Below are 55,586 nucleotides of genomic sequence, written 5' to 3'. Positions count from 1 at the left end.
GCGGCCGTGTCGCCGAAGAGCTGATCTTCGGCCGCGAAAAGGTCACCTCGGGTGCGTCCTCCGACATCGAGCAGGCAACACGCCTAGCTCGCATGATGGTGACGCGCTGGGGCCTCTCCGAGGCGCTTGGCACCGTCTCCTATGGCGAAAACCAGGACGAGGTGTTCCTCGGGATGTCGGTGTCGCGAACCCAGAACGCGTCGGAGGCGACGGTTCAGAAGATCGACAACGAGATCCGGCGCTTTGTGGAAGAAGGCTACAACGAAGCGACGCGGATCCTCACTGAGAAGCGCGCCGACCTTGAAGCTCTCGCAAAGGGCCTGCTCGAATTCGAGACGCTGTCTGGCGACGAGATTCAGGATCTGCTCAAAGGCAAGAAGCCGAACCGTGAGTCGGTTCTGGAGCCGTCGACGCCGCGCGCGTCCGCTGTACCGCCGGCCGGCAAGCCGCGCCCGCGTCCCGATCCGGACCCCGGCCTGGAGCCGCAGCCGCAGGCTTAAGCGCCCACAGCCATGGCCGGCACTTCCGGCAAATCGATTGTGCAGAAGCTCGGCCTCAAGCCGGGCTTTTGCATTTTTGTGGACGGTTTGTCCGTTGCCTATCGCGACGTCGTCGGTGAACTGCCCGCCGATGTGCGGATGGCAACGACCGCGAACGGGCCGCTCGATGCCGTGCATCTGTTCGCGGTCGAGGCTAAGGGGCTCGCCGTCAAGCTACGCCGCTATCGGCAAGCGATCGCGCCTGAGGGCATGATCTGGGTGTCGTGGCCGAAGAAGAGCTCGGGCGTCACGACCGATCTCACCGATGTAGTGGTGCGTGAGACCGGGCTTGCGGCTGGTCTCGTCGACATCAAGGTCTGCGCCGTTGATGAAGTCTGGTCGGGGCTGAAGTTCGTGATTCCCGTCAAGGAGCGCGACAAGGCATCGAAATAGCCGCCGCTCATCATTGCTTATAAAGCATCATGATTATGATTGGCGTCCATTAGGGCGCCGTGGCATCCTCTGCTCGGCCGGTTAACGGCACGGCCGCGTCCCAAGAAGCGCGGTGAAAGAATCAGGGGAGGGGAAGCCGATGCGTAAGGCATTTGGCGCGCTTGCCGCCGTTTCATTCCTGCTGCTGCCTGCCGCTTCCGTCGCCGCCGAGATGCGCGGCGTCACCGCAACCGAAATCAGGATCGGCCAGACCATGCCCTATAGCGGGCCGGTGTCGGCGTTCGGTGCGCTGGGCAAAGGTGAGGCCGGCTATTTCAAGATGGTCAACGAACGCGGTGGCATCAATGGGCGCAAGGTCAATTTGATCTCGCTCGACGATTCCTACGCGCCGCCGAAGACGGTGGAGCAGACCCGCCGTCTGGTCGAGAGCGACGAGGTCGCGCTGATCTTCTCCTCGATCGGCACCGCGCATAACACCGCGATCGCAAAATACCTGCAGGGCAAGAACATCCCGCAGCTGTTCCTGGCTTCCGGCGCCTCGAAATTCGGCGACATCGCGCAATTTCCGCAGGCCGTGATGGGGGTGCAGGCGCCGTTCCGCTACGAGGCGCGGCTTTATGCACGCTATGCGCTGGCGAAGAATCCGAACGCGACATTCGCCGTGATCTCGCAGAACGATGATTACGGTCGCGATTATCTCGCCGGCTTGAAGGACGTGCTCGGCGAGAAATATGACGCTCTTGTCACCGGTGCGACCTACGAGATATCAGACCCGACGATCGACTCGCAGATCGTCAAGCTGAAGGCGTCGAACGCCGACGTCTTCGTGATCGCGGCGACGCCGAAATTCGCGGCGCAGTCGATCCGGAAAGCCTATGAGATCGGCTGGCGACCGATGATTTTCCTCTCCAATACCGCGGTCTGGATTTCGACCGTGATGCAGCCTGCCGGCGTCGAGGCAGGCACCGGCATTATTTCCACAGCCTATGTGAAGGACCCCGACGATCCCGCCTGGAAGGACGATGCCGGCATGAAGGGTTGGCGCGAATTCATGACCAAATACGTGCCGGACGCAGACCAGCACGACACCAACTACGTCAACGCCTATAACAGCGCGATGGCGCTGGAGGCCGTGCTGAAGGCCTGCGGCAATGATCTGTCGACCGAGAACATCCTGAAGCAGGCCTATTCGATCAAGGACCTGGAATTGCCGATGCTGCTGCCGGGCATCAGGATCAACACCTCGCCGACCGACCATGTGCCGGTCGAGCAGATGCAGTTCATGCGCTTCAACGGCAAGAATTGGGACCGGTTTGGCGACCTGCAGACGGGGAATTGAATCTGTTGCGTCATTGCGAGCCAACGGGTCGCGCGAACGCGCGCCCCGTTGGCTCGCAATGACGAAGTAGTTGCTGGCTTACGCCGTTCTCATCGCCCCGAAATGCCGTTCCAGAATCTGCTCCGGCGTTTCACTCAGCTCGATCGTCTGTCCGTCGCCGCCGACGAGGGCGAGCACGGTGCGCTCGCCGTCGCGCCACATCGAGCCGACCAGCGCGATGTTGATGTGAATGGCCTGCCCCGTTGCAAACCTCGTGCATTCGATCCAGAAGCGCATGACGTCTCTCTCGATATGCGGGGTTGAACGGGGCAGGCGGGAGTTGCGCTACGCCAGCTCGCGGAGTTCGCGGGCGGCGGCGACCATGTTGACGAGGGCGGGCCGGACCTCTTCCCATTTGCGGGTCTTCAGGCCGCAATCCGGATTGATCCAGAGCTGGGCATCGGACAGCCGTTGCCGGGCGAGCTTGAGCAGCTCGGTCATCTCCGTGACCTCGGGCACGCGCGGCGAGTGGATGTCATAGACACCCGGCCCGATCTCGTTCGGATAGCGGTAGTTCCGGAAGGCGTCGAGCAGCTCCATCTTCGAGCGTGACGTCTCGATCGAGATCACATCCGCGTCCATCGCACCGATTGCGTCGATGATGTCGTTGAACTCGGAGTAGCACATGTGGGTGTGGATCTGGGTCTCGTCGCGAACGCCGGACGAGCAGATGCGGAAGCACTCCACGGCCCAGTCGAGATAGGTTGTCCACTCGGAGCGGCGCAGCGGCAGGCCTTCGCGCAGAGCCGCCTCGTCGATCTGGATCATGCCGGCGCTGGCGGTCTCGAGGTCGCCGACCTCATCGCGGATCGCGAATGCGATCTGCCGGCAGGCTTCGCTGCGCGGGATGTCGTCGCGAACGAAGGACCAGTTCAGGATGGTGACCGGTCCGGTCAGCATCGCCTTCATCGGCCGCTTGGTCAGCGACTGCGCGTACAGCCACCATTCGACCGTCATCGGCTTCGGACGTGACACGTCACCGAACAGGATCGGCGGCCTGACATAGCGCGAGCCGTAGGACTGCACCCAGGCGTTCTCGGTGAAGACGAAGCCCGACAGCTGCTCGCCGAAATACTGCACCATGTCGTTACGCTCGAACTCGCCATGGACGAGGACGTCGAGGCCGATGGTTTCCTGCCAGCGCACGGCCAGCGCGGTCTGCTCCTGCAGGAAGGTCTTGTAGTTGGCATCGCTTAGCCCGCCCTTGGCATGGGCCGCGCGCGCCTTTCGGATCTCCGGTGTCTGCGGGAACGAGCCGATCGTCGTGGTCGGGAACGAGGGCAGGTTGAAACGCGCATGCTGCGTGCCGGCACGTTCTCCGAACGCGCTGGCGCGGCGGCGCATCGCTGCATCGACGCTAGCGAGACGCTGCGCGACCTTGGCGTCGTGAATCCGCGGCGAGATTTTGCGTGCGGCTGCGGCCGCATCCGAGGCCTTCAGGGTGGTCTCGACCGGACCGCGGCCGCCGGCAAGCGCGCTACCCAGCGCTGCCAGTTCCTCCATCTTCTGCACGGAGAAGGCGAGCCAGCTCTTCACTTCGGCGTCGAGCTTGGCCTCTAACCCGAGATCGATTGGAACGTGCAGCAGCGAGCAGGAGGGCGCGATCTGCACGCTGTCCTTGCCGAGCTTTGCGATCACAGGCTCGAGCCGGTCGAGGATCTTGCCCAAATCGGCGCGCCAGATGTTGCGGCCGTCGATCACGCCGAGCGATACGACACGATCGGCGGGCAACCGAGCGAGGTCGTCGAGCTGTTCGGGCGCGCGCACGAGGTCGAGATGCAGGCCGGCGACCGGAAGCGCGAAGGCGGTGTCGCGATTCTCACCCAGGCTGCCGAAATAGCTGGCCAGCATGATCTTGACCTGCGGCACCGCCTTGGCGATCTCCGCATAGGCATGGCGCAGCGCGCTACGCGCCGCATCGTCGAGATCGAGCACCAGGCAGGGCTCATCGATCTGCACCCACTCGGCGCCGCTTTTGGCGAGCTCGCGCAGGACCTCGATATAAACCGGCAGCAGCCGGTCCAGCAGCGACAAAGTGTCGGGGCCGGCATCCTTGCTCTTGGCGAGCTTCAGGAACGTGACCGGACCGACCAGCACCGGCCGGGTCTGATAGCCCAGCGCCTTGGCTTCCTGGTATTCCTCGATCGGCTTGCGTGAGGCGAGGCTGAATTGCTGATCCTTCGACAGTTCCGGCACCATGTAGTGGTAGTTGGTGTCGAACCACTTGGTCATTTCCTGCGCCGGAACGCCGTGACCGTGGCCGTGATGGGCATGGCTGCAGGCAGGGTCATGTGCGTGGCCTTCCGCGCCGCGCGCCATCGCGAAATAAGTCGCGAGCGGCACCGCGCCGCCGGTCCAGCCGTAGACTTCGGGAATCGCGCCGACCATGACCGAGGTGTCGAGCACCTGATCGTAGAACGAGAAATCGTTCGACGGAATCACCGACACGCCGAGCTTCTTCTGCCGCGCCCAGTTGGCGGCGCGCAGCCCGATACCGGTCTCGATCAGAGCCGGTTGGTTTGATGTGCCGGACCAGAAGCTTTCCAGCGCGACCTTGAGTTCGCGGCGCGGGCCGATTCGCGGCGTTCCGAGCGTGGCAACGGCAAGTGAAGAGATTGTAGAAGACATTGGCTTAACCCCAAAAGTTGGGGGCAAAGGCCGTAGTGACACGTCTGGACTCCGCAAACACGGAGTGCGCGTGCGGGGTCGCAACCGCACCACCGGGACACCCCGCCCGTGGACGTGTATGTTGTCGAGGCAGGTCTCCTGGCTCACGGGTCTCAGCTACCGTTCCGGCCTTCCCAAAGCTTTCGCTTCAGTGGCTGAAGTTGAACGGTGGCTCACCGCTTACAGTTGCGGGGGCAGCGCCGGCGTTACACCGGCTTCCCTCTTAGCTTCGAAAGAAAGTGCCTCTCGAAGAACCACGACGCGCCCACTTATCGACAACATGATGGGCGCGTCAACACACGCGGGCTTGACCCGACTTACCCACCGATTCCCACAGGGCTGCCGATCAGATTTCAAAAATTTTTCACTGAAGCGGTTCGGGCCGTTGACACCCGTCCTCAAATCACACCAGATATAGGCGTCACGGTCCGCCATATCCCTAGATTTGGTGGCTAAGAGGGAAGTCGGTGAACTACGGGTAGACCCGTAAAAATCCGGCGCTGCCCCCGCAACTGTAAGCAGTGAGTTGTTCCCGCCCTGTTAAGTCACTGATGCGACACCGCATTGGGAAGACGAGGGAGCAACAGCGACCTGCAAGCCAGGAGACCTGCCGGGACACCGAATCTACGTCCACGGGCGGGGTGTCCCGGCGGTCGCTTGCATTGCCATGCCGGCGCGTTGCCGCCGGTTGATGCGGCGTCCCCTCGACATCCAGCCCCAACAAAACATGCATGGGGTCTGCACGATGTCACTCTCTCTCGATCGCGAAGTTAAGCCAGCGCCGCTCATCCTCCTGCGTCCGGAATCGCTTGCCGCGCCGGACGCCGAGCTTCCGATGCAGGTGATTCGCCGCAACGGTACGGTGTCGAGATTCGACGCCAGCAAGATTTCGGTGGCGATGACCAAGGCGTTCCTGGCGGTCGAGGGGCATACCGCAGCAGCATCACGCCGCGTCCACGAGATCGTCGAGCAGCTCACCGCCGAGGTCGTCGGCGCGCTGGCGCGCCGGATAAGCGAGGGCCGTACCTTCCATATTGAGGATGTGCAGGACCAGGTCGAGCTGGCGCTGATGCGCAGCGAGCACCACAAGGTCGCGCGCGCCTATGTGCTGTACCGCGATGAACGCACCCGGCAGCGCGCCGAGCAGGACGCGGCGAAGGTTGCGAAGCCCGTAGCCGGGCCGACGATCCATGTCACACGGCTTGATGGCACCAAAGTGCCGCTCGACCAGGCGCGGCTTGCGCTGATCGTCAACGAGGCCTGCGCCGGGCTCGACGGCGTCGACGCCGCGCCCGTTATCGCCGAGACCCAGCGCAACGTCTATGACGGCATCAGCCAGGACGAACTGGCGCAGGCCTCCGTGATGGCCGCGCGCACGCTGGTCGAGCAGGAGCCGAACTATGCTTATGTCAGCGCCCGCCTGTTGCTCGACAAGCTCCGCACCGAGGTGCTGTCCTACGTCCACGACGTACCGACCAACGCGTCGCAGGCCGACATGGCCGTGCGCTATGCCGAGTATTTCCCGGCCTATATCAAGACCGGCATCAAGGCCGAGCTGCTTGACGCCGACCTCGGCCGCTTCGACCTGGCGCGGCTCGCCGCGGCGCTGAAGCCCGAGCGCGATCTGTCGTTCCAGTTCCTCGGGCTGCAGACGCTGTACGATCGTTATTTCCTGCACGTCCGTAACAACCGCATCGAGTTGCCGCAGGCCTTCTTCATGCGCGTCGCCATGGGACTTGCCTCGCGCGAGATCGACCGCGAGGCCCGCGCGATCGAGTTCTACGATCTGCTGTCGTCGTTCGACTTCATGGCCTCGACGCCGACATTGTTCAATTCCGGCACGCTGCGGCCGCAGCTGTCGTCGTGCTTCCTCACCACCGTGGCCGATGACCTCGACGGCATCTTCAAGTCGGTCAAGGACAACGCGCTGCTGGCGAAATATTCCGGCGGGCTCGGCAACGACTGGACGCGCGTCCGCGGGCTCGGCGCGCACATCAAGGGCACCAATGGCGAAAGCCAGGGCGTAGTGCCGTTCCTGAAAGTCGCCAACGATACCGCGATCGCCGTCAACCAGGGCGGCAAGCGCAAGGGCGCAGTCTGCGCCTATCTCGAGACCTGGCACGTCGACATCGAGGAATTCCTCGATTTGCGCAAGAACACCGGCGACGACCGCCGCCGCACCCACGACATGAACACGGCGAACTGGGTGCCTGACCTGTTCATGCAGCGCATCGAAACCGACGGCGAATGGACGCTGTTCTCGCCGGACGAGACGCCCGACCTCCACGACCTCTACGGCAAGCCGTTTGCCGAGCGCTATGCGCACTATGAAGCCAAGGCTGCGCGCGGCGAGATGCGGGTGTTCAAGCAGGTCCGCGCCGTCGACCTCTGGCGCAAGATGCTGACCATGCTGTTCGAAACCGGTCATCCCTGGATCACCTTCAAGGATCCCTGCAATCTGCGCTCGCCGCAGCGCCATGCTGGCGTGATCCACTCCTCGAACCTGTGCACCGAGATCACGCTCAACACGTCCGACGACGAGACTGCGGTCTGCAATCTCGGCTCGATCAATCTGCTCAATCACATTCAGGACGGCCGGCTCAACGAGATCAGGCTGAAGAAGACCGTCACGACGGCGATGCGGATGCTCGATAACGTCATCGACATCAACTTCTACACCATCCCGGAAGCGCGCCGTTCCAACCTGCGGCACCGCCCGGTCGGTCTCGGCCTGATGGGCTTCCAGGACGCGTTGCAGGCGTTGCGGATCGCGGTGGCGTCGGATGCCGCTGTGACCTTCGCCGACACCAGCATGGAGGCGATCTCCTACTACGCGATTTCGGCCTCGGTCGATCTCGCCGCCGAACGCGGGCGCTATCCCTCGTTCGACGGCTCGCTGTGGAGCCAGGGCATCCTGCCGATCGATTCGATCGAGTTTGTCGCCGACGCCCGTGGCGGCCTCGATATGGACCGCTCCAGCACCCGCGACTGGGCAGCCTTGCGCGGGCGCGTCACCTCGGTCGGCATGCGCAATTCGAACGTGATGGCGATCGCGCCGACGGCGACGATCTCCAACATCTGCGGCGTCGCGCAGTCGATCGAGCCCGCCTACCAGAACCTCTACGTCAAATCCAACATGTCGGGCGACTTCACGGTCGTGAACGAGTTCCTGGTGCGCGATCTCAAGGCGCGCGGGCTGTGGGATGAGGTGATGGTCAACGACCTCAAATATTTCGACGGCAGCGTCGGCACCATCGACCGCATCCCGGACGACCTCAAGGCCCTCTACGCGACCGCCTTCGAGATCGACTCCAGCTGGCTGGTCGAGGCGGCCTCACGCCGGCAGAAGTGGATTGACCAGGCGCAGTCGCTCAACCTCTACATCGCCAATCCGTCCGGCAAGAAGCTCGATTCGCTCTATCGCCTGGCGTGGTCGCGCGGTCTGAAGACAACCTACTATCTGCGCTCGCGCAGCGCGACGCATGTCGAGAAGTCGACGCTGAAGGGCACCGACGGCAAGCTCAATGCGGTCTCGTCGGTGACGCTGATGTCGCCGGCGCCGGACTTGTCGGGAGCGATCGCCTGCTCGATCGACAATCCCGAATGCGAAGCCTGCCAGTAAGCGAAAAATAAGGACAAGATGATGCTCGACTGGTCAGAAACCCAGACCACCCTGCGGCAAGCGCCGCAGGCACTGCAAGCGCCGCAGGCTTTTGTCGCGCCGCCGGCTTTTGCGGCTGCGCCTGCCGCTCCTGCTGACGCGACTGGCCTCGGCGCGATCGATCGCCGCGGCGGCCGCGTCTCGGTCGACGAGAAGCGGATGATCAATTGCCGCGCCGACGTCAATCAGCTGCTCCCGCTGAAGTACAAATGGGCGTGGGAGAAATACCTCGCCGGCTGCAACAATCACTGGATGCCGACCGAGGTCTCGATGCAGGCCGACATCGCGCTGTGGAAATCACGCGACGGCCTCACCGAGGACGAACGCCGTGCCATCAAGCGCAATCTCGGCTTCTTCGCGGCTTCCGAAAGCCTGGTTGCCAACAACATCGTGCTGGCGATCTACCGTCACCTCACCAATCCGGAGTGCCGGCAATATCTGCTGCGCCAGTCCTTCGAGGAGGCGGTGCACACCCACACCTTCCAGTACATCGTCGAAAGCCTCGGCCTCGACGAGGGCGAGCTGTTCAACATGTACCGCGAGGTACCTGCGATCACCGACAAGGCGGCGTGGGCGATCAGGCATACCCAGCATCTCGACGATCCCGATTTCAAGACCGGCACACCCGCTTCCGATCAGGCGTTCCTGCGCGACCTCGTCGCCTTCTACGTGATCTTCGAAGGCATGTGGTTCTACACCGGCTTCGCGCAGATCCTCTCGCTCGGCCGTCGCAACAAGATGGTCGGGATCGCCGAGCAGTATCAATACATCCTGCGCGACGAGAGCATTCACCTGAATTTCGGCATCGACGTGATCAACCAGATCAAGATCGAGAATCCGCATCTGTGGACGTCGGCATTCCAGGACGAAGTCGGCGGCATGATCCGCGAGGCCGCGGAGCTCGAGGCATCTTATGGCCGCGATACCATGCCGCGCGGCTTCCTCGGGTTGAACGCCGCATTGTGCGAGCAATACATGCACTTCATCGCTAACAGGCGCTGTGCACAAATCGGTCTGGCGCCGGTATTCGCGGAGGCGGAGAATCCGTTTCCCTGGATGTCGGAAGCGATGGATCTGAAGAAGGAGAAGAACTTCTTCGAGACGCGCGTGATCGAATACCAGAACGGCGGCGCGTTGAACTGGGAGTGAAACGCTCGCGCGCCGTCTGAAGACGGCGCGCCTTCCGCGATCAGTTCGAGCTCTCCGCGGCGGGAAGGGCGCTCGTTTTGGTCTCATCCGATCGGACGTGGATGACGGCGAAGTCGTCCTTGTACAGCCGCTTCCAGCCCTTGACGTGATCCAGCGCATAACCCGCTGGTGACGTCGGGTTCAGCAGCGTCGCATCGATCTGATATTTGTCGAGCAGGCCCAGCAACTGGCCGACGTTGCGGGCTTCGGTCGCGTCGAAATAAGCGAGCACGAACTGCTCGCCGTACAATTCGGCGCGACCGTCGATGAATACCTTCATGTCGCGGCTGACCATATAGCCGCCGAACGGCGCGGTGCTGAAGATGCGTTGCGCGTGCCGCTTCTGGAGCAGATCGACCGCCGCAACGGGAGTTACGCTCGGAAGGAACATAAAGGGATGCTGCGCGACGAAGATTTTCGTCGACGTCCATCCGCCCGCAATGATCGCCACTGTTGCAAGGATGGTGATAAGCGGGGCCGACCGGGCCTCCTCGATCGCGGATCCGCCCGCCTCGGCGGTTCCCCATTGTTCGGCGATCGGCTTGGCCAGAACGAGCGGGGCCAGGAACGCGAACACCTCGATGTTGCGGACATGTGAGATGGCCATCCAGATCAGTCCGACCAGCAGCAGGATCCGCGGCACCGAGAGCGTCAGCTTGCGATAGAAGGCGACGCCGATCAGCGTGAGCAGTGTGGCTTCAAAAAAGGTGAACTTGCTGAAGTCGACCGGCATCCATTCCCAGATCAGCGACAGCAGCTTGCCGAGGCTGAGAATCTTCAGCGCACCCATCGGCGTATTCCAGCCATACGGCGTCAGGCAGCTCGCAACCAGCGCGGCCAGGCCGAACAGCCCCCAGCGCACGGCAAGCTGAAGCCTGCGGCTTGGCTCGGCGCTCCAGAGCGCCTCCAGGCCGATCGGGCCGATCAACGCCAGGCCGAACACGAAGCCGCCGTGCAGATTGGCCCATATCGCCATCAGCGGCAGCAGCCACCACGATGGATGGGTGCGACGATCCGCGGCCACCATCAGCCCGCCGATGAAGGCCAGCAGGAACGGCAGCGCCAGCACGTGAGGCCGCGCGAAGAAGTGAGACGCCGATTCCAGCAGCGCCAGAGCCGCGATCAGGATCGCGCGGGCCGGGTCGAAATATGGGCTCAGCAGATAGAGGAAGATCGTGATGGTTGCTCCGACCGCGATCGAAGACAGGATCACCGGGCCGGCCCAATCGCCCGGCCCGTAGCTGATCGCATAGAGCACCTGCGACAGCCATGAGCTCGAGATCCAAGGCTCGCCAAAGCGAGTGAACGAGAACACGTCCGTGTAAGGCATGGCCCCGTTGTCGAGGATCCACTGCCCGATCCGGATCTGCCACATCGAGTCGGAGTCGCGCAGCAGGATCTCGCCTGCGGACAGGAAGAACAGATAGACGCCGGCGCCGGCGCAGAGCGGTACCAGCCCTCGAGCCATGCTTCGGTTCGTCACGCTGCTGGTGATGGAGATCGACATGGACCTTTTCTTGGTTTGACCGCGGACAAATTCGGGTGCGACGCCGCCGTACAGGACCATGATTTCCTATAAATTCGGGTAAACTTCGCATGCCACGTGCCGCGGCTGCGACCGTGTCCGCGGATGTGCCAATCCGATGTGCCGGGCCATGTGGGACGCAAGTGATCGAAGGATCAGCCGATCGGCCGGGAATTGCGTGGCCGTGCCGGAACAATTATCTCGATATCGAGCAATCGTCTTAGATCGTGATTTACCATGGCGCGATCGATTGCCTGGAAGGTGTGATCCTGCAGCGGCCCTGTTGATTGCGAGCGCCACATAGGTGAGCGGTCCCATGATCGTCATGATCAACAGCAGCTGGGCGAGCGCCGAGGCCAAATAGCAATCTCGGGTCGGCAGCCGATCCGAGCGCCCAGAAATACAGATAGACCATCAGCGCGAATTCGCCGGCCATTCCGCTCATCACGCCGAAGGCGACGGGCTCGAGCGAGAAATCTACGAACAGGACCGCGAGCAGCAGCACGCCGCTTATCGCGGCAATGAGAATCCAAGCTGTCGCAAAATCCTTACAATTCCACCTTGTGTTTCGGTCTGAATAGTTGTTCACTTCTTGCAGCGACTGCGGGATCTGTCGCTCAAAACATTGAAGATTCGTGCGTTCTGCCGGTGGGCGCCGGCCGAGCGCGCGGTGGGGGACGGCAACGCCATGGTCTATCGGCGAACTCATCAAGTCGTGAAACGACTGGCTGCCCGGCGCAGCGCAATTCTGTCCGCGGCGCGGGACGCGGCGGCCGATGGTGGCATGGCGGCGGTCCAGATCGCGCCGGTCGCGGTTCGGGCCAATGTCGCGGCCGGGACCGTCTATCGCTATTTCCCGTCCAAGGCCGAACTGATCTCGGAGCTGATCGCGGACGTCTCGCGCGATGAACTCGCAGCGATCCGCCGTGCCGCGGATGGGGCGCCCGGGCCGTCATCGGCATTGGCTGCCTCCGTGACGACCATCGCAGTCCATGTGTTGTCGCAACGCAAGCTCGCCTGGGGCATCCTGGCTGAGCCGGTCGATGTTGACGTTAACGCCTCACGTCTCGCCAGCCGTCGCGATATTTCCGGCGAGCTCGCCGCGCGGATCGACGCCGCGGTGCGTGCCGGCCATTTGCCGGCCCAGGATACGGCGCTGGCGGCGACGGCATTGCTCGGCGCGCTGCACGAGGCGCTGGTCGGCCCGCTGGCGCCAGCCAATCTCGACGACCCCGTGAAGCAGCGCGATGCGGTGCAGACCGTGACGCTGCTCGCGCTGCGCGCCGTCGGCGTGATGGATGCGCGCGCGCGTGGCCTCGTCGTGCAGGCAACGACCCCCGCGAAGGCGCTGGTCGGGGCTTAAGAACGCGGCGAACATATTCTGTCGCATTGGCGTTGTAGCTTTTGGGCTGGGTTCATCCAACCTCACGGAGCAACGCATGACGACGACCCATGGCTCAGCCAAATGGCAGGGCGGCATCAAGGACGGCAAAGGCGCGATCTCGACCAAAAGCGGTGCGCTGACCGATTATCCCTACGGCTTCGCCAGCCGCTTCGAAGGCAAGCCGGGCTCGAACCCCGAAGAACTGATCGGCGCGGCCCATGCCGCCTGCTTCACGATGGCCCTGTCGCTGATCCTGGGTGAAGCCAAGCTCACGGCCGAACACATGGAAACCAAGGCTGACGTGACACTTGAGAAGGTCGGCGACGGCTTTGCCATCACCTCGGTGCATCTGGCGCTGACGGCCAAGATTCCCGGCGCTGACGCCGCGGCATTTCAGGAATTGGCGGCTAAGGCCAAGGCCGGGTGTCCGGTGTCGAAACTGCTCAACACCAATATCACGCTCGACGCAACGTTGCAGAGTTAATCGCTCGAGAAACGCTACCGTTCCGGGTCACGCGCACGCGCGTGCCCGGAACGCCGTCATATCTCCGCGTCGCCGTTCGGTCCTACCGAGGCGATGCGCAGCATGTTGGTGGTGCCGGGCGCGCGCAGCGGCACGCCGGCGACGATGATGACGCGCTGGCCGGCCTTCGAGAAACCGTCCCTGAACGCGATCGAGCCGGCGCGGTTGACCATGTCGTCGAGATCGTGAGCGTCCTCGGCGACCACGCAATGCACGCCCCACACGACAGAAAGCTTTCGGCCGGTCTCGATATTTGGCGTGATCGCAACCACGGGTACCTTGGGCCGCTCACGCGCCACACGGATCGCGGTCGAACCCGAGGATGTCCAGCAGATGATCGCGGAGAGATCGAGCGTCTCGGCAATCTGCCGCGCCGCGTCGGCAATGGCGTCGCCGGCCGTCGGTTCAGGATCGACGCGCTGCGCGTTGATCACGCCGCGATAGTTCGGGTCGCGCTCCACTTCCTCGCCGATGCGATTCATGGTCGAAACCGCTTCCACCGGGAATTTGCCGGCGGCCGATTCTGCCGAGAGCATGATGGCGTCGGCACCTTCGTAAACGGCGGTGGCGACGTCGGAGACCTCGGCGCGCGTCGGCACCGGTGCCTGGATCATCGATTCCAGCATTTGCGTTGCGATCACGACCGGCTTGCCGGCGCGGCGTGCCATCCGGGTCATCTGTTTTTGCAGGCTCGGCACGCGCTCCAGCGGCAACTCGACGCCGAGATCGCCGCGCGCCACCATCAGCGCGTCCGAGGCCTCGATGATTTCCGGGAGGCGGTCGATCGCCTGGGGCTTCTCGATCTTGGCCATCACGGCGGCGCGGCCGCGGATGATCTTCTTGGCTTCGAGCACATCTTCGGCCCGCTGCACGAAGGACAGCGCGACCCAGTCGATGCCGGTCGGTAGCGCGGCCTCCAGATCGGCGCGGTCCTTCGGCGTCATCGCCGAGACCGGCAGATCGGTGTCGGGCAGGCTGACGCCCTTGCGATCCGACATCCTGCCGCCGATCACCACGCGCGTCACCGCACGTTCGGGCGAAGTTTCTTCCGCAATCAGCCGCACCTTGCCGTCGTCGAGCAGCAGCGCGTGGCCGGGCCGGAGCGCGGCGAGGATCTCCGGATGCGGAAGCTGGACGCGGCTGTTGTCGCCCGGCGTCTTGTCGGAATCGAGGATGAAGGTCTGGCCGTTGTTGAGCTGGGTCGAACCTCCGGCGAATGCGCCGACGCGCAGCTTTGGTCCCTGCAGGTCGACCAGGATGCCGATCGGCCGGCCATAGCTCGATTCGACATTGCGGATGGTGTTGACCAATTCCCGCATCTTGTCGTGCGAGGTGTGACTCATGTTGATGCGGAACAGGTCGGCGCCGGCCTCGAACAGCTTGCGGATCATCGTGCTGTCCGACGAGGCAGGGCCAAGCGTTGCAAGGATCTTGATGCGGCGGAGGCGTCTCATTGTTTGTTTCCGGGCGTTGCGGCTGGTGGTAGGCCCGACGCGCCCGGAGGCGTTGCGCCCGGTGGATTGGGCAGGCCCGGCATCGTTCCGGGGCCGCCTGGGCCCACTCCGCCCGGCATTCCCGGCAGTTTCTGCGGCTGTTGTTCGTTGGCTTCGGTCAGTTGGACGGTCCATGCTCGCTGCTCGCCGGTGTCGACCTCGAAGTAGCCGGTGCGGTCAAAGCCCCGCGCGAGGCAATTCTCGGTGCCCTTGATGGTGAATTCCTTGTCGCGCGAGCACATGAACGCCTGGCCGGACCATTCGCCGCCGCGGTCATAGTCCAGTGCGTAGATATAGTAAAACCGCGCGACCAGATTGCCGCGCAGCAGCGTTTCGCAGGCGCGCGAAGACACGTTCCACCACCCTTCGGTGGTCCAGCCCTCGGCATCCTTGTAGCCGAGCGCGATCCCGACCCGGCTCGAGGTGTTGTTGCACAGTCGGAAATCGGCCGCCGCTGGGCTCGCACACAGGCATGCTGCGACGAGCGCCAGCATCGGCACCATGCCGGCGATGGTCAGGCGGGGCGCGCGGCGAGCTGAGGGGGGAGAATCTGATGCAGTCATGCGGCGAAGCTATATCAAACCATTGAGGATTTCGCGTGCCCGGTGGGAACTGTCGACGGGAGGAGAGCGCATTTCCCACGTGATGGGATGCTGGCGCAAGCGCCCGATTGGGCCCCGTTTTGCGCGCCGATGTGGCAAAATCTGTGACAATTCCCACCTGATATCAATATGGTGCTGATCACACACCGGGATGACGGCAATGAGCATTGACGACAAAACCAGAACAGAACTCGAAGCAGCAGTTTTCCAGCGTCTGGTCAACCATCTGCGCAACCGGACCGACGTCCAGAATATCGATCTGATGAACCTGGCGGGCTTCTGCCGCAACTGCCTGTCGAACTGGATGAAGGAAGAGGCCGACGCCAAGGGCATCGCCGTCAGCAAGGACGAGAGTCGCGAGGCGGTTTACGGCATGCCCTATGAGGAGTGGAAGGCAAAATATCAGGGCAGCGCGACCGCGGAGCAACTCGCTGCGATGAAGAAGACCCACAGCGGGCATTAGGCGCAACGACGTCATTCCGGGGCGATGCGAGGCATCGAACCCGGAATCTCGAGATTCCGGGTCTGGTGCTAACGCACCATCCCGGAATGACGATGATCTAATGAACGCCACCTGCATCTCCTGTGGGCGCGCTGTGGATGAGCGCGATGTTTCCTTGACGGGAGGCGCCCCAAAATCGAGGGTCAGCCGCGACAAGCGCTGCGCGTGATGCGTATTCGCACGACATTTCAATGCCAGTTCAGGAGTACGCGATGGCCACGTCTGCCGCCGTCCAGGAAGAGCCCGCAACGCGATTTGCCAAGGACCAGCTCAAATCCATCGTCGAGCGTATCGAGCGACTGGAAGAAGAGAAGAAGACGATCTCTGACGACATCCGCGACGTCTATGCGGAGGCCAAGGGCAACGGCTACGACGTCAAGGCGCTGCGCACCATCGTGCGCCTGCGCAAGCAGGATGCCAACGAGCGCCAGGAACAGGAAACCATCCTGGAAACCTACATGCAGGCGCTCGGAATGCTGTAAGCGGGCGGCAGCGTTCGTCGTCCGGTTAACGTCTACGGTCGCGCCGATGCGCGCCCGTTGACGCCTCAGCCAAACCCAGCTCATCAAATCATATTGATCGTTGGCCTGATCGCGCGCGGTCGTGGTCGATGGCGCGGGCACCCGCGTGCGCCATCGAAGCGCCGAAGATAGAGACGGCTTGCAGCGGGCTCAGCGGAGCGAGGCGGTGCGCATCACGAACGGCTGGGTGGCCAGGACGGCGGTAGCAGAGCCCGAGAAGCGGTCGCAGGTCATGCCCATCATCGGATCGTCCGAGAAGTTCATTGCGACGGCGGCCTGCGGCTTGATGAAGTGTGCACGCATCATGTTCATGTCGGTGTCGCCCAGCACCGTGGTCAGCATGCCGTTGCTGGCGCTCGGCGCCAGCATCATCACGCGCATCCAGATGTCGTCGACCTTGGCGGCCGAAATCCGCGCGGACGTGGTGATGACGCCTTGACCCTGCGCGCCCTTCGGAACGACCGTGTTGATCTCCGTGGGGGCTGCGGTGCTGCGGGTTGGACGCACGCTGCGCGGCAGGGGCGCGGATGCTGCGACGATATTGGCGTGATCAACCGGCGAGGACGCGGCCGGCGCGTAGGCGAGGGCCTTGTTGAACTTGTCCGTCGCGCTCCCCGTCGTCTGCGGATCGGCGGCGCCGACGGCTTCACGCGCTTTCAGCGCCGCGATCTGTGCCGGCGATGCCTGCTTCGGAGCGGCTGGCTCGTCACCCCAGAAGCCGCGGGCGTTGATGATGTCGGCGGGCGATTGCGGCTTCGAATCAGTGTTGTCGGCTGCCTGGACCGGCGGCTTGGCCTTCGGCGCCGGGACGAGTTGCGCGTCGGCAGAGGCGAGCTGGATGGCTGCAACGATCTGCGGCTTGGCGCGCGGCACCGGGACTGGATCGGCGGATTTGGCGGGCGCTGCGGCCGCGATCACCGTGTTGGCCGGAGCCTTGTCGTTCACAGGAGCTGCGGCTTCGTCGTCATCGTCACTCGACTTGCCGCCGCCGAACAGCTTGGCGAGCATGCTCGGCTTGGCGACGGTTGTGGCGTCGTCGCCGCGCCGTTCGATATCGGCCCTGGCGAGTTCATATCCCTTCAGCGGCGTGCCATCGGTCGGGACGTGGACGGTGCGGCCATCGGGGAACACCCGGACCAACTGGTCACGCGTCATGCGCGGCCAGTGGCGGATGCTGCCGGTGTCGAGATGGACGAAGGGCGAGCCCGAGGTCGGATAGAAGCCGACGCCGCCGCGCTGCAGGCGCAGGCCAGCGTAGCGAACCTGCTCCAACTGCACGCCGGGGATATAGAAGTCCATCGCATGCCCCAGCATGTGCTGGCTGTGGCGCGCAACGCCTGACGAGCGGCGGCGGAGCATGGCATTGGTGGAGGGGGAACGGTACGAGGAGATGATCTGGATCGGCTGTTTGCCGTCGACGTCGCGATAGACTTCCCAGAGGATGTCGAAGAGGTGACGGTCCATCACCGTCTCATCCTGGTTGCGCCAGTCGCGCAAATAGTGATTGAGCTGCTTCAGCGCGGCTTCGTCATAGCGGCCGTCGCGCTTGAAGGTGACGGTCAGGTCTTCGTTGGAATGGGTGTGGTGGAAGGAGAGGGTGCGCGTCTCGTTCAGCGCAGCCGCATCGTGAACCGATCCGGCTCCGGCAAGCAGCAACAGCGAGGCGAGACCGACTTGGTACCCGGCCTTCGTCAGCGACAGCGGATTGAAGCGGCGTGCGAAAACAGCCAGCACTATGAGCCCACCCAGTCGACGAGCGTTCGATCGGCACCTTCGCAGACCCCCTGCGGAAGATGGTGAACGCTTTCTTAAAGCGGGATGGTTAACCGAGATTTACCGACCCGCCCCCCAAGTAAGCCGTAACTAACCGGTGGAGTGTGGCAAAAACGTGCTCAGTGCCGAGATCGCGATGGATAATGGTTAACGTAAACGATCTCGCCAGAGGGGTGGAACCGTTGATTTCACTTCAAAATTTAACCGAATCGGCGGTCGGGCAATCTTAACGGGTAATCACCCGCCGCGGCTGCTGGGCCTGACCTCGGCGGCCGGGTTGCGGAGCCGGCTGCGCCGACCCGCCGCCAAACAGTCGCTCGAAGAACGACGGTCCGGAGCTGCCGCCGCTGTTGTCGCTGGCGAAGTTCACGCCGGCCGGCAGGCTGCTGCTCGGCGGGCGCGAATAACTCGGCTGCGCGTGCGCCACCACCATTTCGAGATCCTTGCCGCGGTTGTTCTTGAGCAGCGACAGCATCGTGGCGTCGCGGCCATAGACGTCCTTGCGGAGCTGCAGCTTGCCGGCGTCGTCCACGAACGCGGTCTGGTAGGTGATGTTCACCGGGACCGGCGTCGGGAATTTCAGGTCGATCTCGCTCGAGCCGTACATGCTGCGGATCTTCTCCGGCGTGTAGTGATCGTTCGGCAACGTGATGTTGAGCAGCACGGAGGCGTACTGGTCCGGGTTCTGCACGCGCATGCAGCCATGGCTGAAAGCACGCTCGTCCTTGGCGAACAGGTACTTGTCCGGTGTGTCGTGCTGATAAACCAGGAACTTGTTCGGGAAGTTGAAGCGGATGCGGCCGAGCGCGTTGGCCTCACCTGGCGGCTGCGAGATGTGGATCGAGCCGTCGTGGTTTCGCTCCAGCTTGAGGCCCATTCGCTGCAGCACCGTCGGATCCTGCTGCAGGGCCGGCAGGTACTCGTTGTAGATGATCGAGGGCGGCACGTTCCAGGTCGGGTTGACCGTGATGTACTTCATCGTCTCGGTCAGAAGCGGCGTGGCATGCTGGCCGGGCTTGCCGGTCACCACGCGCGTGGTCCAGACCTGCGCACCGTTCTGCATCACCTTCAGCGTGTAGTCAGGGATGTTGAGGATCACATAGGCGTTGCCCATATTGCCCGCGCCCAGCTGGCGCGGCAGCCAGCGCCAGCGCTCCATGTTGACGAGGACGGTGTCGATCTGCTTGTCGCGCTTCGGGCTGTTGATCGCCTTGACTGTGCGGTCGTCGAGGACACCGGACGGCTTGAGTTCGACGCTGTTCTGGAATTTCGAGACGGCTGCGGCGACGGCCGCGTCGTACTTCGTGCTCTCCGGGTTTTCCGTTACGCCGAGCTTGCCGCGCAGGTCGGGCACGCGCGGATCGTCCATCTCGACCGCCGCCTGCTTCTTGCCGCGGGCGGGCACGTATTTCAGCGCCGGGCCGTCGGCGATCTGGACGGTGGGCCCTTCGCCCTGGCCACGCAGCTCGGCGAGCTTCTTCTTCAGCTCCTTGTAGAGCTTGTGCGGCGGGTTGTAGCTATCGAGCGCGACGGACGCGTCCTTTGCGGTGGTTACATTCGCTAGCACTTCGGTCGCATCGATCGGGTGCTCGGGATAGAGGATGTCTGCCGACACCTGCGACCAGTGCATGCGGCCGCTCTGCGCCTGGCGCGCATAGTCCAGCATGCTGGCGACGAGCTTCAAATCGGCATCGGCGAGCGCGTCGGGTGAGGTGGCTGCGGTGAAATCCGGCACCGGATAGTCGGCCGGATTGAGGCCGTCCGAGGCGGCGTCGTTCAGGCGCGCGACGACGCCCTTGCCGGTTTGCGTCAGCTTGCCGGCCTGTGTGAACACCGGCGCATAGTCGCGGGTCGAGTAGAATTTCTCGACCGCGATGCGCTCGACCTTGCGGTCGAAGGTGCGCAGCGACTTGCTCGCAAGCAGTTCGCGGAGCTTGTCGGCGACGGGCTGGTCTTCGGCGGGAACGGTGCTCGCGGCCTTCACCGGCTCGGCTGCTGGCGCAGCGGCCGTGGCGGGAGCGGGAGTCGCTGCCGGTGCGGCGGCCGTCGCAGGGGAGGCAGAAGCTGCAGGCGGCGTGACCGCGATATCGGTCTTCGGCGCTTCCGCAGGCTTGCTATCGGTTGCCGGCGTGGTCGCGACATCCGCGGGCTTGGGCTCAGCAGGCTTGGGCTCAGCCGCCTTTGCCGTGCTCGGCTCGGTCGTTTTGACGTCGGAGGGCTTCGTGTCGGCGGCCTTCACATCGGCGGGCTTTGCATCGCTTGCCTTCACTGCGTCGGGCAGCGCGGCGGTCGTTTCCACCTTGAAGTCGCCGGCGGTCGGCGGCGGGACGTTGGCGGGTTCGGGACGCGGGATTGCTGCGTCGATCGCGAGTTCCGCGGCACTGGCGCGGGGCGCGTCCTGCGCCAGGGCTGATGTCGCGGACACCGTGAGGAAAGTTGCCGCGACGGCTATCAATACGCGGTCAAATCCCCGACGGCTGTTCGAACAGTCACGCATCATCACACCCCCTGGGCGGAACTGCCCCGGCCTTGGAACAGTTCAAGTCATGTTTGGTTTCGTAAGCTTGCGCTTGGTTTCGTAAGCTTGCGCGAAAAGCGCCGGCCTTTTTCGATCGATTGGTACGCCTGCACGCAACCAACGCAGACGATACATGTGCCCCTCTCATGCAGCCAGCGCCATGCGGGGCAACTCACGACAAACTGACCTCGAAGTACCAACTCTCATTCGAGTTGTGCATTTTTGCCACGCTGCACGGCGTTTGTCTGTCACCGCCAAGCCACGGTTCAAAGGTTCCCGCGGCGTAGCCGCGAGGCACATCACACCGTGATCACAAAGCTTAATTCGCGTCGTTGGTGCGAGCACCGGCCGCGGCCTCGTCGAGCTTGCGATAGAGCGTCGATCGACCGATTTTGAGGCGGCGCGCGACCTCGGACATCTGCCCGCGGTAATGCGAAATGGCGAAGCGGATGATCTCGTTCTCGAGGTCCTCCAGCGGCCGGACATCGCCAGAGCCGTTGAGCATCGAAAGACCGCCCGCGGCGGGCGAGGGTGCTGTAGGTATTTCGTTACCGGATGTCATGGCGGGCGCCGTGGAGGGTGACACCACCAGTGGCTCGCCATGCACGGCCTTGCCCTCCGGGGTGGCATGCGCCGCGGACTGCGGGAAATCGGCGAGCCCGAGCTGGTCGCTCTCGCTCATCACCACGGCACGATACACCGTGTTCTCGAGCTGGCGGATATTGCCGGGCCAGTCGAGCTGCGCCAGATGCGCCATCGCCTCGCCGCTGATGGCGGTGATATTGCGGTTCTCCTCGGCGCAGAACCGCGCCAGAAAATGCCGCAGCAAATGCGGGATGTCTTCGCGCCGCTGCCGCAGGGCGGGAATGGTCAACGGCAGGACGTGCAGCCGATAGAACAGGTCTTCGCGGAACTGGCCGCCCTTCACGAGATCGAGCAATTTGCGGTTGGTCGCCGAGATGATGCGGACGTCGACCTTGACCGGCTTGCGTCCGCCGACCGCTTCCACGGAGCCTTCCTGCAGCGCGCGCAACAGCTTCACCTGCGCGGCCAGCGGCAATTCACCGACCTCGTCGAGAAACAGCGTGCCGCCATGGGCCTCGACGAACTTGCCCTGATGGCGCTCGGTGGCGCCGGTGAAGGCGCCCTTCTCGTGGCCGAACAGGATCGATTCGACGAGATTGTCGGGGATCGCACCGCAGTTCACCGCGACGAACGGCTTTGCCTTGCGCTCGCTGCTGCCGTGGATGGCGCGTGCGAACAATTCCTTGCCGACGCCGGATTCGCCCTCGATCAGCACGGGAATGGTCGAGGACGCGGCCTTCTGCGCGATGCGCAGCACGCCGGTCATGGCCTCGCTGCGGGTGATGATATCGGAGAAGGTCAGCCGGCCCTCGCGGCTGTGCCGGATGCGTTGCAATTCGCCCTTCAGCGCCGAGGCATTGAGCGCGTTGCGCAGGGAGACCTGCAAGCGTTCGAAGCTGGCCGGCTTGACCACGAAATCCTGGGCCCCGGCGCGCATCGCCGACACCACATTGTCGATCCCGCCATGCGCGGTCTGCACGATCACCGGAACGTTCAAACCAGCTTCACGAATCTTTGCGAGAACGCCGAGGCCATCGAGGCCGGGCATCACGAGATCGAGCACGACAGCATCGATCGTCCGGGCGTCGGACGCGGTCAGTACCGAGACCGCCGCATCGCCGCTGTCCACGACGAGAGACTCATAGCCGCATTTCTGCACCATGTTTTCAACCAAACGGCGCTGTACTGCGTCGTCATCGGCGATCAAAATGGTGGCAGCCATGGTCTTCCCCGCACATTACGATTATCTGTCTCGAATCGGGGCACTGTCGCCGATGCCGATTAACGCCCTCTTAAATGTTGCCATCCCGCGCTTACTCCGCCGCCGTCTTTCCGACTGAAGTAGGGTTTCGAACAAGATGACCTCGCGCTCCAAATCTGCTCTCCGCAAAGAGACCGCTCTCCGCAAGACGGACGCTCAACGCAAACCGGCCGCGGCCAAGCCCGTGGCGAAGAAGGCGGCCAGCAAGCCCGGCAAGCTGCCCGAATGGAATCTGGCAGATCTTTACTCCGGTATCGACGCGCCGGAAGTCGCACGTGATTTGCAAAAGATGGATGCAGATTGCGTCGCGTTTGAGACCGACTACAAGGGCAAGCTCGCGGAAAATACCGCCAGCGAAGGCGGCGGCAAATGGCTTGCCGCGGCCATCAGGCGCTATGAAGCGATCGACGATCTGGCTGGCCGTCTCGGCTCTTATGCCGGCCTTGCGCATGCCGGCGACAGCGTCGATCCCGCGATCTCGAAATTCTACGGCGACGTGTCCGAGCGGCTGACGGCTGCATCGGTTCATCTGCTGTTCTTCGCGCTCGAGCTCAACCGTGTTGACGATGATGTGATCGAACGTGCGATGGCCGAACCCGCGCTTGGCCATTACCGGCCGTGGATCGAGGATCTGCGCAAGGACAAGCCGTATCAGCTCGAGGATCGCGTCGAGCAGCTGTTTCATGAGAAAGCGCAGAGCGGCTACGCCGCCTGGAACCGGCTGTTCGACCAGACCATCTCCAGCCTGCGCTTCAAGGTCGCGGGCAAGGAGCTCGCGATCGAGCCGACGCTGAACCTGCTGCAGGACAAGGCAGGCGACCGGCGCAAGGCCGCGGCGCAGGCGCTGGCGAAGACCTTCAAGGACAATGAGCGCACCTTTGCGCTTGTGACCAATACCCTCGCCAAGGACAAGGAAATTTCCGATCGGTGGCGCGGCTTCCAGGATGTCGCGGATTCCCGCCATCTCAACAACCGGGTCGAACGCGAGGTGGTCGATGCGCTTGTCGCCTCGGTGCGTGCGGCCTATCCCAAACTGTCGCACCGCTATTATGGGTTGAAGGCGGGCTGGTTCAAAAAGAAGAAGCTGCCGCACTGGGACCGAAACGCGCCGCTGCCGTTCGCGGCAACGGGCAGCATCGCCTGGCCCGAGGCACGCAACATGGTGCTCTCAGCCTATCGCGGCTTCTCGCCCAGGATGGCCGAGATCGCCGAGCGCTTCTTCGCCGATCGCTGGATCGATGCGCCGGTCCGCCCCGGCAAGGCGCCCGGCGCGTTCTCACATCCGACCACGCCGTCGGCGCATCCCTATGTGCTGATGAACTATCAGGGCAAGCCGCGCGACGTGATGACGCTCGCGCATGAGCTCGGCCACGGCGTGCATCAGGTGCTGGCAGCGAAGAACGGGGCGCTGATGGCGCCGACGCCGCTGACGCTTGCGGAGACCGCGAGCGTGTTCGGCGAGATGCTGACCTTCAAGCGGCTGTTGTCGCAGACGAAGAGCGCCAAGCAGCGTCAGGCGCTGCTCGCGGGCAAGGTCGAGGACATGATCAACACCGTGGTGCGGCAGATCGCGTTCTATTCCTTCGAGCGCGCGGTTCATACCGAGCGCAAGAACGGCGAACTCACCGCCGAGCGCATCGGCCAGCTCTGGCTCAGCGTGCAGGGCGAGAGCCTTGGTCCGGCGATCGAGATCAAGCCGGGTTACGAGACGTTCTGGATGTATATCCCGCACTTCATCCATTCGCCGTTCTATGTGTATGCCTATGCGTTCGGTGATTGCCTGGTGAACTCGCTCTACGCGGTCTACGAACACGCCTCCGAGGGTTTTGCCGAGCGCTATCTCGACATGCTCGCTGCCGGCGGCACCAAGCATTATTCCGAATTGCTCAGGCCGTTTGGGCTCGACGCCAAGGACCCGAAGTTCTGGGACGGCGGGCTCTCGGTGATTGCCGGAATGATCGACGAGCTGGAGGCGATGGGCTGAGATCGGGCGCAGATAGGGTGTAAAACATCTGTTGAACGGAGGCGGGTGACGTGTTATACAAATGTATAACGTTGCCGTTCACCGTCCGCAGGCTGCAAGAGGTCCGCCCATGAAGATCGAAATCAAGAAGATCGGTAATTCCGATGGACTGCTGCTTCCGCGCGAACTGATGCAGCGGCTCGATCTCAAGCGCGGCCAGCAGCTGCACGTCACCGAACTGCCGGGAGGAGGCTTTCAAGCCCTTCCCTACGATCCGGACTTCGAGCGAACGATGGAAATCGCCGACGAGGTTATGGACAAGTATCGCGACACCCTGGCGACGCTCGCGAAGTGACGGACTTGCAAAATGAGCGAGCCGAAAGAGCCGCTTTGGATCACGCTTGACCAAGCCATCGCGATGCACGCCCGTCAGCTCCGCCGCTTTGGCGGCGCGCCCGGCTTGCGCGACGAGGGAATGCTGCATTCGGCCCTCGAGCGTCCGGTCAACAGATGGCAGTATGAACAGGCTGACTTGGCCGAACTAGCGGCGGCCTATGCTTTTGGGCTGGCGAAAAATCACGCCTTCGTCGATGGAAACAAGCGGATCGCTTTCATGGCGATGATGGTTTTCCTCCATAGGAACGGCGTTCCTTTCAGCCCTGAGCCGGCGCAGGCGACGACAATCATCCTCTCCCTTGCTGCTGGAGAGGTCAGCGAAGACAGTCTGACCCGCTGGATCAGGGATAATTGGCCTTCCCTATGAGCCGATAGAGCGGGCGCCGTTGCCCTGTCATCCTGTTTGCGGTAATGCCTCGCGGACGTGAATTTCTGACTGGGGACATCGATGGCAGACCATAGCGAAGTGGCCTACACGACCGCTGACGGCAATGACTACGTGGCGCACGAGCAGACCTATGAGGGCTTCCTCGTGCTGGTCAAATACGGCTCGATCACCGTCGCCATCATTCTCGCCCTGATGGCCTATTTCCTCGTCTGATCCCTGATCGGCTGCGGCCCTGCCGTCCGCGGCGGGCCCGGAATAAGTACCGAGCCCGGTTGCAACAACCGGGTATCCAATCTGGCGAAAATAACGCTAGTTTGATGACGCGCGCGCTGCTCGCGCCGCCGGAGGGACCATGAAGATCGCCGTTGCCAAGGAAATCGATCCGTCCGAGCCGCGGGTAGCGGTCTCACCCGATACCATCAAGAAGTTCAAGGCGATCGGCGCCGAGATCGCGGTCGAGCCGGGCGCGGGCATCAAGTCCGGGCTGCCCGATTCGGAATTTACCGCGGCCGGCGCCACCGTCAGCGCCGATGCGTTGAAGGACGCCGACATCATCATCAAGGTGAATCGGCCCGAAGCCTCCGAGTTACCCCAATACAAGCGCGGCGCGCTGGTCATTGCGATCATGGACCCTTACGGCAATGACGCCGCGCTGAAGGCGATGGCCGATGCCGGCATCTCGGCGTTTGCGATGGAATTGATGCCGCGCATCACCCGCGCGCAGGTGATGGACGTGCTGTCGAGCCAGGCCAACCTCGCCGGCTATCGGGCGGTGATCGAGGCGGCTGAAGCCTTCGGGCGCGCCTTCCCGATGATGATGACCGCGGCGGGCACCATTCCGGCGGCAAAAGTGTTCGTGATGGGCGTCGGCGTCGCAGGCCTGCAGGCCATCGCCACCGCGCGCCGGCTCGGCGCCGTCGTCACCGCGACCGACGTGCGTCCCGCGACCAAGGAGCAGGTCGAGAGCCTCGGCGCCAAATTCCTGGCGGTCGAGGACGACGAATTCAAGAACGCCCAGACCGCGGGCGGCTACGCCAAGGAAATGTCCAAGGAGTACCAGGCCAAGCAGGCCGCGTTGACCGCCGAGCATATCAAGAAGCAGGACATCGTGATCACGACCGCGCTGATCCCGGGCCGTCCTGCGCCCAAGCTTGTCACCGGCGAGATGGTCAAGTCGATGAAGCCCGGCTCGGTGCTGGTCGACCTCGCCGTCGAGCGCGGCGGCAATGTCGAGGGCGCCAGGCCGGGTGAGGTCGTCGAGACCGATGGCATCAAGATCGTCGGCTACACCAATGTCGCCGGCCGTGTCGCCGCCTCGGCCTCCAGCCTGTACGCTCGCAATTTGTTCTCGTTCATCGAGACGATGGTCGACAAGGCCAACAAGACGCTCGCGGTCAATTGGGATGACGAACTGGTCAAGGCCACCGCGCTGACCAAAGACGGCGCCATCATCCATCCCAACTTCCAGCCGAAATAAGGAGACCAGCCATGGAGCATATCGCGCAGGCCGTTGATCCCTTTGTGTTTCGGCTATCGATTTTCGTACTCGCCGTGTTCGTCGGCTACTTCGTGGTGTGGTCGGTGACCCCGGCCTTGCATACGCCGCTGATGAGCGTGACCAACGCGATCTCCTCGGTGATCGTGGTCGGCGCGCTGCTCGCGGTCGGTGTCGGCATGATCTCGAGCGGCTCGGGCTGGGCTCGCGGCTTCGGCTTCATTGCCTTGATCTTTGCCTGCGTGAATATCTTCGGCGGCTTCCTTGTCACCCAGCGCATGCTGGCGATGTACAAGAAGAAGGCCAAGTGAGCGGCGTGCACCTCGGGGTGACGAAGATAAAGGGGGACCTGAGATGAACGCCAATCTGGCTGCTGTTCTGTACCTCGTGGCGGGTGTGCTGTTCATCCTGTCGCTGCGCGGGCTGTCCAGCCCCGCGACGTCGCGCCAGGGCAACTTCTTCGGCATGATCGGCATGGCGATCGCGGTCGCGACCACGCTGGCCAGCCATCCGCCAGCCGACGGCGTGGCCTGGTTGCTGGTCATTCTCGGCATCGCCATCGGTGGCAGCGTCGGCGCCGTGATCGCGCGCCGGGTGCCGATGACCTCGATGCCCGAACTGGTCGCCGCCTTCCATTCGCTGGTCGGCATGGCTGCGGTGCTGGTCGCCGCCGGCGCGTTCTACGCGCCCGAGGCCTTCGACATCGGCACGCCCGGCAACATCCACCCGCAGAGCCTGGTCGAAATGTCGCTCGGCGTTGCGATCGGCGCCTTGACCTTCACCGGATCGGTGATCGCGTTCCTGAAGCTCTCGGCGCGGATGAGCGGCGCGCCGATCATCCTGCCGTTCCGTCACGTCATCAACATCGTGCTGGCGCTGGCACTGGTGTTTTTCATCGTCGGCCTCGTGCTGTCGGGTAGCGCACTCGACTTCTGGCTGATCACCATCATCGCGCTGGCGCTCGGCGTGCTCATGATCGTTCCGATCGGCGGCGCCGACATGCCGGTCGTGATCTCGATGCTGAACTCCTATTCCGGCTGGGCCGCGGCCGGCATCGGCTTCACGCTCGGCAACTCGGCGCTGATCATCACCGGCGCGCTGGTCGGCTCGTCCGGCGCGATCCTGTCCTACATCATGTGCCATGCGATGAATCGTTCGTTCATCTCGGTGATCCTCGGCGGATTTGGTGGCGAGACGGCCGCTGTGGGCGCCGGTGCGGGCGGTGAAGTGCGCCCGGTGAAACTCGGCTCCGCCGACGATGCCGCCTTCATCATGAAGAACGCGCAGAAGGTCATCATCGTGCCCGGCTACGGCATGGCGGTGGCGCAGGCCCAGCACGCGCTGCGCGAAATGGGCGATATCCTGAAGAAGGAAGGCGTCGAGGTGAAATACGCCATTCACCCGGTGGCCGGCCGCATGCCCGGCCATATGAACGTGCTGCTGGCCGAAGCGAACGTGCCCTATGACGAGGTGTTCGAGCTCGAGGACATCAACTCGGAATTCGCCCAGGCCGACATCGCCTTCGTGATCGGCGCCAACGACGTCACCAACCCGGCGGCCGAAGACGACAAGACCTCGCCGATCTACGGCATGCCGGTACTGCAGGTCTGGAAGGCCGGCACCGTGATGTTCATCAAGCGCTCGCTCGCGTCGGGCTATGCCGGCATCGACAATCCGCTGTTCTATCGCGACAACACCATGATGCTGCTCGGCGACGCCAAGAAGGTCACCGAGAACATCGTCAAGGCGATGTAAAGCAAAGCGAGACAAGGCAAGGCGCCGATGGCCCTGAACAAGGAGTGGCATCGACAAAATCGCATGCCGCCCCGGGCCACGCGCGAACAGCGGATCAAATGGCACGCGGCGCATGCGATGGCTTGCGCGTGTCGAGCCGTTCCTGACAGCATCAAGCTCGATGTCGAGAAGCTGCTCAAGGCTCGACGCGGGACATCGGTGCGGCAGGCGGGATGCATGTGGCCCTGACGATCCTGAAATGGCTCCTGACCGTTGCCGCTGTCGTCTATCTCGGCGGCCTCGCGGTGCTGTTCTTCAAGCAGCGCGAGATGCTGTTTCCGATTCCACCGGTCGGACGGACGCTGCCTGCCGCTGCAGGGTTTCCCGAAGCGGAAGAGCAGCTCCTGACCACCGCTGACGGCGAAAAAATCATCGTCTGGCACGTGCCGGCGAAGCCGGGTCGCCCCGCCGTCCTGTTCTTCCCCGGCAATGGTGATTTCCTTGCCGGCCGCGTGGCACGCTTCAATGGCATCACGGCTGACGGCACCGGGTTGGTCGCGCTGTCCTATCGCGGCTATGCCGGCTCCAGCGGGCATCCGAGCGAGCAGGGCCTGTTGCAGGACGCAGCGGCAGCTTACGCCTTCACCGCCGAGCGCTACGCTCCGGAACGGATTGTGGCCTGGGGATTCTCGCTCGGGACCGGCGTGGCGGTCGCGATCGCGGCCGAGCATCCGGTGCGTCAGCTGATCCTGGAAGCACCCTACACCTCGACGTCGGACGTCGCCGGTGCGGTGTTCAAGATCGTGCCGGTCAGCCTGCTGATGCGGGATCAATTCCATTCCGACCGGCGTATCGCACGCGTCACCGCACCGCTCCTGATCATGCACGGCACCAATGATCCGGCAATCCCGATTGGCTTTGGCGAGCGCCTGTTCAGCCTTGCCCGTGAGCCCAAGCAATTCGTTCGTTTCCCGGGCGGCGGCCACGATAATCTCGACGACTTCGGTGCGATCGACACCGCGAGGCAGTTTATCAACGCGCCTTAGCTGTTTGTTTGAGCATGATCTTCCCGGAAAACCGCTTCACACTTTTCCGGATCATGCTCAAGAGGCTGACGGCGGCGATTGTCTGGCGCATAGTCAAGCTCACTGAACCGAGGGACTGATTCAATGAGCGCACATGGACCAATGCCGCGGTCGGCCTGGTTGTTTCCCGCCCTGGCGGTGCTGCTGTTCGCCGCGATCACGGTATCGGGCTATTCGTTCGCGCCGTCGCCCGGCGGCTGGCTGTTCGCGCTCGTTCTGCTGGTGGTTCTGTTCGGCACGGTATTCGCCGCGGTCCACCACGCCGAGGTGATCGCGGAGCGGATCGGCGAGCCGTTCGGCACGCTGCTGCTCACGCTGGCGGTCACCGTCATCGAGGTGGCGCTGATCTCGACCATCATGCTTGGCGACAAGCCGGTGCCGGCGCTGGCGCGCGACACCGTGTTTGCGGTGGTCATGATCGTCTGCAACGGATTGGTCGGCCTCTGCATCTTCATCGGCGGCTTGCGCTACCGCGAGCAGGATTTTCAGCTCACCGGCGCCAATCTCTATCTCAGCGTCCTGTTCGTGCTGGCGACCATCACGCTGGTGATGCCGAACTACACGCTGACCGCGCCGGGACCGGTCTATTCGGCGGCGCAACTCGGCTTCGTCAGCGTCGTCACCATCCTCCTGTACGCCGTGTTCCTCTACACCCAGACCATCCGTCACCGCGACTATTTCGTCAGCGGCAGCTCGAACGAGGCGCACGCAGAGGTACCGATGTCGGGCCAGATGCTGGTGCTCAGTGTTGGGTTGCTCGTGGTCTCGCTGCTGGCAGTAGTGCTGCTGGCCAAGAAGTTCTCGCTCGTGATCGATGTCGTGACGGCGAAGATCGGCGCGCCGCCGGCCTTTGCCGGCGTGGTGGTCGCGCTCCTGATCCTGCTGCCCGAGGGCGTCGCCGCGATTTCCGCGGCGCGCAAGAACGACCTGCAGAAGAGCATCAATCTCGCGCTCGGCTCGTCGCTCGCGACCATCGGGTTGACGATCCCGGCCGTCGCCATCGCCGCCTACGCGCTCGACAAGCAGCTGGTGCTCGGCCTCAATCCTCAGGAGTCTGTGCTCCTGCTGTTGACCTTCGCGGTCAGCATGCTCACCTTCGGCACCGGCCGCACCAACATCCTGTTCGGCCTCGTGCACATGGTGGTGTTCGCCGTGTTCGTGTTCATGGTATTCGTGCCGTAGTGGAGAAAGACAATGCTTAGTGCTGCATCAGACGTTCAGGTGGATACGGCGGAGGTGCGGGTCACCGAATGGCGGCTGGCGCCGGGCAGCGCCACAGGTCCCCACACCCACCGGATGGACTATGTCATCGTGCCGATCACCGCGGGCGAGATGACCATCGTGGCGCCGAACGGCGAGCGCTCCAAGGCGCAGCTCGGCGTCGGCAAGTCCTATTTCCGCAAGGCCGGCGTCCAGCACGATGTGCTCAACGAGACGGCCAGCGAGATCGTGTTCCTCGAGGTGGAACTGAAGCCCTGAAGCGTGCATCGCCGCTTCCACGGCCAAACTGGGCCGGAATGGCAGGTCCCAGCCGGTGGATGTGGAAATTCATCGGCCGTTAAGCGGAAATTCATCAGCCGTTAACGGCTTCACGATGATCTGGAAGCCGGGAGCGGCCCGCGATTTTGTGCGTGCGGTCGCCTCCGGCTGAAACCGAAGTGACACCAAAGGTTACGGCGGAACAGGCGTTTGCCACCGATCTGTCGCAGTTGATCCCTCAATGTGCCTCAAAGTTCCAGCATGAAAATCCGGGGCGGGGAGTGGCAGGCCATGCTGAGTTACTTGAAAAAATTCGCGATGGACATCTTACCCTCGGTGGCGGCGACCATCATCGGGGCGTACATCGTTAACCACTATATCGTCGCCAGGCCGGAAGCGCCGGCAGCCGCGGCGATATCGGCCGCTGCCGACCCCAAGGCTGACCCCAAGGCCACGGTCAAGCCCGCCGAAAAGCCCACCGTCATCAGCAGCCTTCCCGAAGCCGGCGTGAAGGCCAAAGGCATGTCCGAGCGGACGCTGATCGAGCGCTCGGCGTCCGAGAAGGCCACCGTCACCGAGAAGCCCGCTGAGAAATCCGCCGACCTGAAGGGGGCCGATGCACCGGCCGACACCGCAAGCATTCCGGCCGATACGCGCCATCATCCTGTTGCGCCGAAGGCTGTGGCGAAGCTGACGCCAGCTACAGTGCCGGCCGAGGCCGCGGTCGCCCCCGAGGAGACCCGTGACGCCAATGACCTCGCGCGCGCCGCGATCGAGCGGCTGCGCAAGGAACGTCCGCAGGAGGCTTCGCGTCCCCAGGAAGCGCCGCGTGCGACCGATGTTGCCCGCCTGCCTGAGACGCCGCGTGCAGTGGCGGTACCGACGATCCGGCCGTTGCCGCCGCCGATCATGGTGTCGAATCCGTCAAGCGAGACTGTCGACCAATCCGCACAGCCGCGTCCGCCTTATGCCACCGAGGTCCAGGATCCGAACCGGATGACGCCCCCGGCCGACATTCCAGTTCCGGTGGTCGTGGTCCCCCCGCTGGATTTGCGCGCCGAGGCGTCTGAACCGCCGCCCGCGAAGCAGCACACCTCCGTCGCCGACGACATGCTGTCCAGCGTCAAGTCGGTCTTCCACGCCGTTCTGCCGAAGTAGAGCTATCCGCCGGTGCGGGCGAGCCCGCTGCGCGCGGCCTCGTCTTTCGGCCGCAGTGCGAGCGCGCGGTTGTAGGACGCGGCCGCCTTGGCCTTCTCCCCAAGCCGTTCATAGGCCTGCCCGCGGGCGCTCCACGCTGCGCCGCTGTTCGGATCGGCCTGCACCGCCTCGTCGAGGTCGGCTGCGGCCTCCTTGGCCTTGTCGAGCGCGAGATAGCTGGTGGCGCGTCCGAGCAGGGGGTCGACCTTCTGCGGTGACAACCCGTTGGCCGCCGTGAAATCCTCGATCGCCTGCGGATGCTGGCCCTGGCCCTGATAGATCAGGCCACGGCCGTAGAGGGCTTGAATGTTGTAGGGATCGGCCGCCAGCGCCTGATCGAACTCAGCGAGCGCTTCGTCGGTCCTGCCGGAGCGCGCCAGCACCTGACCGCGTACCGCATGGTCCTTGGCGTCGCTGATATTCTGCGCCGTGATCGTGTCGGCCTGCCTCTCGGCCACAGCCGGCGCCTTCGGTTTGTCGTCCGAGCCCCAGGATCCCAAGTCGAACGAGCAACCTCCCAAGGGCAGGGTGAGCACGACTGCAACGGCGACGAGCTGCCGTACCCGATGCCGGCGGTACCCAGGTCCGAAGCGGGAGCGGAGCGCCGGCACAGCCATTATGCAAAATACTCTCGGAGGTAATTTTGCATTGGTAACCCGGAACACCGTCTGCTTCAAAACGACAACGCGGGCCCTGGGCCCGCGCTGTTAGACTTCCGGATCAGCAAAACGGTTCAGCGCGGGCCACCACGACCAGCCCCTGCGCCACCACGGCCACCAGCGGCGCCGCGGTCGGCACCCGGACCGGCGCCGAACACCGGCTTCGGCTTCATCGGCAGCAGGCCTTCGCGCTGCAGCTTCTTGCGCGCCAGCTTGCGCGCGCGGCGCACAGCTTCGGCCTTTTCGCGGGCCTTCTTCTCGGAGGGCTTTTCGTAGTGACCGCGGAGCTTCATCTCGCGGAAAATACCCTCGCGCTGCATCTTCTTCTTCAGCGCCTTGAGAGCCTGGTCGACATTGTTATCGCGGACGAGAACCTGCACGCGGCATCCTCTTTTGAATTGATCGGTTCGGAATTCTGGCAAGCAAAAGGGCGACAAAAAGCCTGCCCCTTAACCCTGAGCGCGCGCATTTATCAGACAAATGCGCGGATGTCCACCGGTGGTGTGACTTTGGGGCCTAGTTAAAGCCATGAAATGAGGCGCAAATGCCCCGGTACGGCCCTGATTTGGGAGGTTTGGCGCCAGGATCACGGCTGTTCCCGGAGTTTTGAGCAACTCCGGACATTGGAAATAGGGGAGATGCCACATGGATACGAAGAAATACGCGGCCGAGGCAATCGGTACATTCTGGCTGACATTCGCCGGTTGCGGCAGCGCGGTGATTGCGGCCGGCTTTCCACAGGTCGGGATCGGCCTGGTCGGCGTGTCGCTGGCGTTCGGGCTGAGCGTGGTCACAATGGCCTACGCGATCGGTCATGTCTCGGGTTGTCACCTTAATCCGGCCGTCACGGTCGGGCTGGCCGCGGGTGGGCGTTTCCCGGCCGGCCAGATCCTGCCCTACATCATTGCGCAGGTCGCTGGAGCGATCGTCGCCGCGGCACTGCTCTATGTTATCGCGAGCGGGGCGCCCGGATTCGATGTCGCCAAGGGCTTTGCATCGAACGGCTATGACGCGCATTCGCCGGGCGGGTACAGCATGGTGGTGTGCTTCATCACCGAAGTGGTGATGACGATGATGTTCCTGTTCGTCATCATGGGTGCGACTCACGGCAAGGCGCCGGCCGGCTTCGCGCCGCTCGCGATCGGGCTTGCGCTGGTGATGATCCATCTGGTCAGCATTCCCGTCACCAACACCTCGGTGAATCCGGCGCGCAGCACCGGACCGGCGCTGTTCGTCGGTGGTTGGGCGCTGTCGCAGCTCTGGCTGTTCTGGGTCGCGCCCCTGATCGGCGGCGTGCTGGGCGGCGTGATCTATCGCTGGCTCAGCGATGAACCGACCGGCGTGGTTGCCGGTAAGACGGCGTGAAGACCGCGTGATCGGCAAATGGGGTCGTGATCGTCACGATCCCATTTTTATCGATGCGTCGAGAGTACGGCGGCGGAAGAGGATGGCCTACGGCTTGCGGGCCGCCGTCAGTTCGGTAACGTGGCCCATCTTGCGGCCGGAGCGCGGCGCGCCCTTGCCGTAGAGATGCACGGTGGCGCCGGGAACGGTGAGCCATTGCTCGTAGCTCAGGATATCGTCGCCGATCAGGTTGGTCATGGTGACCTCGCCGTGGCGCACCGGCTTGCCCAGCGGCCAGCCGGCGATGGCGCGGATGTGCTGCTCGAACTGCGAGATTGAGGCGCCGTCGAGCGTCCAGTGCCCGGAATTATGCACGCGCGGTGCGATCTCGTTGACCAAGACGGTCGGCGCGCCCTTGCCAGACACCACGAACATCTCGACCGCGAGCACGCCCACATAGTCGAGCGCCGAGGCGATCTTTTCGGCGATCCCCCGCGCTTGTGCGGCGACCTCGTCGGGAATCGCCGCCGGCGCGCGGGATATCTTGAGGATGTGATCGCGATGCTCGTTCTCGGTGACGTCGAAACACTCGACCTCGCCGGAAGCCGAGCGCGCCGCGATCACCGAGATCTCGCGCTCGAACGGCACGAACGCCTCGAGGATCGCCGACTTGGTGCCGAGATCCTCCCAGACCTGGTCGAGGTCGTCGCCCTCGCGGATGATCGCCTGGCCCTTGCCGTCATAGCCGAAGCGCCGGGTCTTGATGACCGCCGGCAGTCCGATGCGTTCGATCGCCGCGCGTAAGCTGCCGACCGAGGCGACATCGGCATAATCGGCGGTGCCGATGCCGAGCCTGCTGACAAAGTCCTTTTCGATCAGCCGGTCTTGCGTGGTCTCGAGGATCTTCTGCGCCGGCAGCACCGGGCGCCGCGCCGCGAGCACCATGGCGGTTGCTGCCGGCACGTTCTCGAACTCATAGGTGACGACGTCGACGTCATTGGCGAACAGTTCGAGCGCCTCGACATCGGCGTACTCCGCGCAGGTCGCGTTCTGGACGACGTCGAAGGCCGGCGAATCCGGATCGGGTGAGAAAACCTGGCATCTGAGCCCGAGGCGTGCCGCCGCCATGGCCAGCATCCGGCCTAATTGTCCGCCGCCGAGGATTCCGATGGTGTCGCCCGGCTTCAGCTTCACTGGATCAGAAGCTGTCACGCCGAGGCCTCCGGATGGTCCTTGACCGCGTCGGTCTGCTGCTGGCGCCAGGCCGCCAGCCGGGTCGCCAGCGCGGGATCGTTGAGCGCGAGCACGCTCGCTGCAAGCAGCGCGGCATTGATCGCGCCGGCCTTGCCGATCGCGAGCGTCCCGACCGGAATCCCGGCTGGCATCTGCACGATCGAATAGAGCGAATCGACGCCGGACAGCGCCTTCGATTCCACGGGAACCCCGAACACCGGAAGCTCGGTCAGCGCGGCCGTCATGCCCGGCAGATGCGCAGCACCGCCGGCGCCGGCGATAATCACCTTGTGCCCGGCGGCCTTGGCGCCCTTGGCGAAGGCATAGAGCCGGTCAGGGGTGCGGTGGGCGGAAACGATCCGGGTTTCGCAGGCAACGCCGAGGGCCGCCAGCGTGTCGGCGGCATGGCGCATGGTCTCCCAATCGGACTGGCTTCCCATGATGATGGCGATCGGGGCGGTCATCTCGTCAATTCTGTGCAGGAATCCAAAAACATAGGCCGATTATAGGGGCGGCCCGGGCTTCATCCAAGGCGTGGCAAGGGAGTTAGAATGGACTATCCTGTCTTGGTGAATCCCGGCAAGCCTTCATAAGCAGGCCTCAACAAGGATGCGCATGAAGAAGAAAACCAGGGCGGCCGCCTCCGGGGCTGCAAAAAGGCGGAAAAGCCCCCCAGTCGCGCGCAAACCCGGGTCGGGCCGGGCTGGAACCGCGCCCCCCTCGCGGGCCCCAGCCGCTTCAGACGACAAATCGACGATTCGCCGGTTGCGGACGCAGCTGGCGCGGGCCCAGGCCCGGATCGAGGAGCTGCAGGCCACCGCCGAGACCGACTTCCTGCTCGATATCCCGAACCGGCGCGGCTTCGAGCGTGAGCTCGCGCGCGCGATCGCCTTCATCAAGCGCTATCACGCCAGCGGCGCGCTGGTCGTGCTCGACGTCGACCGTCTCAAGCCGATCAACGATGCGTTCGGGCATGCGGCCGGTGACGAGGTGCTGAAAGCGATCGTCGCCGCGGTGTCGCGCCAGACACGTGCCTCCGACGTGTTCGGCCGGCTCGGCGGCGACGAGTTTGCGGTGCTGTTGTGGAACCTCAGCGAGATCGATGCCAGGGCCAAGGCCGCGGCGCTGGAGGAAACGATCGACCATCTGAGCTTCATCTTCCGTGGCAGCCGCGTCACCGCGGGCGCGTCAGCGGGTGTTGCGATCCTCGGCCCGCATTCCGATATCGAGCGCGCCCTCGATGAGGCCGATCGCGCGATGTATGTGCGCAAGGCGCAACGGCGGCACGAGCCAAGAATTTAGAGCGCACTCAAATCGTTCGGCACATTGCCGAAGGCCCGCAGCAGCTTGGCGTCGCCGAATTCGCCGATGGCGGGATCACCGGTGCGGCTGAATGCGACGGCACCGATGCTGCCGGGCATCCGCGACATCAACTCGGCGCGCCGCAGCGCGGTCGCCGAACTCTGGCATTCCTCGGCATTGCCTGCGATCGGCGTGCCGTCATCGTCCTGCATGAACGACAGCGCCACGTAGTAGGTGACATCGGCCATCGCTCTGCTCCTTAGACTAGCTAGAGGTCATGCGGCGTCGCTCGCCGCATGGGTCGGTGCAGGCACGCGGCCTGCGGTGATCGCCGCCTGCAACTCCTCGAGCTCGCTCTCCAGATATTCGTTGGCCATGATCAGCGCCTTGATGGTGCTGCGCAGGTTGCCGTCGCACATCGCGATCGCCTGATCGCACGCCTGGTCGTAGCGGCTGTTTTCGGGCAGGGAAGACGGTGCGGACATGGCGGAACTCCCTTTTCTGGATTTGGCGGCTGGAAGTCCATGTTCTCTTTTCGTTCCTTTTGAGTCAAGGGCCGAAAAGTGCCTCAGCCGATGTTGCCGCGAACGTGAAGCTGACGGCCGCTGTGGATGACGGGGAAAACATGTTTGCGTGCGACGTGCCGGACCGCAGGGGCGCGCGTCAGGCGATGATGTCCGGCGTGATCTGGTCTTCGATGAAGGCGATGCGATCGCGCAGCTGCAGCTTCCGCTTCTTCAAGCGCTGCAGCATCAGGAGATCCGGCGCCGGCGATTGATGCAGCGCGTCGATCGCGGCGTCGAGGTCGCGGTGCTCTTGTTGCAGACGCGCGAGCTCAGCGTGGAGTTCGCGCTCATCCTGATCGTTCATGGTGTATGTTGACTGATAAGCAAGATGAGGTTGTGACGGACGAAGCGGCCGCCGCTTGCCGAAATATCGTCCCTGCGCGCGCGCCGCGCAAGCTGGATGGGTTCCATACTCACGATTGGTTACAGATAAGATTGAAAACCTGACTGCGGCATTTTGCGTCCCCCATCGACAGCTCCTTCCACTCGTGTACACTCAACAGTCCGGATCGAATCTGAGGTTTAACCCACCGAGGGAGTTCGTAATGGCAATACAGGCGCATCTGGTCGAACTGGAACGCAAGCACAAAATTCTCGAGAACGAATTGCACGAAGCACTCGTGCACCCCTCCGTAGACGACCTGCATATTTGCGAGTTGAAGCGCCGCAAGTTGATGGTCAAGGACGAGATCGAGCGGTTGAGACATACCGCGGTAGAAACGATCCACTAGTCAATCCCCCGCAAAGTTTTCTGGCTCACCTTCGCCGCTGGATGGACGCTAGACCGCCCATCCGCCGAGTAGGTACATGCTGCATTTGCTCAGAGCCCCGCGATTTCGCCGACATGATCGGCGATCGCAAGCGATGATGTGAGCCCGGGCGACTCGATCCCGAACAGGTTGATCAGACCGCTAACGCCGTGTTCGCGCGGGCCCTGGATCAGGAAATCCTGGGTGGCGACTGCCGGTGGCACGATCTTGGGCCGGATACCCGAATAGCTCGGCATCAGTGCGCCGTCCGGTAACGTCGGCCAATATTTCCGGATCGCCGGATAGAACCGTTCGGCCCGGGCCGGGTCGACCGCATAATCGACGTGATCAATCCATTCGACGTCGGGACCGAACCGGGCCTGGCCCGCCATGTCGAGGGTGAGGTGTACACCGAGCCCGCCGGGTTCCGGCACCGGGTAGATCAGGTGTGAGAACGGCGCCCGCGCGCTGCAACTGAAGTAATTGCCCTTGGCCAGATAGGCTGTCGGGATCAATTCGATCGGCATGCCCTCGATGCTGCGCGCGACCGCCGATGCTCCGAGCCCGGCGGCGTTAACCAAGAGGTCGCACGCGAGCGTCATCGGAGCCTCGCCGCCCGCCTCGATCTCGATCCCGTCGGCCGTGGCTTTCGCGCGCAGCAGCGGGGTGTAGAACGCAAAGGCCGCGCCGGCATCCTCGGCATCACCGCGCAGCGCCAGCATGTAGGCGTGGCTGTCGATGATTCCGGTGGAGGGCGACAACAGGGCGGCTTCGCAATTCAGTGCCGGCTCGAGCGCGCGCGCCGCCTCTCCGGACAACAGTTGCATGTCGTCGACGCCATTGGCCGCGGCATGTGAGCGGATCGACTGCAGCTTCTCGGTTTCCGCATGCGTGGTGGCGACGATCAGCTTGCCGCAATTCTTGTGAGGGATGCCGTGCTCGGCGCAATAGCGGTACAGCGCGCGCTTGCCGCTGACGCACATCTGCGCCATCAGGCTGCCGGCGCGATAGTAGATGCCGGCATGGATCACCTCGCTGTTCCGCGACGAGGTCACCGTGCCGATCCCTTCCGCCTCCTCGATGACGACAACTTCGCGGCCGGCCTGTGCCAGCCGCCGCGCCACCGCAAGGCCGACCACCCCTGCACCGACGATCACGCAATCAACCCTGTCCATCTCGTCCTTCAGGTCAGACAATTCCGGTGCGACGACCGCCGCCATCGCTCACGATTAGCATCGTTTTGCCCGGCAAGTTCTGTCGAGGTAAGTGTCTGGGTTGTTTCAATTAGTTTCAGAGCCACGTCGCGTTAGTGGACTATTAATCATGTCAGGGCAATTGCCATAAATTGACTTACATTTTCCAGTTGCATCGCAACGCGTTTACCCGATCCAAACCGCAAAAGTCGGACACTCGGCCACGGAAATCCGCGGGTGACTGATGGCTGGCAGGAAGTGGCAGGCGGGCGGGAAGGATTCGATTCCGGCAAAGGTCGCACTTTGCCTGATCGCTATCGTCACGCAATGCAGCATTGCCAGTGCAGCATCCGGCGCGTTTGCGCCGTCGAGCTATCTCGGTGACCTCGATCCCAACCTGATCTGGGAGCTGTTGATCGGCGGCGTCGTGGTCGCCTCCTTCCTCGGTGCGGTCGGGCTCTGGATCCTTTCGGCCCTGCGCAGGGCCAAGCGATCGCAGCTGCGGCGCAATGCGTTCGTTTCCTCGGCCCTCAACCACCTGAACCAGGGCGTCGTGATGACGGACGCGAATATGCGGATCGTGTTTTGCAACGACCGCTATCTCGATATCTACGACCTGTCGCGCGCCGACATTCCGCGCAACATGACCGGGCCCGAGCTTGTGGAGTTGCGCCGCAGCCGCGGCGCGCTCGACCTCAGCGTCGACGATTTCTATGCGAGAGCCGCAGAGCCGGAGGGGCTGGTCACCGAACTGCCGAACGGTAAATCGGTGCTGGTGAAGTATTTCCCGCTGCCGAATGGCGGCTCGGTCGCGACCCATCTGGATTGCACCGACCAGCGCAAGCTGTCGCGCAAGCTCGCCTCGACGACGCAATTTCTCGAATCGGTGCTCGACAACGTCCCGGTCTGCGTCGCGGCCAAGAATATCGAGGACGGCCGTTATATCTTCGCCAACCGCGCGTTCGAGCGCTTCTCGCGCTTCTCGCGCGATCACATCATGGGCAAGCACGCCGACGAGATCTTCCGTGCTGAGACCGCCGCCAGCATCGAGGCCGCCGACCGCGCGGCATTAAATGCGCCGGAGGGTTATCACCGCAGTGAATTCTTCGTCGAGCGCGGTTCCGAGAAGCGCATCCTCGCATCCAACCGCGTCATCGCGCGCAACGAGGCCGGCGAACCGGAATTCCTGATTGCCCTGTTCGAGGACGTCACCGACCGCCGTTCGTTGTCGCGCGAGCTCGAGAACAACAAGAAGTTCCTCGAGCTCGTGGTCGATAACATCCCGGTCTCGCTGATCGTCGAGCGGGTCAGCGACGGCCGCTATCTGCTGGCCAACCGCAGCGCCGAGACGATCCTCAACCGCCGCCGCGAGGATGCCACGGGCCTGACCGCCGCCGACATCTTCAATCCGCGCGAAGCCAAGCTGATCATCGCCCGCGACGAGGCGGCGATCAAGAAGCGCGGCATGATCGCCGAGGAGCACCCGATTTCGACCAAGGACGGCCTGCGGCTGTTCCTCACCCGCCGCATGACCGTGCTCGACGACAATGGCGAGCCGCAATATCTGATCAAGACCCATGAAGACGTCACCGACCGGCGCCAGACCGAGTCGCGCATGGCGCACATGGCCTATCATGACGGCCTGACCGATCTGCCGAACCGCGCCGCCTTCCTGCAGGCGCTCGCCCAGATGATCGAGGCCTGTGCCGGCACCGACGAGGAGTTCGCCGTGCTCTGCGTCGACCTCGACGGGCTGAAGGAGGTCAACGATGTCTTCGGCCATGCGACGGGCGACAAGGTGCTGATCGAGGTCGCGCAGCGCCTGCAAGCGGTGGCGCGCGGCGGCGTGGTGGCCCGGCTGTCGGGCGACGAATTCGGCCTCATCATTGACGGCAAGCAGCCTGCGGCGGGCATCGCGCTGGCCGAACAGGCGGCCGAGGCGCTGGGGCTGGATTTCACCATCGACAGCAAGTCGGTTCGCACTGGCGTCACCACCGGCATCTCGGTATTCCCTCACAACGGGTCCGACGCAGCTTCGCTGCTTGCCAATGCCGGTGCGGCGCTGTTCCGTGCCAAGGCGAAGTCGCGCGGTACGATCTCGATCTATGAGGCCGAGATGGACCAGCAGATCCGCGATCGTCGGGTGCTGCACCAGGAGTTGTCGGTCGCGATCAAGAACGGCGAATTGTCGCTCTATTACCAGCCGCAGTCCACGGCCGGCGCGACGGTCGCGGCAAGCGAGGCCATTGGTTTCGAGGCGCTGGCGCGCTGGCACCATCCGGTGCGCGGTTTCGTGCCGCCCAGCGACTTCATTCCGCTCGCGGAAGAAAGCGGCCTGATCGTCGAGATGGGCGAGTGGATCCTGCGCGAAGCCTGCCGGGAGGCCGCGTCCTGGACGGTGCCGCTGCAGGTCGCCGTGAACCTGTCGCCGGCGCAATTCACCCATGGCGATCTCGTCGGCCGCGTTCACGCGATCCTGCTCGAGACCGGGCTGGCACCCGATCGGCTCGAGCTCGAAATCACCGAAGGCGTGCTGATCGAGGATCTCGACCGTGGCCTGTCGCTGCTGCGCCGGCTGAAGGCGCTCGGCGTACGCGTCTCGATGGACGATTTCGGCAGCGGCTATTCCTCGCTGAGCTACCTGCAGGCGTTTCCGTTCGACAAGATCAAGATCGACCGCGCCTTCGTCATCAATCTCGGCCGCAACCCGCAATCGGCCGCGATCGTGCGCGCCGTCATCGATCTCGGCCACGGCCTGGAAATGTCGATCGTCGCCGAGGGCGTCGAGACCGAGGAGCAGCTTGCCTTCCTGTCGGAGGAGGGCTGTGACGCCGTGCAGGGCTACCTGCTCGGCAGGCCCGCGCCGATCGGCCAGTATGCGGCCCTGGTCGGGGGCGGCGGCAATGTCGTGGAGCCGGCGCGCAAGACCGCGTAAGTCCGCAGGACGTGAACAGGCAGAACTTCGGCCAGACAATTCGAAACCAGTGCGGGTAGATCGGGGTCGCTTGCCTTCGCACGCACGCTTGGCTAATCTTGACCAATCATTCAACCGAGAAAGGAGGGCTGCGTCGTGGCGACATGTTTCCTGCACCACCGCCGGCGTGGCCCCTGTAACGCCCTGCAAATGCGTTTGCAGGGCTGACCAGAGGCTTTCTCTAAATCTCTTCCTGGTCTGCCCTTCGTGGCCGTGCGGCGTCGAGCGTTGATCGTTCGCGCCCGCATTTGAATCATCAGCCGCGCTTCGACACGCACATCCGATGTCGTGATTGCCGGCAAGACCAGAGAACGATCGTGACCATTGTCAACATCCGCAATCTCGGCGTGACGCTGAACGCGCCGCTGTTTTCCCAACTGAATCTCGTCGTCAATGCCGGCGATCGGATCGGGCTTGTCGCCGCCAACGGCCGCGGCAAATCCACGCTGCTGCGCTGCATCGCCGGCACGATGGAGCCAAACGAAGGCGAGATCACGCGATCGCGCGGGCTCACCATCGGCCATGTCGAGCAGGACGTTCCGTCGATGTTGCTGGATACGCCGGTCCACGCCGCGGTGCTTGCGGCGCTCCCCAGGGAGCAGCGCGCAAGCGAAGGCTGGCGGGTCGACATCGCCCTGCAATCGCTCGAGGTATCAGAGGATTTGTGGGACAGGCCGCTGAAACAGCTGAGCGGCGGCTGGCTGCGGCTCGCCATGCTCGCCTGCGTCCTGGTGATCGAGCCCGATGTGCTGTTGCTCGACGAACCGACCAACCATCTCGACCTGGCCAAAATAGGCCGGCTCGAAGCCTGGCTGAACGCATTGCCGCGCGACATGCCGGTTGTGATCGCGAGCCATGACCGCGCCTTTCTCGATGCGACCACGAACCGGACGCTGTTCCTGCGGCCAGAGCGGTCGCAGCTGTTTTCATTGCCCTACATGCAGGCCCGCGCGGCGCTTGACGACATGGACGCTTCGGATGAGCGGCGCCATCTCAGGGACATGAAGACCGTCCGGCAGCTGCGCCAGCAGGCCGCGAAGCTCAACAATCTCGGGATCAATTCCGGTAGCGATCTTCTGCTGTCGAAAACCAAGCAATTGAAGCTGCGCGCCGAGAAGCTGGAGGAGACGGCGAAGCCCGCGCATGTCGAACGATCGGCCGGAGCGATCAGGCTCGCCAATCGCGACACCCATGCCAAGGTCCTGATCAGGCTGAACGACGCGACGATCGCAACGCCGGACGGACGGCTGCTGTTCAAGACCGGCAAGCAGTTCATCTGCAAGGGTGACCGGATCGCGCTGTTGGGAGCGAACGGCGCGGGCAAGACCCGGCTGGTCGCGGCGTTGCGTCAGGCGATCGAGAACCCCGAGGCCGCATCCGCCGAGATCAAGGCGACAGAGTCGCTGATCCTTGGCTATTGCGACCAGGCGCTTGCCGATCTCACTGACACGGACACTCCGACGCGTACGATCATCGACCGCTTCGATGTTGGCGATCAGCGTGCGCGCGCTCTGCTCGCAGGCGCCGGCCTGTCGATCGAGATGCAGGGCCGTCCGATCGGGCGGCTATCCGGCGGACAAAAGGCCCGTCTCGGCATGCTCCTGCTTCGGCTCGTCCAGCCGAACTTCTATCTGCTCGATGAACCGACCAACCATCTGGATATCGAAGGTCAGGAGGCGCTGGAGGGCGAATTGATGGAGCATCAGGCCAGTTGCCTGCTGGTCTCCCACGACCGCCAGTTCGTGCGGACGGTGGCAAACCGGTTCTGGGTGATCGAAGGCAAGAAACTAACTGAGGTCGACGGGCCGGAGCGCTTCTTTGCCGCGGCCACGGCAGGTTAGTGCCCTGATGGAGTCAGGTTGAATAGCCGTCGTGAAGGCGGTGTGCTCCCTCTGCCACTTGCGGGACCGTGGCAGGGGCGCGCGCTGCCAAAATATCGAAAACAACCCCATGCAAAGTAGCCCGGGGTTCGACCAGGCAGCTTGACACGTCGGGCAACTCAGGGTTCTTATTCGAATATTCCGAAATCGTGCAAGCACGCGCTCGCCCCCGCAAGCGGGAGAGATGGAGTTTGCCACTAGACCGCGCCAGCTGGACTTCATCCGCCCTATCGCCGCGCCTTGACGCAATCTGCTTGCGAATACGTATTCCGTTCGCACGAAAATGCGATAGGCGTTGCGCATGGCGGACTATGATCTTGCGATCATCGGCGGCGGCTTGAACGGCGCGAGCGTGGCTCGTGATGCCGCCGGGCGCGGCTTGCGCGTGATCCTGCTGGAACAGGGCGATCTTGGCTCCGGCGCCTCGCAGGCCTCGCCGCGGCTGGTCCATGGCGATCTGGCGGGGCTGGAACGGCGGGCTTTCCTCCGTGTGCATGCCGCGTTGAAGGAGCGCGATGTATGGCTTCGGATCGCGCCGCATCTGGTGCGGCCTGCCCGCTTTGCGATCCCGGCGCACGCCGAGGAGCGGCCGCCATGGCAGTTGCGCTCGTGGCTGTTGCTCTACGACCGACTGGCCTCGCGCAGTGGCCTGCCGCGCTCGGCGACCGTGGATGTCACCCACCATGCGGTCGGCAATGCGCTGAAGCGGCCGTTCGGAACCGCGTTCGAGTATTCCGACTGCATCGTCGACGATTCCCGGCTCGTCGTCCTCAACGCCGTCGACGCAGCCGCGCGCGGCGCCGACATCCGCACCGGTGCACGCGTGACACGCGCCGACCGTGGCACGACCTGGCGGCTGATCGTGATCGATCGCGGCTATCGCCAGGTGATCACGGCGCGATCGCTGGTCAATGCGACCGGCGCGTGGGCCGGCTCCGTCGCGGACACCGTCCTGCGTGTGCCCGCGCCGTCGCTCGACACTGTGCAGATCAACCAGATCGTGGTGCGCAGATTGTTCGACAGCGACAACGTCTATGTGTTCCAGAATCGCGACGGACGACTGATCTTCGCCAGCCCCTATGAGCGCGATTTCACCCTGATCGGGTCAGTTGCTCACCCGTTCAAGGGCGATCCGGCTGTCGTCGCGATGGGCGTGCATGATGCCGCCTATCTCTGTGACGCCGCCAATCGCTATTTTCGCGAGCAGATCGCCCCGGTCGATGTGGTGCGGACGGTCTCAGGCGCCAACTCCATCGTCGCACCCGCTCGCCGGCGCATGGCCGATGGGGCGATGACGCTCGATTTCCGGCGCGGCAAGGCGCCGCTGCTCACGATCCTGGGCGGCGACGTCACCACCTCGCGGCGTCGTGCCGAGAAAGCGGTCTCGGAATTCACCCGGTTCTATCCGATGACGCCGCGCTGGACCGCAAAGGCGCCGTTACCCGGCGGCGATTTCGCGTGGTCCCGCTTCGAGACCGAGGTCGATATCGCGCGCGCCCGCTGGCGCTTCCTTACCGAGGAGCAGGCGCGGCGGCTCGTCGCCGCGTATGGACTGAACGTCAAGGACATTCTCGGAGATGCCAGGCAGAAGGCCGATCTCGGCCCCGCTTTCGGTCCCGAACTAACCGGCGCAGAGTTGCGCTATCTGATGCGACAGGAATGGGCGCGCTTTCCCGATGACGTGCTGTGGCGGCGCACGAAACTCGGGCTGACCATGCCGCAGGCCGATCGCGAGGCGCTCGCGGCTTTCATGGCAGCGCGGCCATAGGCCGTAAATTGATAAATCGCGATGACCATGAGGGGGTGAACCGTCCGTTTTCAGATGCTGGTACGAGATGAGGACACTCGACCTCCGATTCTCCGCGGGCTCAGACGTTCCAGATCGCGAAGTAGTCAGCTTCGAGACAGTCTACCAGAGCATTTTCGTTTCGAGCCACGTGCGTATCGCGCGAGGAACCTCGGCTTTCCGCTCAAGCGGCAGCCAATGGCCTGCGGGCAGGTTTGTCGCGGATAGGTCCTCACACGCGAGCTGCATAGGTTCGCCGAGACGGCTACGGTTGATGTCGCAGATCGGATCCCAGTCACCGTTGATGAACAGCGTCGGCCGCCCTAACCGGCCGCCCTCGGGAGCTGAGTGTAGATAGCCGATGTTGGCAGCATCGTTCAGATACCAGCTGTTGGCGGGGCGGAATCCGCGCTGGCGGAACGCGTCCACCAATACATCGAAGTCGGCGGGCGGCCAGAGCGCAGGATCCGGCGCTGTCGGCAGCGCCCGATGCGCCGAACCGTAGCGTCCGCCATTGGCCGTCAACAGGGCGGATGGCGAGATCTTGCCCGCCGAAGCGGGGTTTCCTGGCCGATAAAGGGACGCCAAAGTCGCGGTAATGTCCTCATCCATATCGCCGACTGTTTGCTCGAAATGGGTCAGATAGAAGCGATAATAGTCCCACTGCCCGTCCGGGTATTGGTCGGCGGGATAGAGGTCACGGTCTATCAGCGGGACAAGGTTAGGTAGCGCGAACCCATGGGGAAAATATGGGACGGAGATAAGGACGACACCCCGGCTCCGCGCCGGATGCAGCGCCGACAGCGCCCCGGCGACGGGGCTGCCCCAATCGTGGCCGACCCAAATGGCCGGGCGCGCGCCTAGATGCTCGTGAAGCTCGACCATGTCGCCAACGAGTTCCTCAAGGGCATAGTCATTGGAGGCTGTCGGTGCTGACGAGCTGCCATATCCGCGCATGTCGGGCGCAACACACCGCCAACCTTCAGCCGCAAACGCCTCAATCTGGGCGCGCCACATGAGGCCGATCTGGGGCCAGCCATGGAGGAAGATGATCAAGGGGCCATCGGCAGGCCCGGCCTCCAAATAGTGCGTCGTGTGGCGGGGCGAGCGGTTGCTGTGACTGACGAGCTGCATCATTGGCACTCCGACCTTGACTAGTCTTGAATGATCCTGCCGATCCACGTGATCGAGGTCGCTCCGGTGGCGAGATGACTGGTGGACGCCCTGACGGTCAGTGGCCCGCAGGCAGGATGCGTGCGACGTCGATCGCCGCGTCGATCTGGGGCCAATGACCAGCATCGAGGACGTGAAGGACGCCATGTCGAGCATTGGACCGCATGTATTCGGCGACGCTGACATGCAGGTACGGGTCGTGCTTTCCCCAGATGAGCAGGAGTGGAACTTCGGAGCGCCGGAATTCCAGCAGGCGTGCCGTATTGGCAGCGACCTCGTCGGTCAATTGATAGGTCATCTGGGCAAAGGCGGGACCAGCGCTTGGCCGTTGCCGGAAGTTATTGTCGATGACTGGCCCGAGGAAATCCGTGTATCGGGCCTTCTGTGCCTCGGTCAGGCCCACCTGCATCTGATCGCGCTGAAAGCCCAACAGCCACGCGAACTGCTGCGGGCTTGCCAGGAAATGCTGTGCCAGCGCCCGCAGGCCTTTGTTCGAAAACAGTTCGATGAACTCGGGCACGCGCAGGCCGGGCGCGTCGACGTAGAACGCGTTCATCAAGCAGACCGACGCTGTGCGCTCGGGGTGCCTGAGCGCGAAGTTGACGGCGGCCGGACCGCCCGCGTCGTGGCCGACAGGGATGACCTTTTCCAGCCCCAATACCTCCACGACCGCTTCCAGATCGCCAAGCTGTTGGTCGAAGCTATAGCGCACACCCTCCGGCTTATCGGAGGCGCCGAAACCCAGGAAGTCGATCGCGATGGTTCGACGCCCGGCCGCCACCAAATGCGGGATCAGGTCGTCGTAGATGTGGGAGTTGTCCGGAAACCCGTGCAGCACGACAAATGCGGGCCCGCTGCCCGGAAAGTCGCGGACGTGCAGGCTGCCGCGATCACGCTCAACGCGGTGTTCGGTGAAGGCGGGCAAAGCGTTTGAACACTCACTCATGGTCTGCTCCTTCGCGGTTGGCAACGGGTGCTCGAATTTGAGGAGGCGCGTCTCAAGCAGGTTTCACCGCGCGGAGAAACGTCACGAGCTGGTCGCTGACCAGATCGGCGGCCTCGTGCTGGACCCAGTGGCCGACATTGTCGAGTTCGAGCCCGCCCACCAGGCCCGGCAGACCCGCACGCATCTGGTCGATCGTCAGCGGATAGAGTTCCTTCAGGCCGTCCGCCTTGCCCCAGATGAAAAACGAGGGCTGCGCGATCCTCGCGCCTTTGAAAGCGGGGGACAGGGCGAAATACGGTTCGGCCGCGCGATAGTAGTTCAGGCCGCCGTGGAAGCCCGTGCGTTGAAACTCGGCGACGTTGTGCTTGACGTAGTCCGGCTCCGCCCATGACGGCAAAGGCCCAGGCGCCGGGCGATGAAGGCTGCGTGCTGGATCCAACGGGCTCCATTGTTTCCCGGCGGGGGCAGACCCGGACGCCCAGAACAGGATCCCCGGAATGGTCACCGCAGCGTCGGCCCAGATTTGGTCGGCGTCCGGTCGGATCTGCTCGAACATGTAGAAGTCGTTCTCATGGCCCGACTTCCGCATGCGCTCGAAGACGCTGACCTCACCGCGCGGCACGTAGGGCACGCTCAGGCAGAACACGGCGGTGAACCGATCGGGCCGCATCATCGCGGCGTTCCAAGCGTGCGTGGCACCCCAGTCGTGCCCCACGAGGACCGCGTTCGGGATTTTCAACGCATCGAGCAGGCCGACGAGGTCGCCAGCGGTTTGCAGCGGCGTGTACAGGCTCGCATCGCTAGGGGCCGAGCTGCGACCGTAGCCTCGCATATCCGGAGCGATCGCCCGGTATCCGGCCGCCGCGATGGCTTTCATCTGCCGCCGCCACGTGTACGCCGTATCAGGAAACCCGTGGCAGAAAAGCACGGCTGGCCCTTCACCTTGCTCGGTCACGTGAAGGGTGATGTCGTTCGTCGCCACGTCGTATTCCTTGAGGCGGTCGTTCCCCCCGGAGATTTGCGCTTTAGCCATCCTACCCTCCAGGCTTGCGGCAGCGGCTGTGCCTGCCACAAGGAAAGTGCGGCGCGAGAGCACGAAGCTCGGGCCCGAAATCTTCTCGTTGCCACTCATGACGACGACTTTGTCCCTACCTGCGTGATGCTTTGCCGCTCGCAGGACAGAGAATGGTATCTACCGATTCAAAGCATAATATCGTAAAGATGGGAGGCTTCCTTCCATTTTTTGGAAACAACGATGGATCGCCTGGACTCGATGTCGATGCTCGTGACGGTCGTGGAGGCGGGCAGCCTTTCGGCCGCTGCCCGGCTGCTCGACACGCCGCTCACTACCGTCAGCCGGAAGATTTCCGTTCTGGAAGAGCACCTCAAGACCCAGTTGCTGACACGCTCAAGCCGCAGGATCAGTCTGACAGATGCAGGTAGGTCCTACGTCGCCGCCTGCAAGCGGATATTGGAAGACGTGGGCGAAGCCGAACGCATCGCAGCGGGGGAGTACACGGCGCCCAAGGGCGAACTCAGCGTGACGGCGCCCATCGTTTTCGGTCGCCTGCATCTTGTACCGGTGCTGGCTGATTTTCTTCGGGCCTATCCCGATATCGACGTCCGCCTGACGCTCAGCAACCGACAGGTCAACCTGACCGAGGAAGGTATCGATGCCGCCCTTCGCGTCGGGGACCTGCCGGACAGTGCTATGATTGCCACGCGCGTCGGCACGATCCGTCGAGTCTTCGCTGCCAGCCCGCTGTATCTCAAAGCCCGAGGCATCCCGCGGACGCGGGCCGATCTTATCGGACATGACTGCATCGGCGTGCAGGGCTTTACCGGATCAGATTTTTGGAGTGTTGCCGATGACGGTGAGATCCCGGTTCGCTATCGGCTCATCGTGAATTCGACCGACGCTGCCTGCGAGGCGGCGAAGGAAGGTATGGGGATTGTTTCGGTATTTTCCCATCATGTGGCGTCGAACTTCCAAGACGGCACCCTGGTTTCGGTTTTGCCGGACTTCAAGCGACAAACGCTTCCGCTCAGTCTGGTGCGAGGAGCGAGAGAATATCTGCCGCTGAAGCTCCGCGCCTTTCTGGACTTCGCCACGCCGCGCTTGAAAGCGCGGTTAGCTGCGGAGGCTTGACCGATCTGGGCGGCCGGGAAGATACATCTTGGTCCACGCACCATCGTGCTGGCAGACAGGGCCTACGATGCGGATCGCATCCGGAAGTTGATCCAAGGCCAAGGTGCCACGCCCAATATCCCGCCGAAAAGAAACCGGCGTTGGAAGCCTTGCTTCAGCAAGCGCCTCTACCGCGAGAGCAACCTGATCGAGCGCTTCTTCTCCAAGTTGAAGCACTATCGCCGCATCGCTACCCGCTACGACAAGCTCGCTGCCAACTTCCTCGCCATGGCCAACTCGCTTCAATGCGACTCTGGCTCCGTGCTTATGAGTTACGGCCTAGAGTCGGTAGAGCAGATCGGGCGGGCGCCCGTCCCAGACCTGCGACATGCGCATGCTCGGTCGGGCAATAAGCACTTTCATCTCAGGCGGGTTCGTATATTTCGTGCTTTGAAGATAGCTCAGCCAGTTGGTGCCCCTTGATGCCCGCCACATTGACATCTGCAAGCGCCGGCGCCGCCATCGTGTTTCGTGGCGCCGTGCGGCCGCGCATCAACGACGTGGTCGGCATCATCACCAAGCGCGCCGTCGCCGACGCCGTCATTGACAGTTATGAAGGCTGAGCACGGCTACTGCCGCGCGGCCTCCTGCGACCACGCGAGGTCGCGCCGGGACGGGCGGCGATGCAGCCGCTCCGAGATCAGGCCTGCCGCTTGCCGGCCCTGACCGACGCGAAGGCAGGCCACGATGAACGTGTCTTCCCACAGTTCACGTTGTGCATGGCTGCCGCCGATCCGCACCAGCTCGGGCATCAGTGGCGCGAGAATGCGGACGGCATCGCCATGATCGCCCGCGGCAAAGGCGGCGATCCCGCGGCAGAGACCGATGGCGGAGGGGCCCGGCGCCAGCTTGCCGTCGGCCTGGCGCGCTTCCATTTCCATAAGCCGCGTCTGCAATGCGGCGTCGTTCGTCGTCGCCGCGACCAACGCTTGGTGCACGTCGGCGAAATGCGCGCCGGCTTTCGGGAAATAACCGTTGCCATACGTGGCGACATCCCGCCAGTGAGGTTCGAGGCCCGTCTTTCCGGCCAGTGACAGCCGCCAGAGCAGCGAGGCCGTATCGGTGTAGATGTTGAGCGGCGGATACGGGCGTCCCGCCGGCTTGAGATGACGCTCGTAAATGTCGAGCGCGCCGTCGGCGTCGCCTTCTTCGAGGGCGATCAATGCGAGATGCCAGGCGAGATGGCCCTGTAGGAAGCTCGTGCGCTCATTCGCCGGCAGCCAAGCCGACAGAAATGCGCGACCTTCGCTCCCATCACCCTGTTCGAACAGCGCATGCGCGACGGCGTGCGCGGCGCTGGCGTTCTCCGGCTTTAGCGCATAACCGCGCTCCGTGATCTTGCGTCCGGAGACGACATCGCCGGCTTCGGTCTTCGACCAGCCGAGATAGGTCAGGAACCACCAGTCGTCGCCATAATCACCGGCGTAGCGTTCGCAGACCGCGAGCCGGGCCGCATCGTGATCGGCCCGCCCCGAGAAGGCATAGAGACCGAAGGCGCCGAGCAGCAGCGACAGGACCTGGGCATCGCGCGGATACTCCGCCAGATGCTGTTCGGCGGCCGTCATGGCTTTCGCGGCCTGGCTCCCGATCACGGATGCCATGATCTCGATATGCTGGCGTTCGCGCGGGCTCGTGGCCGCCGCCAGTTGCTGGGCCCTGGCCGCCTTGGCGCGGGCGTCCGCGCCTTCCATGTTGAGCTGATGCACGCGGGCGCGCCCGATATGGGCCATCGCGAAATCAGGATCTTTGGCCATCGCCGCATCGAACGCCGCATCCGCGCCGTGCAGGGCCGCGAGCATGCGATCGACGCCGTCGACATAGTGCGAGGCGGCGCGGTCCGAGGTGGTTGTCAGCGGCAGGCCGTAGCGGTCGAGCTTCATCTGATGTCCTCGCGAATTGGACACGAAGTCTAGCAGAGACGCTGATGGCGACAATATTGCGGGAGTTGTCGCGTGAAGCGGTTGAGCCGGTGGCGATCCGCCGCTAGCTTGCGGCCATGATCGGACCGGCGGGGAATCGGGGCTGAAGGACGTGACATCCAGCGAAGCGAGTGTGGAGGCGGCCAAGCCGTTGCCCGAACCGGCCGCGCCCGACATGCCGCTGCTGCGCATCGAGAGCGTGGCCAAATCGTTCGGCAATTTCCGCGCGGTCGACCAGCTCTCGCTCGATATTTGTGCCGGAGAGTTTTTCGCGCTGCTCGGTCCGAGCGGCTGCGGCAAGACCACGCTGCTGCGCATGCTCGCCGGCTTCGAGACGCCGGACGAGGGCCGTATCCTGCTTGGTGGCAAGGACATCGCGCCGGTGCTGCCGCATGAGCGGCCCGTCAACATGATGTTTCAGAACTACGCACTGTTCCCGCATCTGTCGGTGCGCGACAACATCGCCTTCGGTCTGAAGCGCGCCGGCATGGCGCGCGCCGATATCGCAACCCGCGTCGCCGAGATGGTCGCTCTGGTCAAGCTCGAGGGCATGGAGAAGCGCAAGCCCGACCAGCTCTCGGGCGGCCAGCGGCAGCGCGTGGCGCTGGCGCGTTCGCTGGCGCGCCGCCCGCAGGTGCTGCTGCTCGACGAGCCGCTGGCTGCGCTCGACAAGAAGCTGCGCGAGAGCACGCAAGGCGAGCTGATGGAGCTACAGCGCCGGCTCGGCACGACCTTCATCATCGTCACTCACGACCAGGAAGAGGCGATGACGATGGCTGACAGAATCGGGGTGATGGATGCCGGCCGTCTCGCCCAGGTCGCGACGCCACGCAACCTCTACGAGGCGCCGGCCTCGCGCTGGATCGCCGAGTTCGTCGGCGACATCAATCTGTTCAATGGCCAGGTCGTGTCGCGCGACCATAGCCGCCTGACCGTCTCGACATCGGAGGCAGGCTCGCTCGTGGTCAGCGAGCTGTGGCCGCCGGTGACGAAGGATGTCGTCTGCGTCGCGATCCGGCCGGAGAAGGTGAAGCTGTCGCGTCGTGCACCGGCATCGGATGAGGGCGGTTCGCATGGGATCAATCGACTGGAAGGCGTTGTCGCCGACGCCAATTATCTTGGCGGCGTCACGACTTACAAGGTGAGGCTGGAATCGGGCGCGATGGTGCGCTCGTCGATGGCCAACACCGCCCGGCTCGATGTCGATGCCTATCTGGCTGGGCAGCGCGTCGTGGCATGGTTCACGGCCGATGATTGCATGGTGCTGGAGCAATGAGCGCGCGCGGCATCTTCGCCCGTCCGGCGCGGCTCGCTGCGATCGCGCCCTATCTCTGGATGGTGTTGTTCTTCCTGGTGCCGTTCGCGTTCGTGCTGAAGATCAGCCTGTCGCAGACCGTGATCGCGCAGCCGCCCTATGTGCCAGTGTTTGATCTGACCGAAGGGCGCGAGGCGCTGAGTGCTGCCTTTGCGCAATTGTCGTTCGACAATTTCAGGCTGCTGTTCCACGACGACCTCTACATCCTGTCCTATCTACGCAGCCTCGTCGTTGCCGTGACCTCGACATTGATCCTGCTGCTGATCGCATACCCCATCGCCTATGGCATGGCGCGGTTGCCGCAGCGCTGGCAGGGCGTGGCAATGATGCTGGTGATCGTGCCGTTCTGGACGTCGTTCCTGATCCGCATCTATGCTTGGATCAACATCCTGCAGCACGATGGACTGCTGAACAAGATCCTGCTGGCGTTGCATATCGTGTCCGCCCCGGTGGTCTGGCTGTCGACCGACAGCGCGATGTATCTGGGGATCGTTTATTCCTATCTGCCGTTCATGATCCTGCCGCTCTATGCGACGCTGTCCAAGATGGATGCCTCGCTGCTGGAGGCCGCCAATGATCTTGGCGCCTCGCCGCGGCGGGCGTTCTGGCTGGTGACGTTTCCGCTATCGCTGCCCGGCGTCGGCGCCGGCGCGCTGCTCTGCTTCATTCCAATTGTCGGCGAGTTCGTGATCCCCGACCTGCTCGCCGGCTCCGACTCGCTGATGATCGGACAGACGCTGTGGCTGGAGTTCTTCACCAACAAGGACTGGCCGGTGGCATCTGCGGCGGCGGTCGCGCTGCTGGTGCTGCTGGTGCCGCCGCTGTTGCTCTATGACCGACTGCAGCGGCGTCAGCTCGAAGGTAATAGCTGATGGCGCACACCGTCACCAGGATCACGCGTTTCAACATGACGTCGCTGGCGCTTGGGTTCGCGTTCCTCTATCTGCCGATCGTCATCCTCGTGATCTATTCCTTCAACGCCTCGCGGCTGGTGACGGTGTGGGGTGGCTGGTCGCTGCGCTGGTACCACGAATTCTTCAACGACCACGCCATGCTCGAGGCCGCCTGGATGAGCGTCAGCGTCGGCGCGGTATCGGCGACGCTTGCGACCCTGCTCGGCACGTTGGCGGCGCTTGGTCTTGCCCGCGGCGAGCGGTTCCGTGGGCGCGCGCTGTTCTCCGGCATGCTGTATTCGCCGCTGGTGATGCCGGAGGTGATCTCCGGCCTGTCGCTGCTGCTGCTGTTCGTGGCGTTGAACGCCGAGCGCGGCTTCTGGACCGTGACGATCGCGCACACCACGCTGACAATGTGCTTTGTCACTGTCATTGTGCAGTCGCGCCTGACCTCGCTTGACCGCAGCCTGGAGGAGGCCGCGATGGACCTCGGCTGCGATCCGGTGCGGGCATTCCTGTTGGTGACGTTGCCGCTGATCGTGCCGGCAATCGTCGCCGGCTGGATGCTGGCCTTCACGCTGTCGCTCGACGACGTCGTGATCGCGAGCTTCACCACCGGCCCCGGTTCGGCGACGCTGCCGATCCGCATCTATTCGGAGGTGCGGCTCGGCGTGAAGCCCGAGATCAACGCGATCTGCACGCTGGTGATCGGCTTGATCGCTGTCATCATCGTGGTGGCTTCGTTCGCCTGGAAGCTGTCGAGCGCGCAGGGCGAGAGCGCTGCGCCGCTGTGAGGGATCGGAGGGGCCATGCAGTTCGCCTACGGTATGCTTGCTCACACGCCGCCCTGGGTGTTCGTGCTGCTCGCCTATCTGGTTTGGCTTGGCATCAAGGCGATGCAGCCGCAGACCACGACGATCTGGCGGGCGCTGATTGTGCCGGCGGTCTTCATCGTCTGGGGCGTCTCCCGGATCGGGTTGCGGCAGGACGCCATCTGGCCGCCGATCGCCTGGATCGCGGCAGCGCTGGCGCTGTTGCCGCTGGGCGTGCTGACGCCGCGGCCGTTCGAACTGGACCACGCCACGGGACAGATCACACGGTCGGGTAGCGTATTTCCGCTGATCCGCAACCTTGTCGTGTTCGCTCTGCAGTACAGCGTGGCGGTGATCTCCGCCGTCGACGTCCACGACCGCTTGCTCGCCGCCATCATCGGCCG

54 protein-coding genes, 1 pseudogene and 2 riboswitches (2 of these 57 only partly in view) are annotated in these 55,586 nt (G+C 63.7%); of the genes and pseudogenes, 34 read left to right on the top strand and 21 right to left on the bottom strand.

Annotation, left to right across the window (positions count from 1 at the left end; all coding sequences use genetic code 11):
• The 3 genes from ftsH to UP10_RS27070 form a co-directional block, all read left to right on the top strand.
• Positions 1-500, top strand: the end of a protein-coding gene (ftsH, locus tag UP10_RS27080) for an ATP-dependent zinc metalloprotease FtsH (protein ID WP_044539476.1). The gene continues 1,423 nt to the left of window position 1, outside the view; 500 of the gene's 1,923 nt are visible here — the last part of the coding sequence; its start codon lies beyond the left edge, outside the window; its stop codon occupies positions 498-500.
• Positions 501-512: 12 nt separating this feature from the next.
• Positions 513-932 (top strand): DUF3052 family protein, encoded by a 420-nt coding sequence (locus UP10_RS27075; RefSeq protein ID WP_044590267.1) that lies wholly within the window; start codon positions 513-515, stop codon positions 930-932.
• 139 nt (positions 933-1,071) lie between these two features.
• Entirely contained in the window at positions 1,072-2,271 is a 1,200-nt protein-coding gene (locus tag UP10_RS27070) for an ABC transporter substrate-binding protein (protein ID WP_044590266.1), read from the top strand.
• A 78-nt stretch (positions 2,272-2,349) separates the two neighbouring features.
• On the opposite strand, the gene UP10_RS27065 is transcribed toward UP10_RS27070, so the two are convergent.
• On the bottom strand, positions 2,350-2,547 hold the full coding sequence (locus tag UP10_RS27065; protein WP_044590265.1) for a hypothetical protein: 198 nt from the start codon (positions 2,545-2,547) through the stop codon (positions 2,350-2,352).
• 48 nt (positions 2,548-2,595) lie between these two features.
• Complete coding sequence (gene metE / locus UP10_RS27060) at positions 2,596-4,938, bottom strand: 5-methyltetrahydropteroyltriglutamate--homocysteine S-methyltransferase (protein WP_044590264.1); 2,343 nt, start codon at positions 4,936-4,938, stop codon at positions 2,596-2,598.
• 111 nt (positions 4,939-5,049) lie between these two features.
• Positions 5,050-5,251: riboswitch (cobalamin riboswitch) on the bottom strand.
• Positions 5,252-5,384: 133 nt separating this feature from the next.
• Positions 5,385-5,606: riboswitch (cobalamin riboswitch) on the top strand.
• A gap of 116 nt (positions 5,607-5,722) precedes the next feature.
• Here metE and UP10_RS27055 point away from each other — a divergent pair.
• Positions 5,723-8,599, top strand: a complete 2,877-nt coding sequence (locus UP10_RS27055) for a ribonucleoside-diphosphate reductase subunit alpha (protein ID WP_044590263.1) — start codon at positions 5,723-5,725, stop codon at positions 8,597-8,599.
• 21 nt (positions 8,600-8,620) lie between these two features.
• Positions 8,621-9,787, top strand: coding sequence for a ribonucleotide-diphosphate reductase subunit beta (locus UP10_RS27050; RefSeq protein ID WP_082077273.1), 1,167 nt, complete (start codon positions 8,621-8,623; stop codon positions 9,785-9,787).
• Between the two features lie 40 nt (positions 9,788-9,827).
• Here UP10_RS27050 and UP10_RS27045 read toward each other — a convergent pair whose 3' ends face one another.
• Positions 9,828-11,333, bottom strand: a complete 1,506-nt coding sequence (locus UP10_RS27045) for a hypothetical protein (protein ID WP_044590327.1) — start codon at positions 11,331-11,333, stop codon at positions 9,828-9,830.
• Positions 11,334-11,583: 250 nt separating this feature from the next.
• Entirely contained in the window at positions 11,584-12,060 is a 477-nt protein-coding gene (locus UP10_RS45440) for a hypothetical protein (RefSeq protein ID WP_197086905.1), read from the bottom strand.
• Between UP10_RS45440 and UP10_RS27035 the strand changes: the two genes are divergently transcribed.
• Both UP10_RS27035 and UP10_RS27030 read left to right on the top strand, forming a co-directional pair.
• Positions 12,040-12,714 (top strand): TetR/AcrR family transcriptional regulator, encoded by a 675-nt coding sequence (locus UP10_RS27035; protein ID WP_044590326.1) that lies wholly within the window; start codon positions 12,040-12,042, stop codon positions 12,712-12,714. The genes UP10_RS45440 and UP10_RS27035 overlap by 21 nt on opposite strands.
• Before the next feature lie 76 nt (positions 12,715-12,790).
• Complete coding sequence (locus UP10_RS27030) at positions 12,791-13,219, top strand: OsmC family protein (protein WP_044590261.1); 429 nt, start codon at positions 12,791-12,793, stop codon at positions 13,217-13,219.
• Between the two features lie 56 nt (positions 13,220-13,275).
• Here UP10_RS27030 and pyk read toward each other — a convergent pair whose 3' ends face one another.
• Both pyk and UP10_RS27020 read right to left on the bottom strand, forming a co-directional pair.
• Complete coding sequence (pyk, locus tag UP10_RS27025; protein WP_044590260.1) at positions 13,276-14,712, bottom strand: pyruvate kinase; 1,437 nt, start codon at positions 14,710-14,712, stop codon at positions 13,276-13,278.
• The gene (locus tag UP10_RS27020) at positions 14,709-15,254 is read right to left on the bottom strand and encodes a DUF1036 domain-containing protein (protein WP_245321890.1); all 546 of its coding nucleotides are present in this window, start codon (positions 15,252-15,254) and stop codon (positions 14,709-14,711) included. Before UP10_RS27020 ends, pyk begins: the two co-directional genes overlap by 4 nt.
• Before the next feature lie 259 nt (positions 15,255-15,513).
• On the opposite strand from UP10_RS27020, the gene UP10_RS27015 reads away from it, so the two are divergent.
• Both UP10_RS27015 and UP10_RS27010 read left to right on the top strand, forming a co-directional pair.
• Entirely contained in the window at positions 15,514-15,816 is a 303-nt protein-coding gene (locus tag UP10_RS27015; protein ID WP_044590258.1) for a DUF1244 domain-containing protein, read from the top strand.
• 251 nt (positions 15,817-16,067) lie between these two features.
• Entirely contained in the window at positions 16,068-16,337 is a 270-nt protein-coding gene (locus tag UP10_RS27010; protein WP_044539464.1) for a DUF2312 domain-containing protein, read from the top strand.
• 189 nt (positions 16,338-16,526) lie between these two features.
• Here the strand turns inward: UP10_RS27010 and UP10_RS27005 are convergent, their stop codons facing one another.
• The 3 genes from UP10_RS27005 to UP10_RS26995 all read right to left on the bottom strand — a co-directional run bounded on the left by UP10_RS27005 (position 16,527) and on the right by UP10_RS26995 (position 22,474).
• Positions 16,527-18,110 (bottom strand): peptidoglycan L,D-endopeptidase MepK, encoded by a 1,584-nt coding sequence (locus UP10_RS27005; protein ID WP_044590257.1) that lies wholly within the window; start codon positions 18,108-18,110, stop codon positions 16,527-16,529.
• 265 nt (positions 18,111-18,375) lie between these two features.
• The gene (locus UP10_RS27000) at positions 18,376-20,646 is read right to left on the bottom strand and encodes a L,D-transpeptidase family protein (RefSeq protein ID WP_044590325.1); all 2,271 of its coding nucleotides are present in this window, start codon (positions 20,644-20,646) and stop codon (positions 18,376-18,378) included.
• 340 nt (positions 20,647-20,986) lie between these two features.
• Positions 20,987-22,474: a sigma-54-dependent transcriptional regulator gene (locus tag UP10_RS26995; RefSeq protein ID WP_044590256.1), complete on the bottom strand. Its 1,488-nt coding sequence runs from the start codon at positions 22,472-22,474 to the stop codon at positions 20,987-20,989.
• A 136-nt stretch (positions 22,475-22,610) separates the two neighbouring features.
• Here UP10_RS26995 and UP10_RS26990 point away from each other — a divergent pair, with 136 nt between their 5' ends.
• The 12 genes from UP10_RS26990 (at position 22,611) to UP10_RS26940 (ending at position 32,211) form a co-directional block, all read left to right on the top strand.
• Positions 22,611-24,497, top strand: coding sequence for a M3 family oligoendopeptidase (locus UP10_RS26990; RefSeq protein ID WP_044590255.1), 1,887 nt, complete (start codon positions 22,611-22,613; stop codon positions 24,495-24,497).
• Positions 24,498-24,606: 109 nt separating this feature from the next.
• Positions 24,607-24,831, top strand: a complete 225-nt coding sequence (locus tag UP10_RS26985; protein ID WP_044590254.1) for an AbrB/MazE/SpoVT family DNA-binding domain-containing protein — start codon at positions 24,607-24,609, stop codon at positions 24,829-24,831.
• 12 nt (positions 24,832-24,843) lie between these two features.
• A complete protein-coding gene (locus UP10_RS26980) occupies positions 24,844-25,239 on the top strand; it encodes a type II toxin-antitoxin system death-on-curing family toxin (RefSeq protein ID WP_082077269.1) in 396 nt (131 codons plus the stop codon).
• An 81-nt stretch (positions 25,240-25,320) separates the two neighbouring features.
• Positions 25,321-25,473 carry an aa3-type cytochrome c oxidase subunit IV gene (locus UP10_RS26975; protein WP_044590253.1) on the top strand — a complete coding sequence of 51 codons (153 nt, stop codon included), beginning with the start codon at positions 25,321-25,323 and terminating at the stop codon, positions 25,471-25,473.
• 139 nt (positions 25,474-25,612) lie between these two features.
• Positions 25,613-26,737, top strand: coding sequence for a Re/Si-specific NAD(P)(+) transhydrogenase subunit alpha (locus tag UP10_RS26970; protein WP_044590252.1), 1,125 nt, complete (start codon positions 25,613-25,615; stop codon positions 26,735-26,737).
• An 11-nt stretch (positions 26,738-26,748) separates the two neighbouring features.
• On the top strand, positions 26,749-27,066 hold the full coding sequence (locus UP10_RS26965) for a proton-translocating transhydrogenase family protein (protein ID WP_027579715.1): 318 nt from the start codon (positions 26,749-26,751) through the stop codon (positions 27,064-27,066).
• 43 nt (positions 27,067-27,109) lie between these two features.
• Positions 27,110-28,510 (top strand): NAD(P)(+) transhydrogenase (Re/Si-specific) subunit beta, encoded by a 1,401-nt coding sequence (locus UP10_RS26960; RefSeq protein WP_044590251.1) that lies wholly within the window; start codon positions 27,110-27,112, stop codon positions 28,508-28,510.
• A gap of 27 nt (positions 28,511-28,537) precedes the next feature.
• Positions 28,538-28,738 (top strand): hypothetical protein, encoded by a 201-nt coding sequence (locus UP10_RS43275; RefSeq protein ID WP_082077268.1) that lies wholly within the window; start codon positions 28,538-28,540, stop codon positions 28,736-28,738.
• A complete protein-coding gene (locus UP10_RS26955) occupies positions 28,723-29,535 on the top strand; it encodes an alpha/beta hydrolase (protein WP_502692258.1) in 813 nt (270 codons plus the stop codon). The genes UP10_RS43275 and UP10_RS26955 overlap by 16 nt, the downstream gene beginning before the upstream one ends.
• A 123-nt stretch (positions 29,536-29,658) precedes the next feature.
• Positions 29,659-30,756, top strand: a complete 1,098-nt coding sequence (locus tag UP10_RS26950; RefSeq protein WP_044590250.1) for a calcium:cation antiporter — start codon at positions 29,659-29,661, stop codon at positions 30,754-30,756.
• A gap of 12 nt (positions 30,757-30,768) precedes the next feature.
• A complete protein-coding gene (locus UP10_RS26945) occupies positions 30,769-31,053 on the top strand; it encodes a cupin domain-containing protein (RefSeq protein WP_044590249.1) in 285 nt (94 codons plus the stop codon).
• A gap of 291 nt (positions 31,054-31,344) precedes the next feature.
• Positions 31,345-32,211 carry a hypothetical protein gene (locus UP10_RS26940; protein ID WP_044590322.1) on the top strand — a complete coding sequence of 289 codons (867 nt, stop codon included), beginning with the start codon at positions 31,345-31,347 and terminating at the stop codon, positions 32,209-32,211.
• Between the two features lie 2 nt (positions 32,212-32,213).
• Here the strand turns inward: UP10_RS26940 and UP10_RS26935 are convergent, their stop codons facing one another.
• Entirely contained in the window at positions 32,214-32,708 is a 495-nt protein-coding gene (locus UP10_RS26935) for a tetratricopeptide repeat protein (protein WP_245321885.1), read from the bottom strand.
• A 275-nt stretch (positions 32,709-32,983) separates the two neighbouring features.
• Positions 32,984-33,289 (bottom strand): 30S ribosomal protein S21, encoded by a 306-nt coding sequence (rpsU, locus tag UP10_RS26930; protein ID WP_044539452.1) that lies wholly within the window; start codon positions 33,287-33,289, stop codon positions 32,984-32,986.
• 265 nt (positions 33,290-33,554) lie between these two features.
• On the opposite strand from rpsU, the gene aqpZ reads away from it, so the two are divergent.
• On the top strand, positions 33,555-34,274 hold the full coding sequence (aqpZ, locus tag UP10_RS26925; RefSeq protein WP_044539451.1) for an aquaporin Z: 720 nt from the start codon (positions 33,555-33,557) through the stop codon (positions 34,272-34,274).
• Between the two features lie 87 nt (positions 34,275-34,361).
• Here aqpZ and UP10_RS26920 read toward each other — a convergent pair whose 3' ends face one another.
• On the bottom strand, positions 34,362-35,465 hold the full coding sequence (locus UP10_RS26920) for a 5-(carboxyamino)imidazole ribonucleotide synthase (protein WP_044590247.1): 1,104 nt from the start codon (positions 35,463-35,465) through the stop codon (positions 34,362-34,364).
• Complete coding sequence (purE, locus tag UP10_RS26915) at positions 35,462-35,950, bottom strand: 5-(carboxyamino)imidazole ribonucleotide mutase (RefSeq protein ID WP_044590246.1); 489 nt, start codon at positions 35,948-35,950, stop codon at positions 35,462-35,464. Before purE ends, UP10_RS26920 begins: the two co-directional genes overlap by 4 nt.
• Positions 35,951-36,095: 145 nt before the next feature.
• Here purE and UP10_RS26910 point away from each other — a divergent pair, with 145 nt between their 5' ends.
• The gene (locus UP10_RS26910; RefSeq protein WP_044590245.1) at positions 36,096-36,788 is read left to right on the top strand and encodes a GGDEF domain-containing protein; all 693 of its coding nucleotides are present in this window, start codon (positions 36,096-36,098) and stop codon (positions 36,786-36,788) included.
• Here the strand turns inward: UP10_RS26910 and UP10_RS26905 are convergent.
• The 3 genes from UP10_RS26905 to UP10_RS26895 all read right to left on the bottom strand — a co-directional run bounded on the left by UP10_RS26905 (position 36,785) and on the right by UP10_RS26895 (position 37,658).
• Complete coding sequence (locus UP10_RS26905) at positions 36,785-37,036, bottom strand: hypothetical protein (protein ID WP_044590244.1); 252 nt, start codon at positions 37,034-37,036, stop codon at positions 36,785-36,787. The genes UP10_RS26910 and UP10_RS26905 overlap by 4 nt on opposite strands.
• A 27-nt stretch (positions 37,037-37,063) precedes the next feature.
• Positions 37,064-37,273, bottom strand: a complete 210-nt coding sequence (locus UP10_RS26900) for a hypothetical protein (protein WP_044590243.1) — start codon at positions 37,271-37,273, stop codon at positions 37,064-37,066.
• 178 nt (positions 37,274-37,451) lie between these two features.
• Positions 37,452-37,658: a YdcH family protein gene (locus tag UP10_RS26895; protein ID WP_029085523.1), complete on the bottom strand. Its 207-nt coding sequence runs from the start codon at positions 37,656-37,658 to the stop codon at positions 37,452-37,454.
• A gap of 241 nt (positions 37,659-37,899) precedes the next feature.
• Here UP10_RS26895 and UP10_RS26890 point away from each other — a divergent pair, with 241 nt between their 5' ends.
• The gene (locus UP10_RS26890) at positions 37,900-38,085 is read left to right on the top strand and encodes a YdcH family protein (RefSeq protein ID WP_044590242.1); all 186 of its coding nucleotides are present in this window, start codon (positions 37,900-37,902) and stop codon (positions 38,083-38,085) included.
• Between the two features lie 89 nt (positions 38,086-38,174).
• On the opposite strand, the gene UP10_RS26885 is transcribed toward UP10_RS26890, so the two are convergent.
• Positions 38,175-39,278 (bottom strand): NAD(P)/FAD-dependent oxidoreductase, encoded by a 1,104-nt coding sequence (locus UP10_RS26885; RefSeq protein WP_044590321.1) that lies wholly within the window; start codon positions 39,276-39,278, stop codon positions 38,175-38,177.
• Between the two features lie 262 nt (positions 39,279-39,540).
• Between UP10_RS26885 and UP10_RS26880 the strand changes: the two genes are divergently transcribed.
• The 3 genes from UP10_RS26880 (at position 39,541) to UP10_RS26870 (ending at position 45,918) form a co-directional block, all read left to right on the top strand.
• The gene (locus UP10_RS26880; protein ID WP_044590241.1) at positions 39,541-42,231 is read left to right on the top strand and encodes a sensor domain-containing protein; all 2,691 of its coding nucleotides are present in this window, start codon (positions 39,541-39,543) and stop codon (positions 42,229-42,231) included.
• Between the two features lie 356 nt (positions 42,232-42,587).
• A complete protein-coding gene (locus UP10_RS26875) occupies positions 42,588-44,111 on the top strand; it encodes an ABC-F family ATP-binding cassette domain-containing protein (RefSeq protein WP_044590240.1) in 1,524 nt (507 codons plus the stop codon).
• Between the two features lie 340 nt (positions 44,112-44,451).
• Positions 44,452-45,918 (top strand): glycerol-3-phosphate dehydrogenase, encoded by a 1,467-nt coding sequence (locus UP10_RS26870; RefSeq protein WP_044590239.1) that lies wholly within the window; start codon positions 44,452-44,454, stop codon positions 45,916-45,918.
• 141 nt (positions 45,919-46,059) lie between these two features.
• Here the strand turns inward: UP10_RS26870 and UP10_RS26865 are convergent, their stop codons facing one another.
• The 3 genes from UP10_RS26865 to UP10_RS26855 form a co-directional block, all read right to left on the bottom strand.
• Complete coding sequence (locus UP10_RS26865; protein WP_044590238.1) at positions 46,060-47,073, bottom strand: alpha/beta hydrolase; 1,014 nt, start codon at positions 47,071-47,073, stop codon at positions 46,060-46,062.
• Between the two features lie 94 nt (positions 47,074-47,167).
• Positions 47,168-48,055, bottom strand: a complete 888-nt coding sequence (locus UP10_RS42190; protein ID WP_156180276.1) for an alpha/beta fold hydrolase — start codon at positions 48,053-48,055, stop codon at positions 47,168-47,170.
• 52 nt (positions 48,056-48,107) lie between these two features.
• Complete coding sequence (locus UP10_RS26855) at positions 48,108-49,088, bottom strand: epoxide hydrolase (RefSeq protein WP_044590319.1); 981 nt, start codon at positions 49,086-49,088, stop codon at positions 48,108-48,110.
• Positions 49,089-49,310: 222 nt separating this feature from the next.
• On the opposite strand from UP10_RS26855, the gene UP10_RS26850 reads away from it, so the two are divergent.
• The 3 genes and pseudogenes from UP10_RS26850 (at position 49,311) to UP10_RS44595 (ending at position 50,806) form a co-directional block, all read left to right on the top strand.
• A complete protein-coding gene (locus tag UP10_RS26850; protein ID WP_044590237.1) occupies positions 49,311-50,204 on the top strand; it encodes a LysR substrate-binding domain-containing protein in 894 nt (297 codons plus the stop codon).
• Between the two features lie 42 nt (positions 50,205-50,246).
• Positions 50,247-50,471, top strand: a pseudogene (locus UP10_RS26845) (transposase); the annotation flags it as partial.
• Between the two features lie 194 nt (positions 50,472-50,665).
• A complete protein-coding gene (locus tag UP10_RS44595) occupies positions 50,666-50,806 on the top strand; it encodes a hypothetical protein (protein ID WP_156180274.1) in 141 nt (46 codons plus the stop codon).
• Positions 50,807-50,812: 6 nt separating this feature from the next.
• Here UP10_RS44595 and UP10_RS26840 read toward each other — a convergent pair whose 3' ends face one another.
• Positions 50,813-52,042, bottom strand: a complete 1,230-nt coding sequence (locus UP10_RS26840; RefSeq protein ID WP_082077272.1) for a tetratricopeptide repeat protein — start codon at positions 52,040-52,042, stop codon at positions 50,813-50,815.
• A gap of 295 nt (positions 52,043-52,337) precedes the next feature.
• Here UP10_RS26840 and UP10_RS26835 point away from each other — a divergent pair, with 295 nt between their 5' ends.
• The 4 genes in view from UP10_RS26835 to UP10_RS26820 are tightly spaced (at most 15 nt apart) and all read left to right on the top strand, a layout consistent with a single transcriptional unit that may run on beyond the window.
• Positions 52,338-53,438 (top strand): ABC transporter ATP-binding protein, encoded by a 1,101-nt coding sequence (locus UP10_RS26835; protein ID WP_082077271.1) that lies wholly within the window; start codon positions 52,338-52,340, stop codon positions 53,436-53,438.
• Complete coding sequence (locus UP10_RS26830; RefSeq protein WP_044590234.1) at positions 53,435-54,349, top strand: ABC transporter permease; 915 nt, start codon at positions 53,435-53,437, stop codon at positions 54,347-54,349. The genes UP10_RS26835 and UP10_RS26830 overlap by 4 nt, the downstream gene beginning before the upstream one ends.
• Complete coding sequence (locus UP10_RS26825; protein ID WP_044590233.1) at positions 54,349-55,164, top strand: ABC transporter permease; 816 nt, start codon at positions 54,349-54,351, stop codon at positions 55,162-55,164. Before UP10_RS26830 ends, UP10_RS26825 begins: the two co-directional genes overlap by 1 nt.
• Before the next feature lie 15 nt (positions 55,165-55,179).
• Positions 55,180-55,586, top strand: the 5' portion of a protein-coding gene (locus UP10_RS26820) for a DUF6622 family protein (protein WP_044590232.1). Its footprint extends 97 nt past the window's final position; the window shows 407 of its 504 coding nt (coding positions 1-407); the start codon lies at positions 55,180-55,182; its stop codon lies off the right edge, out of view.

The organism is Bradyrhizobium sp. LTSPM299 (genome assembly GCF_000938235.1).
Classification (GTDB): Bacteria; Pseudomonadota; Alphaproteobacteria; order Rhizobiales; family Xanthobacteraceae; genus Bradyrhizobium.
The sequence above is the reverse complement of the archived record's forward strand: the minus strand, read 5'-3'. Positions and strand labels throughout refer to the sequence as shown.

Excerpts from the sequence above, each read along its gene's own strand:
- UP10_RS27075 (WP_044590267.1), top strand. The coding sequence starts at position 513 with ATGGCCGGCACTTCCGGCAAATCGATTGTGCAGAAGCTCGGCCTCAAG.
- UP10_RS27070 (WP_044590266.1), top strand. The coding sequence starts at position 1,072 with ATGCGTAAGGCATTTGGCGCGCTTGCCGCCGTTTCATTCCTGCTGCTG.
- UP10_RS27065 (WP_044590265.1), bottom strand. The coding sequence starts at position 2,547 with ATGCGCTTCTGGATCGAATGCACGAGGTTTGCAACGGGGCAGGCCATT.
- metE (WP_044590264.1), bottom strand. The coding sequence starts at position 4,938 with ATGTCTTCTACAATCTCTTCACTTGCCGTTGCCACGCTCGGAACGCCG.
- UP10_RS27055 (WP_044590263.1), top strand. The coding sequence starts at position 5,723 with ATGTCACTCTCTCTCGATCGCGAAGTTAAGCCAGCGCCGCTCATCCTC.
- UP10_RS27050 (WP_082077273.1), top strand. The coding sequence starts at position 8,621 with ATGCTCGACTGGTCAGAAACCCAGACCACCCTGCGGCAAGCGCCGCAG.
- UP10_RS27045 (WP_044590327.1), bottom strand. The coding sequence starts at position 11,333 with ATGTCGATCTCCATCACCAGCAGCGTGACGAACCGAAGCATGGCTCGA.
- UP10_RS27035 (WP_044590326.1), top strand. The coding sequence starts at position 12,040 with ATGGTCTATCGGCGAACTCATCAAGTCGTGAAACGACTGGCTGCCCGG.
- UP10_RS45440 (WP_197086905.1), bottom strand. The coding sequence starts at position 12,060 with ATGAGTTCGCCGATAGACCATGGCGTTGCCGTCCCCCACCGCGCGCTC.
- UP10_RS27030 (WP_044590261.1), top strand. The coding sequence starts at position 12,791 with ATGACGACGACCCATGGCTCAGCCAAATGGCAGGGCGGCATCAAGGAC.
- pyk (WP_044590260.1), bottom strand. The coding sequence starts at position 14,712 with ATGAGACGCCTCCGCCGCATCAAGATCCTTGCAACGCTTGGCCCTGCC.
- UP10_RS27020 (WP_245321890.1), bottom strand. The coding sequence starts at position 15,254 with ATGGTGCCGATGCTGGCGCTCGTCGCAGCATGCCTGTGTGCGAGCCCA.
- UP10_RS27015 (WP_044590258.1), top strand. The coding sequence starts at position 15,514 with ATGAGCATTGACGACAAAACCAGAACAGAACTCGAAGCAGCAGTTTTC.
- UP10_RS27010 (WP_044539464.1), top strand. The coding sequence starts at position 16,068 with ATGGCCACGTCTGCCGCCGTCCAGGAAGAGCCCGCAACGCGATTTGCC.
- UP10_RS27000 (WP_044590325.1), bottom strand. The coding sequence starts at position 20,646 with ATGCGTGACTGTTCGAACAGCCGTCGGGGATTTGACCGCGTATTGATA.
- UP10_RS26995 (WP_044590256.1), bottom strand. The coding sequence starts at position 22,474 with ATGGCTGCCACCATTTTGATCGCCGATGACGACGCAGTACAGCGCCGT.
- UP10_RS26990 (WP_044590255.1), top strand. The coding sequence starts at position 22,611 with ATGACCTCGCGCTCCAAATCTGCTCTCCGCAAAGAGACCGCTCTCCGC.
- UP10_RS26985 (WP_044590254.1), top strand. The coding sequence starts at position 24,607 with ATGAAGATCGAAATCAAGAAGATCGGTAATTCCGATGGACTGCTGCTT.
- UP10_RS26980 (WP_082077269.1), top strand. The coding sequence starts at position 24,844 with ATGAGCGAGCCGAAAGAGCCGCTTTGGATCACGCTTGACCAAGCCATC.
- UP10_RS26975 (WP_044590253.1), top strand. The coding sequence starts at position 25,321 with ATGGCAGACCATAGCGAAGTGGCCTACACGACCGCTGACGGCAATGAC.
- UP10_RS26970 (WP_044590252.1), top strand. The coding sequence starts at position 25,613 with ATGAAGATCGCCGTTGCCAAGGAAATCGATCCGTCCGAGCCGCGGGTA.
- UP10_RS26965 (WP_027579715.1), top strand. The coding sequence starts at position 26,749 with ATGGAGCATATCGCGCAGGCCGTTGATCCCTTTGTGTTTCGGCTATCG.
- UP10_RS26960 (WP_044590251.1), top strand. The coding sequence starts at position 27,110 with ATGAACGCCAATCTGGCTGCTGTTCTGTACCTCGTGGCGGGTGTGCTG.
- UP10_RS43275 (WP_082077268.1), top strand. The coding sequence starts at position 28,538 with ATGGCCCTGAACAAGGAGTGGCATCGACAAAATCGCATGCCGCCCCGG.
- UP10_RS26955 (WP_502692258.1), top strand. The coding sequence starts at position 28,723 with ATGCATGTGGCCCTGACGATCCTGAAATGGCTCCTGACCGTTGCCGCT.
- UP10_RS26950 (WP_044590250.1), top strand. The coding sequence starts at position 29,659 with ATGAGCGCACATGGACCAATGCCGCGGTCGGCCTGGTTGTTTCCCGCC.
- UP10_RS26945 (WP_044590249.1), top strand. The coding sequence starts at position 30,769 with ATGCTTAGTGCTGCATCAGACGTTCAGGTGGATACGGCGGAGGTGCGG.
- UP10_RS26940 (WP_044590322.1), top strand. The coding sequence starts at position 31,345 with ATGCTGAGTTACTTGAAAAAATTCGCGATGGACATCTTACCCTCGGTG.
- aqpZ (WP_044539451.1), top strand. The coding sequence starts at position 33,555 with ATGGATACGAAGAAATACGCGGCCGAGGCAATCGGTACATTCTGGCTG.
- purE (WP_044590246.1), bottom strand. The coding sequence starts at position 35,950 with ATGACCGCCCCGATCGCCATCATCATGGGAAGCCAGTCCGATTGGGAG.
- UP10_RS26910 (WP_044590245.1), top strand. The coding sequence starts at position 36,096 with ATGCGCATGAAGAAGAAAACCAGGGCGGCCGCCTCCGGGGCTGCAAAA.
- UP10_RS26905 (WP_044590244.1), bottom strand. The coding sequence starts at position 37,036 with ATGGCCGATGTCACCTACTACGTGGCGCTGTCGTTCATGCAGGACGAT.
- UP10_RS26900 (WP_044590243.1), bottom strand. The coding sequence starts at position 37,273 with ATGTCCGCACCGTCTTCCCTGCCCGAAAACAGCCGCTACGACCAGGCG.
- UP10_RS26895 (WP_029085523.1), bottom strand. The coding sequence starts at position 37,658 with ATGAACGATCAGGATGAGCGCGAACTCCACGCTGAGCTCGCGCGTCTG.
- UP10_RS26890 (WP_044590242.1), top strand. The coding sequence starts at position 37,900 with ATGGCAATACAGGCGCATCTGGTCGAACTGGAACGCAAGCACAAAATT.
- UP10_RS26885 (WP_044590321.1), bottom strand. The coding sequence starts at position 39,278 with ATGGACAGGGTTGATTGCGTGATCGTCGGTGCAGGGGTGGTCGGCCTT.
- UP10_RS26880 (WP_044590241.1), top strand. The coding sequence starts at position 39,541 with ATGGCTGGCAGGAAGTGGCAGGCGGGCGGGAAGGATTCGATTCCGGCA.
- UP10_RS26870 (WP_044590239.1), top strand. The coding sequence starts at position 44,452 with ATGGCGGACTATGATCTTGCGATCATCGGCGGCGGCTTGAACGGCGCG.
- UP10_RS26865 (WP_044590238.1), bottom strand. The coding sequence starts at position 47,073 with ATGATGCAGCTCGTCAGTCACAGCAACCGCTCGCCCCGCCACACGACG.
- UP10_RS42190 (WP_156180276.1), bottom strand. The coding sequence starts at position 48,055 with ATGAGTGAGTGTTCAAACGCTTTGCCCGCCTTCACCGAACACCGCGTT.
- UP10_RS26855 (WP_044590319.1), bottom strand. The coding sequence starts at position 49,088 with ATGGCTAAAGCGCAAATCTCCGGGGGGAACGACCGCCTCAAGGAATAC.
- UP10_RS26850 (WP_044590237.1), top strand. The coding sequence starts at position 49,311 with ATGGATCGCCTGGACTCGATGTCGATGCTCGTGACGGTCGTGGAGGCG.
- UP10_RS44595 (WP_156180274.1), top strand. The coding sequence starts at position 50,666 with ATGCCCGCCACATTGACATCTGCAAGCGCCGGCGCCGCCATCGTGTTT.
- UP10_RS26840 (WP_082077272.1), bottom strand. The coding sequence starts at position 52,042 with ATGCTCGCGGCCCTGCACGGCGCGGATGCGGCGTTCGATGCGGCGATG.
- UP10_RS26835 (WP_082077271.1), top strand. The coding sequence starts at position 52,338 with ATGCCGCTGCTGCGCATCGAGAGCGTGGCCAAATCGTTCGGCAATTTC.
- UP10_RS26830 (WP_044590234.1), top strand. The coding sequence starts at position 53,435 with ATGAGCGCGCGCGGCATCTTCGCCCGTCCGGCGCGGCTCGCTGCGATC.
- UP10_RS26825 (WP_044590233.1), top strand. The coding sequence starts at position 54,349 with ATGGCGCACACCGTCACCAGGATCACGCGTTTCAACATGACGTCGCTG.